Source organism: Pantoea sp. YU22 (genome assembly GCF_003970755.1).
Taxonomy (GTDB): Bacteria; Pseudomonadota; Gammaproteobacteria; order Enterobacterales; family Enterobacteriaceae; genus Pantoea; species Pantoea piersonii.
The window spans coordinates 1-57,671 of the sequence record NZ_RYDU01000019.1; the positions used below are offsets into that span (position 1 = coordinate 1).

Below are 57,671 nucleotides of genomic sequence, written 5' to 3' on the forward strand. Positions count from 1 at the left end.
CGCTGTCGTTCTCAAAATCGGTGGAGCTGCATGACAAAGTCATCGGGCATTATCTGAACATAAAACACTATCAATAAGTTGGAGTCATTACCCCTTCACTCCAGACCCGGAGTCTCTTTATCCAAAGGTGCATACAGCGCTAAAAAGCACTTATCACGAGCATCTTCTTGATGGTCTTTATGTTTTGCATAATCCTTTTGCCGATCACCCATTACCACCTAACACGCTGCGGCATGACAGAACTGCTCTGTGCTATAGGGAAAGTGACGGCTACCTGAATGTTGAAGCACCTGATGATTTTCTGCTTGTGAGATACCTGACAGGGATAACGGATACAAAATAATTTTAACATACACCTGTGTAATGCAGATGTATTACACAGATGGATTACCTGATTCTTTCAGCTTTCACTTTATGAATATATAACACAAAATTTATTACAGTGAGTCATTGAAAAATCATTAATACGGGAAGCGTTTTGTTGCGTTACTACCCCGTTTTCGTGTTCAGCCACAAATGCCATGTTTCTTGTAATTGGAATTATCCAAGTCAGCTCTTTTTCCCAGAGATTAACGTTCCAGAAGTCAGGCAGGATAAAGTTCTCTTTCGGCGATTTAACTAAACCCCACGTCCTATCCTTAAATATAATATTTAATTTATTCAATTCCATTTTGAACGTTAAGCCACGAAACATATCATCATGCATAGTTCCATCTGGCTTCATGAAATAATACCCTTTCTGCTCTAATGTATCTTGTTCCTTAAAGGATAACCTGCTTCCAATTATACGAAAATTGACGCTCTCTGGGCGATCATTGGCTAACCTCCCCCTGATGTTCCACATCAGGTAATAATCCGTTATTTTTCCAAAGTTGAAATCTGTATTACTATTTAATGCTTTATCGATTTCTTTTTTGAAAGCATCCTCTATGCCTTTCATAAGTGCTTCTGTGGATTCATCCCATACTTTTTTGGAATAAAAAACTTGGTCGTTAACTGATTTTTGTTTTACCACCCCATTCTTATCTACTATTTTCACATAAACTTTATTTGCATCCTTTGAAAATAGTTTCAGGAACTGTCGGCCTAGGTAATGTTGTTTAAATGTGAACTGTACGGTTTTGGTTCTGTTCCTGCGCGGTTTGTTCATATTGCCTCAGAAATTTTTTGCCGGATTACACCCAGCTTAACTTAATGTGTTTTGGTTCTGAACCGTCCGGTAAGCCGCCGCCAGGCGGTTTTTTTACGTCTTTTTTGCGGCATTCGGTAAAACGCCCATAAGACCGAACTGCACACGCTGCGGCGCGCAATACTATATGTTGTGCCTTTCTCAGCTTGGAACCATACCAGATATAGTAGTCCGGCCCTCAGCGCCGGGGCAGGCCGCGCCGATTAACTGGCTGCGCCATTCGGTAAAACTCCGGTACAGGCGGATTTCCCCGAATGCGATTTAACGCCAGCGGAGTTTTTCTTGGCGCACTGCTATCAGATCCATGCTGAGCATCACAGGCCGTGCGTATTTATCTCATTTGTCTCTTCAGATGGATTTAGCTCAGGACACAAAACATTAATCCGACTAAGATGTCGCCGACCCTCACAGGGAGACAATATTCTTTTCTCCCTCATCCCGTCCCCGGGAACAGACGTGTGTATTTAAAACCCGCTACGGCGGGTTCTTTTTGAAAGATAAAAAAAAGACGATGCCGCGAAGCATCGTCTAAACGAATTTGCCATCAATGTTTATCCCTGGTGAAGGACCTGAATACTATCGGCGCCACGATCTGAAACATTAACAGGTCTGACCGGTTAGAGTATTTTGTCTCTCGTCATTCAGTCCGGGCACGCTGGCGCCATACCCACGTCATATCCAGCAGGTCGTTCACCTGTACGCCCCGACGCCGCCAGTACGAGTACCACCGCCGGTATGTGCGAACAGACTGGCTGGCCAGTGCAGTTTCGGCCTCACAGATAAGCTTTTCCTGCGCCTCAGCTATGTACATCATCGCCTGGGGCGTTCGTTCTGACGCTGCCGGAGCGGACCGCCCGATAATATCAGTCAGGTTCTGCAACGTGGGCACCCGAGGATACGCCCTGATCTTTGTTTGTTCCCTCGCTACCGGTGCTGAAATCACTGCAGAGCATGAAGCTATGTTGTGCAGCCTGCAGGCCCTCTGCCGCTGCACATAAAAACGTGGCGTCGCTGCCGGCATCATCATGATCGTGTTCATGCGCGCCCTCCCTTTCGGCCCAGTACCGCCACGATTTCCGCTGGCGTAATGCCTGCTGACACCATCTCTTCAATACGCGTCAGCAGCCGGCCGATGGTTTCCGGCTCAAACTGTTCGGTATTCAGAACGTACAGCCCGGTGTGATCGGGATTTATCCAGATAAGCCCGTGCCAGAACGGCGACTCGCTGCCCGGGCTCAGGATGTCGAGCGTGACGAGCGGATTTTTTCGGTGCGTCAGGCGGAGATGAACCGGGAACACCCCGCCCCACTCTCCCCGGCACTCGCAGTCGGTAAGCCAGGCTTTGCTGAGCTGCAGGGCGTTCAGTACGGTCCCGCACAGGCGCCGGCGAAACTCCTCGCCGCGCGCGCTGTAGGCCTCAAAGTCGCCCGGCGTGAATGCCTTAAGACGTTGCAGTGTCACGCTCTCATCGCGGGTCAGCTCGCTGCCGCAGCAGCTGCGGTAGCCGCCGCGCCGGCGGCCGTAATACGCGGGGGTCTTGCCGTGACGAATTTTTTCTTTAGACTGAGTCGCTGACATATCGGATTCCTCATAATTTGATTGTCATGCCCTGCGCGGAGTGCCAGCTCCGCCAGGGCAACCATCCCGGCCGTTCCGGCCGCCTTCCAGCTTCATTTACCTTCTGTTTTCACCTCTGTCGCAGCCTCGCGTAAGCAAAGCCGCGTCATTCAGAACGGGATGTCGTCGTCAAAATCTGCTGGCGGATAATTACCCTGCGGCGGAGCCTGGGGTTCCGGCTGCGGCTGAGCCGCGCCGCGACTTCCCTTACCTGCCTTACCGCCTTTGCCGCCGTTACCTGCAGCTGGCTGTGCCGGCTGAGCGTTTTGCTGCCCGCTGAACTGCTGTCCGGTCTGCCCGCCGGCGCCATTGCCGCGCCCGCCCAGCATCTGCATGGTGCCGCCAACGTTCACCACGACTTCGGTGGTGTACTTGTCCTGTCCATCCGAGCCCTGCCATTTACGCGTGCGCAGCTGGCCCTCGATGTAAACCTGTGAGCCCTTGCGCAGGTACTCCCCCGCCACCTCTGCCAGCTTTCCAAACAGCACCACGCGGTGCCACTCCGTGATTTCTTTGTTCTCACCGGTCTGCCTGTCGCACCAGCTTTCCGACGTCGCCAGCATGATGTTTGCGACCGCGCCGCCGTTTGGCATGTAGCGCACCTCCGGGTCCTGTCCCAGATTGCCGACCAGGATGACCTTATTGACGCCTCGTGAAGCCATGTTCGTTCTCCTCATGCAGTTGGGGGTTTAAACACGTCACCCGTTGAGTTTCGGGAGCCGCGGTGTTGACGTTTTGTGGAAATCGGCTGGTTTTTTCCTCCGGTATTCACTTCACCCGTTTGAGATCCTTCGCCGCGAGGGCGTAAACCAGCGCGGGTGACGGCAGGCGTCCAGGGCGACGGGGAAATTTATTTCTGGTCTGACGCAGTGGCCGGAAATAAATTTTCCCGGCGTTCACTTCACCCTGGAGGACCACGGCGCCTGTGCTTGTCTCAGCCCCGGCGAAAGGACTTAAACCGGTGAAGCCCGGCGGAAAAGCACAGCACGATGCAGCGGCAACGGCGGCTGAGCGGCAGCGAAACGGCGTTGCGCCTCAGAGCGACGGCGGATTCAGGCCGTCGCGGTTCGCGCCAGCCTGTGGGCTGGCTGCAGCCCTTGCCCTGCCGTGTATGTGTCTGGTCCGGGTTTTATGCGGCACTGCCGGCAACAGTTCAGCCGGCAGCCTCCCGGCGCACGCGCGACGGGCAAATACAGATGAGAATGAGAAAAGCGGATTGGAAGGGTTTCAAGACATACTCCTTATGCGACAGCTCCCTGAAAATGAACAGTAATCATACACATCAGGCTTCGCTTAAAAACCCTGCAATGATCTTTTCAGATGACCGCCAGCACGCCTTGCCTTTAGCCCTCAGACCCCAGCCGACAGGCCCGGAACGCGTGGCGCGGTCCGGTGAAGCTTGCTGGCTCTGCCGGTTAGCTGAATGGGGCTGACGACCCGATCAGGGGAGCCGAAGGGGGCCCTTATCCACATCTTCCCTGCACATCCCGCGCGCAAAGCTGTGGATAAACATTTGCAGCCCTTTGCCGATGGTGCATGCAAACAAACGGTTAATTTATGAGCTGTCGTTTCGCTGTAAATCTTTATAAATCAATGGCTGTGTTTTCTTCCCGACGGTGAGGATCAAGCGACTTCTTGCGCGTAACAGGAAGCCAGCTAATAATACTGTAAATACATACAGCGCTTTAACAGGGATTTTCGCTATGTTTAACGCCTTTGAGTTGATGCACCCGGCGGACAATCCGCCGCCCAGCTTCAGGCCTCTTTTCCTGGAACGTGTGCCCTGCGGGTTTCCCTCACCCTGTCAGGACTATGCGGAGCAGGAGCTCGATCTCAACGAATATCTTATAGCCCACCGGGCAAGCACCTTTTTCCTGCGCGCGCAGGGCAACAGCATGCAGGACATTGGCCTGTATGACGGCGACCTGCTTATTGTCGATCGCTCCCTGACGCCGGAGCACAATGACGTGGTTATCGCCGAGCTTTATGGCGAATTCACGGTGAAGCGCCTTTTGCTTACGCCGAAGGGACCCGTTCTGCAGCCCATGAATCCCGCTTATCCCGTTATTATTCCGGACCCGGACACGCTTGAGATCTTCGGCGTAGTGGTGCACTTCGTGCATACCCCTCGCAAAAGGAACTGACATGTTTGGCCTGATTGACGTGAACAGCTTTTACGCCAGCGCGGAGAAGGTATTCCGGCCCGACCTGAAAAATGCGCCGGTGGCCATCCTGTCGAACAACGACGGCTGCGTTATCGCGCGCAGTAAGGAAGCCAAAAAATACGTGAAAATGGGCGATCCGTGGTTCAAGATAAAGAATCAGCACTTCCCTGAGAAAATACATATATTTTCAAGCAATTATGCCTTATACCACTCGATGAGCACGCGGGTAATGTCCTGCATCGAGGAGATGGTGCCCCGGCTGGAGGTGTATTCGGTTGACGAAGGGTTCTGTGACTGCACGGGTATGGAAATGGCTATGCCATATGAGGACTTTGGCCGCATGATCCGGGCGCACGTCAGGACCTGCACAGGCCTGACGGTCGGCGTCGGGCTTGGGCCAACGAAGACCCTGGCGAAGTCAGCACAGTGGGCCGGTAAGGAATGGCCCCAGTTTGGTGGGGTGCTGGCGCTCACGCCAGGCAATCCGGGGCGGACCGAAAAGCTGCTGTCTCGTCAGCCCGTAGGTGAACTCTGGGGCGTGGGTTCCAGGCTTGAAAAACGCCTGCAGCTGCTCGGCGTGACAACGGCGCTCGATCTGGCACGCGCCTCCCCTTCTTTCATCCGCAAGAATTTCGGGGTGGTACTGGAGCGCACGGTACGTGAGCTTAACGGCGAATCCTGCATCCCGATGGAGGATGCGCCCCCGCCCAAACAGCAGATAGTCGTAAGCCGCAGCTTCGGCGAGCGCATCACGGAATACGACGCCATGCGACAGTCGGTCTGCGCGTATGCCGAACGCGTTGCAGAAAAGCTTCGCGAGGACAGGCAGTTCTGCCACCACATCTCTGTGTTTATCCGCACCTCACCTTTCGACACCGGACAGCCAGGCTACGGCAACACGGCGTTTGTGAAGCTGCGCGTTGGCACGCAGGACACGCGGAACATCATCGAGGCAGCAGTGAAATCACTGGATACCATCTGGCGCCCGGGCTATCGCTATGCGAAAGCCGGCATCATGCTGAGCGAGCTTCGTCCGAACGGTGTGGCCCAGCTCAATCTGTTTGACGATGAAGTGCCGCGCGCCGGCAGTGAGGCGCTCATGAGTCTGATGGATTCAATGAACCGCTCCGGGCGTTACAGCATCGGCTTTGCAGGTAAAGGTATCGATCCGGACTGGAAGATGAAGCGGGAGCTACTTTCCCCTGCCTGGACTACGAGCTGGGATGACATACCGATAGCCACCGTTTGCTGAGCACTCATGAGAGTTGACAACAAGTTGAATTGATAAATTAACAAGATATTATCTTAATAAGAAAGGCTTGCAGATTCAGCTGAATTATACCCAACAAGTTAATAAGATATTATCTTAATATTTCAACTCATACACAGGTTCTGGATTTCACATTATCAGAATTGATTGTCTTCTTGCGGGTTTCAGGTTGCTTCAGACCTCCATTCATCACCGGAAGATATCTATTGATAGAAAGAAGCAAAAGCCATTCAGACAACGACCTGCATGTTAAAGTAAAGTATTGCTTCCAGTATCACGCAGTCAAAAAAGCAATAACATAACAAATTAATATGTTATCAACCCCTCATTAAACAGACAGTTAAACAATAAAAATTATCTTGTTAAGATAACATATTGCTATTATCATAAGGGGATAACTTATTAACTAGCGAGGTTGTTATGATCATCGTTTTGGGTAGTCAGAAAGGCGGTGTAGGTAAAAGCACACTAGCGGTTTCGATTGCTGCCTGTCTGAAATCAACCGGTAAATCGGTCATCATTGTCGATGCCGATGACCAAAAATCGGTGCTTACCTGGTACAACAACCGACCTGAATCTTTACCTCACATTCCAGTGACAGGCGCGACAGGTAACATCAAGGCAATGCTCAAAGAGCATGCGAAATCCTATGATTATGTCATTGCCGACTGCGCCGGACGAGACAGTGCTGAAATGCGCAGCGGTTTGATGTCAGCAGATGTCTTTATCTCTCCTCTGCGCCCCTCACAAATGGATTTGGACGTTGTGCCTCATACCTGTGAAGTTTTTACCGCAGCCAAAGACTTTAATGAAAATGTTAAAGGGTACCTGGTTCTGAACATGGCTCCGACTAACATGTTTGTGAATGAAGCTCATCAGGCTGCAGAAGTACTTGCTGACTATCCACAGATGCAACTGGCTCAGTCGCGAATCTGCGATCGTAAAGCTCACAGGGACGCTTGGGCAGAATCTTTAACAATATTCGAAACCCAGAATGATAAAGCTCGCGAAGAAGTAGCAGCTCTGGTAAAAGAGGTGATCCTGTGAGAAATCGAGCAAATACTCCACCAAAAGATGAAAATGCATTTATCAATGGTGGTACGGCTGGCCTCAATGCCGTGCCGGAAAAAGTCAGCACAGTTAAATCCAAAGCTAAGCCGGTAAGTATTTCTTTCGCAGACACAAACCTGAAATCGATTGATAACTGCATCCGTGATGAAATGAACAATACAGGTCATCGTGTAAATCGTTCAGATGTGGTTCGGGCAGCAGTTATGGCCTTCGAGAGTCTTAACCAGCATGAGAGATCTGAACTTATTCAGAAGGCCAAGCTGCAATAACTATTACAAAACACACCATCTTAGTATCTTAGTATCTTAGTATCTTAGTAAGATATTAAGATGTGTTAACTATTATTTTGCTCGTTTTGGCTAGTCAATATGCCTGTAAACGCCTGCTTATTAATTCAACACAAAGTATTGATATATCTCAAATATTAAAACTAATCTTTCAGTTTATACCTATCATGATGGTGCCTGAAAATATAGTGCGTCCACAATGAAGTAATTAACATATTAACAAGCTAATAACCTGTTAAGTTACTAAGGAATATGATGTACTTAGAACCATTCAGACAAGGATAAAAAAGGAACAAAGAGCGTTGAAAGTGAGCCCATTGAGGCCCAATTGGGTCATATATTGCTTTTGTCTGCCGATCAACCAAAAAACAACAAACGTTATTTTAAGGTCATTATTTCAGCAAGACAGGTTGTATAGCGTGGAGACAGCATTTCACGTTTCATTTGCCAGGCATTATCCGTGCCCTGACCTGCGAACCAGACTTTACCCAGCCCGGACCTGTTAATTTGATCCACAGCAGACATAAGTGCATCAGCATTAGCTCGGGGCAGCTGCTGGCTGAACATATCAAGCTGGGCCACGCCCGACTGATAAAAATCACTTAAAGTGACACCGGCTTTTGCATAGCGGTATTCGTCACGCCATATACGCTTAAGGGCCTGCAGGGCAAAGCCGATAATATCCCGGGTATCGCTGGTGGGATATTCGCAAACCATTGCTGCTGCATTAGCATACTGGGGCTCGTTTCCGTATCTGCCAGTTGCTACCGAGACACTGATGTGTCGGCATTTAGAACTTTGCTCACGCAGTTTTTCTGCCGCGCGAGTGGCATACGTAACAACAGCCTGCTGTAGCTCGTCAATGCTTGTGACGCGCTGCCCGAAACTGCGGCTTACCACTATCTGCTGCTTGGCCGGCGGCGGCGCATCTTCCAGCGCCAGACAGGATTCGCCGTTAAGCTCGCGCACTGTACGTTCTACTATCACGTCGAAGCTTTTGCGGATGACGCTGATATTACTGTCAGCAAGCTGCAGTGCCGTACTGATATTCATGGCATGGAGTCGTTTGCTGAGTCTGCTACCAATGCCCCATACATCATCTACACTAACCAGCGCCAGCAGCTTGCGCTGCCGGACAGGGCTAGAAAGATCAACAATGCCATTCGTCCGGGTCCATTTTTTAGCAGCAAAATTAGCTAGTTTGGCCAGCGTCTTGGATGGACCAAATCCTATACCGATGGTCAGTCCAATCTCTTTCTTTATCCGGTCGCGCATCTGCCGGCCAAATTGCTCCAGCGGCATATATGCAGCTATGCCGCTGACATCTAGAAATGACTCATCTATCGAATAAATTTCCTGCCCAGGCGCCATTTCACCTAAGATAGCCATCATTCTGGCGGACATATCGCCATATAGGGCATAGTTAGAGCTGAAGATATGAACGCCGTTCTCCTGAAAGTAACGCTCATTTTTGAAAAGCGGAGCACCCATTTTAATACCCATGCGCTTGGCTTCTGCAGAACGGGCAATCACGCAGCCATCATTGTTTGACACTACGCATATGGGTTTACCTCGCAAATCGGGTCGAAACACCGTTTCGCAGGACGCATAGAAATTATTGGCATCGGCCAGTGCGAACATTTTTAAACTCCGGCTGATCTCGCTCATTACAGCTTATACACACCATAGCTTATCTGGGTCTTTCACCTGGCGGATGATTGAAACCCAGTCCTGCGACATCTGTAAGTGCATAGGCTACAACGCCCCAAACAGGCAGCTCCTGACTTTCATCGAGTAAAGTAATGGTCTCTTCGCCTCTAAGCTCTTGCAGCGCTGGTACAGGGGTTATAAGGAGCCTGCGCAGTACTAATTCGCCTTCTACTTCAGCGACAATGATGTGCCTGTGTTGAGGGATGATCGCGCGATCGATGGCCAGAACTGAGCCCTGCATAATTCCTGCCTCCGGATAACTGTTGTCGCTACGTACCAGAAAAGTGGAATGAGGAGACAGCGTGACCAGATCGCCCAGGCTGAGCCGCTGTTCAGCAAAGTTCTGTGCCGGGTTCTGAAATGCCATTTGTTACTCCACAATTAAATAACATTTGAAAGCCTTGCTGGGGTTTTACGGGAACGGCTCAGAGAGCCGCAAATTTTTGTGGTTCTCTGAGCCGTTGAACAAGCCGCAGGCGCGTTAGTTGCTTCATGCAGCCTGACTGCTGCCTAAATTGCATTTATCCACAAATCCACAGTCTCGATCCAATAGATCATCCAATCAGATCCTAATAGTACCAGAAAGATCCCGGTAGCTCGCAGGCCACGCCACGTCTGGCCTAGGGCCTGATCACGATGTGTGCTGACGGGAAGAGTATGTGTGCTGGCGGGAATTTAATGTGCGCTGGTGGGATGGTAATGTGCGCTGGAGGGATGTATCGTGTGTGCTGGCGGGACAGAAACCTATTTAATTCACATTTCATACTGACGATTAAACTGTGAGATAACTCTATGACGGATAAGTCATTTATTTCTGACGCGCTGTACAGCGATATGATCACAAAGGAAAAACAACTCACCGTTAATTCCAATAATACCGTTCAGCCTGTTGCTCTGATGCGGCTTGGCGTTTTTGTCCCAAAGCCATCAAAATCACAGGGCGAAAATAATATCGTAGATGCATCTGAGCTGTTTTCTCAGCTGGAGATAGCGAAAGCCGAGGGGTATGACAATATCAATATCTCCGGGCCGCGCCTCGATATGGACTGTGACTTCAAAGTATGGATCGGCGTTATCTATGCTTTCAGCAAATACGGGCTGAACTCCAACAAGATCGAATTAAAATTTACTGAATTCGCTAAAGGCTGCGGTTTCGCTTCCAAGCGTATCGATGCCCGCCTGCGTAGCTCAATCCATGAATCTTTAGGCAAGCTGCGTAACAAGTCTGTTTCGTTTAAGCGCGGTGCTGATGTACGCGGTAGTTATCAGACTGGCCTGCTTAAAACCGGTTATTTTGATGCAGATAAAGACATAGTTCAGCTTGAAGCAGACGAAAAACTGTGGGAGCTCTTTCAACTGGACTATCGTGTACTGCTGCAGCAGCACGCGATTAAAGCCCTTCCTAAAAAGGAAGCTGCTCAGGCGATCTATACCTTTATTGAAAGCCTCCCCGCCAATCCTGTTCCCGTGGGTTTTTCACGCCTGCGCGAGCGTCTTTCCCTCGCCAGCTCAGTAAGTGAACAAAACCGCACAATCAAAAAAGCGCTTGAACAGCTTCAAAAGATTGGTTACCTGGAATTTTCACTGGTGAGAAAAGAACGTGAGAATTACTTAATCATTCACAAGCGGAACCCCAAGCTCAAGCCACCAGGCTTATAAATGTGTGCTGACAGGAATCCGGTGCCGATGATATGTGCGCTGGCGGGATGAAGGCATTAACAGCATCAAAAGCTATGTCTGGAACGGCTTATCTTTTGTTTCAGTCCCGCAAGGAATGTGTGCTGCGAGGTAATACACCTTTGACTTCCCGCCAGCACACATTTTCATGAGAGTACTACCCGCCAGCACACATCTTAATACAGGCTCTTACCCACCAGTGCACACTCAGAGTATCCGAAAGCTGGGTTTCCCCCACAGCGCACATCGTAATGCGATTTTAAGCTCCTCTTATTCCCTTCAGCACACATCAGGTAATACTTACCAGCGCCTTAACTTATCCGCATTCATCCAGTCGTCGTAAGTTCATGCCATACCCGCCAGCACACATGCATCTGCTTCAGAACCCGTAAGGTGGTTTTTGTCTGCGGCCGGGAAGCGTACTGGCAACCCGTTTCCGGGGCTGGCCAGAAAAAAGCGCATGCTTTAAATATGGCGCTCTGCCGAGTTTGTCTGTGCTCGTTTAACCGGGAAAACAGCTCTCCGTTAGTTAAAGTATGGAAATTGAAAAGAACAGATGGAACATGTGACGTATCATCGCCAGAACAGACAGAACTGAGGAAGGATACAATGCAGAGCGTTTTTATCTATGTCACCGGCAGCTGCAATGCACAAACGCGTGAGGGATCGGCTATGGTGCTGACAGAACAGGGTAGTGAAAAGAGGCTGCAGAAGTTTAATTACAGCGACACTACGGTGAACCGCTGCATCATTCAGGGACTCATTGACGGCGTACTGCAACTTGACGCTCCGCATCATGTAGTGCTGGTAACGTCGACACCTGTTGGCGTTGTCAGTGCATCGAAAGGTAAGGGGCCGAATCATGCTCTGATCAATGAACTCCTTCGCGAACTTACGGCTCGGCAATGCACCTACTACTTCGAAGTTCGTCAGGGAGAGGGGATCGCGCTAAACAAGTATGTAGCAGATCATCAGGTATAAGGAAAAGAGCTTATCCGGGGCTCTTATACTCGCAAAGCTCGTAAGTCGCTGACTACTCTTGCCCGGGTTATTGCAACCTCATGACAGGAAAAAAGTCACAGGCTTTACTGGGCTAATACGAAAATTGATTGAAAGACGGTTAGCTGACAAATATGTGTTCTTAGAAATGCAAAAGGGAGAGCAAAAGCTCTCCCTTCGTTACGACAGTTATACACAAATGTATAACCGAAGGATTAGCCGCTGCCTAATCTGCAGATACTCGTTCTTTACGAACCGACCTCTGCGGGTGCCTACGCGGGACCCATCTGGATTTAAAGAGCGGGGGGCCTCAAGCACACTCTGTATATAAATATACGCCCTTGCTCTTTTTTGAGCAACTTATTATTCAGCGTCCGGCAGATCCGAACAGACAGGCACCGCAGATACTGGCACGGGGAATGGTCTGCCGGATTAGCTCAGCAGCCGTGACCATGGTTGTGCCGGTTGCCAGGAGGTCATCGACAAGCAGTACACGTAATGTAGTAAGGCTTAACGCACCCGCATTGATTTTGAGTGGGGTGAAAACGTGCCGGAACACGACGGGAATATCTTTCAGGGAAAATGCACCGTGGAAACCTGCAGACTGCAGCTGTTTACCGATCCTGAAAGCGAGACGCTTATGATCCGCCACATCAATGTCAGCCCGATCCAGCATGGTGAGTGCTTCCTCCACCGTAATTTTCCTGAAGACGTTTCCCAGGTGTGGAGCTGAAAATTTACGCGCAAATCGTGTTGCGACCATCGCACTCAGGGGATGGGAAGAGGGCATTGAGATCACCGCGTCGTAACCGTCAGTGTCCCGGTTCGCAATGTCGTCAAGAATAACGTCAAAGCTCCTGCTGAGGTGCAGGATACTGGCAAGATCGGTCGTTAATCCCTGCTTGCCTTTGAGAGCATAAATAATAGGGCAGTTATCACCCAGCATTTTCAGCCGGCGATCGCGCTGGAGCTTCGCAGAAGCCAGTCGTCTTCTGAATACGGACCAGATCCTCAATTCCCCCACCCATTCTTCGGTAGGATTACCTGCCGGTTCCGTCACGAGCCAGTCTTTACAGGCATGATCAACAACTACGTGTGTTCCATGAATGACTAATCCCACTGTCCCGTTCCTGTCCTGATGAGGCCTGCAATGATTATGTGAATGCCGTCCGTTTTAACTGAATTTCATGTGTCTATGCAACTCACTGCCGCTTTTGGGGCCATCAGCGTGTGCGTGCATCATTAGGGGGGAGCCGCCAGGTCCCCAATTTTCAATCCCAGTCGGCCGGGAAAGATAACTTACCGGAGGTAATCGTGCCGGGATAGGAATATGACATTCATGGCGCCGTAAGTGCTTTTCGCAAAACCTGTCAGCGTGGGACTGCCTGTCCAGCAGTCAGAATTTAAGCCCCCCGCCGTCATTCGCCTCTGGTTCGGGCTCCATCAAATCCTTAAAGGAAATGGTATGACTTCTGGGTTTCTGTTCTGGTGGAAGTTCAGCAACCCTGAGTTTCAACGGCATGGGACTTACGATGCCACTGAATATACATGTCCCTGTGGAAAGGGTAGGGATGGACTCTTCTGTCAGTCGGTCTATGTATGAGACGGACTTTTCGATGGCATAAAGATCGTTCTGGTTAATGAGACGATGAATAAAGTAGTTGTGCGCCTGTGAAATAATGGTGGATGAAATGTCATTAGGCCGCTGGCTGGAGATAGTGACAAATACTCCGAACTTGCGTCCTTCTTTAATTATTTCTTCGAAAGTTTCGAGCCGGTAGTCTTTCCAGCTCTCAGTTTCGCGGAAGGAGGTGTTAGACAATATATTATGAGCTTCATCAATAATGAGGTGGAGGGTAGAGGGGATCAAGGATAGTTTTTTTAAATTATAAGCCCATTTTGCCAGAAGGAGCGGTAATGTTTTTTTCATGGTTATATTTACCATGTTAAGATTTACGACGGAAAAGTTCTTCTCGTTCCAGAAATCCCGTTTTCCCGACGTGTCAAATATCTTTGCAATATCTTTCCGGTTTGCATTCATTCTGTTTATGACGGGAGATATATGCTCAGGATTAGACTTGTTAGATAAGTATTCCTGTATTAGCTGGAGATACATAAAGTCAAGAAGATCTTCAATCATATCAACCTTGAATTGAAAATCGCAAGCCAATCTGAAGATATACGATCGCTCGGTATCGACTTCAGCATTAAATATGTTTCCGCCTATCAATCTCCACTTACAGGCAACGGAATGAAACTCCAGGTCAGCTATCAGTTCTTGGTCATCTTTAAAAATAGGCCCAAAAAGCTGATTGACAATATCACATTTTGCCTTATCACCACTAAAGAGATTTTGTCTGACTTTTTTCTTAAGAATATTTCGAATAAACTGAAGTGGATCCTCGCTGCTCATCACTTTATGGCGAAAATCAATAACCCGTTTCAGAAATGGCTTCTGTGTTTTATCCGTCGCATCGGTCAGAACGGAAAGCATGTCATGTTCCAGCAATACCTCTCTGGGAAGAGGAAGCTTATCGCCGTTTGCATGATGCGTATTCAGATTATACACCATCTTCTCAGCTGTGATACAGTCCGGAGCGGTATATTCTCCGTTAAAGTCAAATAGGATAAATTTACATCTTTCTTTATAACGCTCGCCAAGCATGCGCTTTATCTGAGCCGTTCCGGCTTTATAAATTGCGGCCAACGTGTTGGATTTTCCGCTGCCGGTGTTACCGAAAATGGCAATATGCGAGTTAATCAACCCGTTGACCGGCAGCGCGATCTCGATATCTTCAAGATCCGTGCGGGTGAATAACATCACCGTTTCATCTGCGTCTGCTATCTGATGAACGGTCTGTATCATTTCCTCCGTCACCACAAAGGCCTCGTTGCCGATAAGAGGAAGCTCACGCGAACCGCCGGTGAACCTCCCCCCGCGATCAATGTATCCCGTGAGCGTTGCCGTCAGGTAACGCCGGTATCGCCAGGTATCGCTGCCGCTGCCAGAGGGGTGCTTTTCCTCGATTATCTTTTCTGCTTCCACTTTACCAATCAGGCTCATAAAGCCTTTTTTAATCTCAATGAAGCTGCCTACTGACACGTTCCTCAGGACTTTTCCCTGATAAAACAGGTCGCTGAGATTTTTATTTTTATCCACCAGAATAGTAACTGCGCGTCCGGAGACCTCGCAGACTTCGCCGATGCGCAATACTGCTTCCTCATCGGTAAAATGTCCGCTCATCTTGCCCCTCCCAGATAGCAGGTAATAATGTTATTCATTGCCGGGAAATCCAGGTTTCCACCGGGACGGTAAATAACTTCGACATTGGAATAATCACGGAATTTTTCCATGAACCCCTCGGTACTGGCCTCATTAAAAGCAAAGATTAACAGCTTGAGCGTCGCATTACGCAGGGCTTTCCTGGTGAGCGTTTCAAGATGCTCGTCTGCAAAGGAAAAACCAAATACAGCCAGCAAAGTAGCTTCTTTATCCAGCTCGTTTGAATAGGTTCTCAATAAATCGTAATAAACGTTTTCTAACAGCGTTTCTTTAAATTTTTCTTTTCGGGGTAAAATTAATTTATGAGACAGTACCCAGGCCTTTTTCGCTTCTTCATTTTTGAAAGCCAGTGGTTCAAAAGGCGGGAGTTCATAAATGATTTTGTTGTTTTCATTTAGCCAAGATAAAGAGCCGTGCATTTTTATCAGATTAATAGTCGGGAGCTCGACCTTGTAATTGTACAGATTGCCTGTTGCGTTTATTGTGTGATAAAAACTCCCGCCATCAAATGAGCATCCCCCCCATAAATCCGCGCGCTTACTGAAACCATCATTCAGCACAACATTACTGTTCCTTATCGAGGCATCCTCGATGAACAGGTCATAATTCGTTGTGAAGATATTAATACGTCTTGGCAAGAGCCCGGTTCGCCTGCGGGTCAGTATTTTCTCAAGCGAAGAAATAAACTTATCGTAATTCCCCCGGGTGGTGCTGATGTTCTGTTCAAATTCTGGAGTGACTATTACTTTCCCTTTCCGCCCAAGCAGGTATTCATGCGGACGCCACACTGTACCTAAAAATTCTGCAGCTTTATTAAAATAATTTTCTTCATCATCTTTATTGATGAGCTCCTGCAATTCGTTTTCGATATTTCCCAGCACTGAAATCGCCGGAAGCGATGCCCCGGACCCGATAAGAAAGTTGATGTTGGCTGACTGGAAGACCCGCTCGAAGTAGTCCAGGTCGTTATCATTACCGTAATAGGCGCGCTTGACTGCCATCTGAACCATCCCTGATGCATTAGGATTAATCTGTATCCTTCATCTTAACGCTGCGCTGAACACTTTGACATCACTTCTTCGTTACCTTGGCATTACCCCAATTATACCAAACGGCGGGATCGGGCCCGCAAGCCTTGCGCCGCGCGGGTTTGCGCGGTTTTACGCAGAAAAAGGATCCTTTACGTGGTTTGGATAACCCTCTATATTGCGGGTAAAACCAAATTTCGGATCCAGTCTGCGCGATTTATTGATCTGGCTCCGGCCGCGCCGGTGCGGGAGAATAGCCGGATAAATGCACAGACAACGCTACGTGAAAATTAACGCATGAACAGCCTCCATTCCCCTGCAGAATTCACCAGAACGCGTCACCGCGCTGGCCTTCGCCCCGGGCGCGGATTTTGTGGTCACGGTGACGCGGCAGAGGGAAGGTGCTAAGCGCGTTTTATATCTGTTATATTAATTTTATTTCAGTGAATTAAGGCCCCCGACCCAATGTTCAACCTGTTCGGATGGATCCCCCTAACAATCAGAAACCACCCTGTCATAACATGGATTGTCTGGAGCGCTGCTCTGGCCACCGTTTCGACCATTATCACTTCAGAGGTGCTGAATAACACTACATTGGCTGAAATGAAGGTACGCAACGAAGGGCTGACTTCAGATATTGCATACTTACGTGAAGAGAACCGGACTGCGCAGAGTCGCTACGATGCGGCGCAGGCAAGCCGTGAAGAGACTATCAGTAAGCGGGTCGCCGAGCTGTCAGCCGGCTATCGGGAGAACGTTAAAAGCCTTGAGGAGCGGAATGAAAAGCTCATGCTGGAGAATGCTGATCTGAAAAGCACGCTCAGTGCGCTGAGCAGCGGAGAACGCCGGCAGGAGATGGAACGCAAGGAAGCCCGGATCAGCAAACTGAGCGCCGCCCTTGCGCTGAACAACCGACAGATTGCTGAGGTTCAGAAACTGCTCTATGAGACCAGCGCCAGCGCCGGCTACGACAGAGCAGCGTGTGGAAAGGAAAGTACAAATGTTTATTCAAACATCTGCGAGCAGGCTTCAATGCAGGAATCACAGGTCCGGGCTTTGCAGGAAAAAATCAGCCTGCTTGAAAGACAGGGCAAAAATCTGAGCGACCAGATGACGGCACTCGAAGGGAAAGAGTGACAGCCGCCTGCTGCAGGCCGGCCCGGGAACATTCCGCATCCACGAATTCTGGCCGATCTGAAGCGCGATAAAGCTCGACAGATCCTGACTCCGCTAATTGTAAAACAACCCCGGACGGACCCGGATCCGCCGTGCTGCTTTCAGGAAAACAGCCCCCGGCCATGGACAAGGGATCAACGAAATGAGGGCTGACCGGGCAGCAGGAGCCGGCCGGCTTCGTCCGGATCCATGGAGAACCGGACGCCGAGCTGGCGGGTGACGTCCAGCGCGAACACCCGCGTGTACCACTCGGTGGACTTCGCGTCCTTATGGCCCATCAGCGTCTGAATGACCTTCTGCGGCACCTGGTGCTGCACGAGGTGCATCGCAAACGAGTCCCGGAACGTCTTGGGCGTCACCGGCCGGATGGAAAACGTCACACCGTCACGCGCCGCGGCCGTCACGGCCTGGCTTATCCAGCTGCGCGCGGTGTCCTCGCTCCGGATATCCCAGAGTCGGGCGCCCGGTGCCAGCTGCGCCGTCGCAAACCACTCCCTTAAGCGCTGCACGAAGCCCGGATCGGTGAGCGGCACCGCGCGCGGCGGGTTGTCACGAATTTCCGCCTCTGTTTCGCGCTCCGCCCGCTGCTCCTCCTTCGTCGGGCGGCCGCGCCGGCGGCTACGGCTGCGCGCGGCCTCTTCCAGCCGGCGCTGCTTGAGGGTGCGCAGCACCACGAACGGCGAAGAAAGCGGCGCGCCGGTCAGCGAATCGTCCAGCACAAAATCTTCCTTCGTCAGCGGCAGAATTTCATTCAGCCGCCCGCCGGTGTTCCAGAGCGCGTCAATAAAGAGGCGCTTTTTCAGGTCGGGCACCTTCGAGAGCAGCACGGCCACCTCGGGGGCGAGCAGGTAGCGCGGCATGTCGGTGCCGTAGGCAGCGGCCAGGTTACGCAGGGCCACGGCGCTCTCATAGTCAAAGTAGCGTGCGGCGCCGGATCCGGTCACGTTCTGACCAGTGACGTCGCTACGTGAAATCTGCACGACCTCTCGGGGTAAAGTACTCAAATTTTCATTCTCCGTTGCCTGGCGTCATGGAACGTATTTTCCCCTGTCTGTCCAGCGAAAACCACGGGAATAAATCGATCTGGTCTGGATCCGTTTCGGATCGGTTTTTCGGCTTTTCTCCCGTATGCGGAGAATAACCTGGATGTCCGGAAATAAAAAGGCGTGGGCCCCGGCGCGTTTCGGGCGTGGAAAAGAGGGTAAGTGTCTGCCGGGTAAGGGAATAGAGAAAAAACGGCGCCGGCGGGATCGTACCAGGCACTCTTGGCTACATGCCTGGTAGGTAAGGCATTAGGAAAATAAAGAAGACAACAACCGTGAGCTTAGCGGAATCTGGCGAGGTTTTAACCCCTGCGACTTTCTCAGATTTCATGTAGCGACACCTGCTCGTTATCTGCTCATATTCACTTGGGTCATCACAGCAGGACTGTCTGTGCTACTCAAAAATAAAAAATTTTAGTAGGAAAATAAATAAAGCGGAAATAAAAAATTGATGAGGAAATGATCACTGTTATCCGGCGCACTGACTTCGGTAAATACGCAATTTTTGAAGCTGTGGATATTTTTAAGCGGAAAGGATTAAGGCTGACCGAAATGACATGAACTGCTTCAGCATGAGGGAGGCTGCGACCCGTTTTAAATCGCATGTGAGTTTGATGATCTGCCGGAGTTTGTTTTTATCGACGAACGCGTGCAGACAATACTTGCTGCTGAACACCTTTTCAATAAAGACGTTAATTTCACGATCGTAGAATCCTTTAAAGCCACAACTACAGGTAAATCGGAACAGACCTGCATCCGCTGTCTGCATCTTGCGCAGAAACTCCTGAGAAATTAATTGGGGATGAACATGGCTGAGCTCAGGGCCGAGCGAAAAACCGTTGAAGAAAATGTGGCAGATAAACACACTGCATCCTTATGGCTCCAGAATATTTAGAATGCAGCCGCCTCTATGACTGTGCGAAAATTTACGAGATATCGACATGCAGATTACCCCGTGTGACGCATCTTCATTTCAGAATTTTCAGCAGAATTAGCAGGCATGGGTAACATTAAAATAACCAGGAGGGATGTTTTGATTTTCATGCAATTAATCCTTATTCAGGTTGATAAAGGATAATTGTAGCTGAGAGGAATAAAAAGCCCCCGTGCGGGGGCGAAATGCAGCAGCATGTCCGGTTAAGGGAATAACTATTAAGGAAAGGGTAACAGCACCCATACTACAATGGCACTCAGCCAGCGTTGATCATGCGGCGATGCGCTTCAGCCATCGCCTGGTGTGCCCCGGACTGGCCGTTATTCATGGTTTCATGGGCAACGGCTGCTCTTTCATGTTCATTCATCGCTGCGAGCGAGGCTGACGGGTGGGTATCGTTGACGGCAATGTTTCCCATCATCTTTTGATGGTTTTCAGCCATTTTCTGGTGGGCTTCCGCAGAGCCATTATTCATGGTTTTATGAGCAATTATGGCCTTTTCATGCTGATTCATTCCGGTCATCCGGGAGGGCTCCCCCTGGATAGCAGATGGGACAGAAGCTGACTGTATCTGGTGAGCCGAAGCCTGGGTATTGTTGAAACGATCGTGAATATTCACAGTTTGAGCGGCCCATGACGCAGATACCACGCCAAAACCTAAAAAAGTTGCAAGTACAATTTTTTTCATGATAATTCTCCATTCCTGAATTAGTGATGTCCGGTTACTGAAGTCAGCGCATCCAGTGACAAACAGAATATTGTTTCGCTGAACCTGTTTACCGGGTGGCCGGCTGTATATTCATAACGGGAATATTTCCTGACAAGTAATACAGCCTTCCTGAGAAGTTGCACTAACTATATCGAATGACTTCTGTTTGCCACGTGACAGGCTGATGACAACTTTGTCATTTATTCCTTTAAATTACGATTGTGGGGTGGCATTCATTATTTTTTCAAGCCTTGGCACTGATAATATGAAACGTGTCGAGCGTATATCCGATTCCACATGGACCCTGCCGTGATGCGCTTCCACGATTGACTTTACAATAGCAAGCCCTATTCCACTGCCTTCATCTTTCCGTTGCCTGGAAGGATCCACACGATAAAAGCGGTCAAAAAGCCTTGATAAATGTTCTTCAGGAATTGGTTTCCCGGGATTTTCAATCATGAGTTCGAAATAATTTTCCTGTTCCTTTATCGATACGGTTACCGCATTACCTTCCGGCGTATAGCGCAGGGCATTAGAGAGCAGATTGTTGATGGCGCGTCTGAACATCTGGGGATCACCTTCGATAAGGCAATGCATCCCGTTGAATTTCAATGTGATGTTCCGTTCCTCCGCCCAGGCGTCGAAGAAATCGAAGACTTTGATGATCTCCGCACTCAGGTCAAACATGACCCAGTTCGGGCTCAGCTGATTATTATCCGCCTGCGCCAGGAAAAGCATATCGCTGACCATCTTGGTCATCCGGTTATACTCCTCAAGACTGGAGTAGAGGACATCCTCAAGCTCCTTCTGCGTCCGGTCCTGACTCAGTGCAATTTCAGTTTGCGTCACGAGATTAGTAATCGGAGTTCTGATCTCGTGTGCAATATCGGCAGAAAAATTGGCCTGTCGGGTAAAAACATCCTCGATTTTCTCAATCATGTGATTGAAAGAGACGACCAACTGCTCCAGCTCAATAGGAACACGTGAGGGTTCCAGCCGCGCATCAAGATTTTCCGAGGTGATATTTTTAATGGCATTACTGACGTTACGCAGGGGCAGGTGTCCCTGACGAACAGCAATGCGGATGATGAGCACAATCAGCAGACTTATCGCCACAGCAATTGCAATCAGATTCTTTTTCAGTGCGTCGAGATAGTGAAGATGAAAGTTGATGGAGAGGCCCGTCAGCAGGACATAGTTCTGGCTTTTTCCCTGCAGTGTTGCGGTTCCTGAAGAGGCGATAATCCGGTATGTTTCCATCTTCATGCCTGGCCCGCCGTGCACGGGTCTGACCGGATCTTCCACCGTCCAGAGAAAAACATCCTTCGCGCGACAGTGTGAGCTGAAGTCAGCCGTCTTCATCGCCGGGCGTAATGCCGCTCCCTGTGCCGAACTGAACAGGATATTTCCCTGCGGATCCATCAGCAGAACGGCAACGTTACGGTAACTGGCAATCGACTCCTTTATTTTGCTTATCTTTTTCTCATCGGGATCGGCCGGCGACTGCAGTATGCCGTGCATTGTCGTGCTGATTTGTTGCAGATCGCTGACATCCTGTTCGGCAAAATGATTCTCTACGGAATGCAGCATAAACCATGTAAAGGCGATAAATGCCAGTATCGTGGACAGGCTGATAAAAAAGGTCAGCCGCAGGGCAAGAGAGAAAGGGCGCCTGGAGAGCATTTTACGCATCAGGAACCTCAAGCATGTAGCCCACGCCCCGAACCGTCTGGATAAGCTTCGGCTCGTAATCATTGTCTATCTTAGCGCGAAGCCGCTTTACCGCGACGTCAATGGCGTTCGTGTCACTGTCAAAATTCATGTCCCATACCTGGGAGGCAATCAGAGAGCGCGGGAGAACTTCCCCCTGGTGACGAAGGAAAAACTCCAGCAGACTGAACTCCTTACTGGTCAATAAAATGCGGTTCCCGGCGCGACTTACCTTTCTTGATACAAGATCAATCGTAAGGTCGGCCACCTGAAACTGGCTCTCCGTGATCACCGTATTACCCCGTCGCAGCAGTGTTCGTACCCGGGCGAGAAGCTCAGCAAACGCGAAGGGTTTTACCAGGTAATCATCTGCGCCAAGCTCAAGCCCTTTTACGCGGTGTTCAATCGTGCCGAGGGCTGTCAGTAATAATACCGGCATCCCTTTGCCGGCATTGCGCAGCATACGGATGATATCCCAGCCGTTCACATCAGGCAGCATGATATCCAGGATCACCAAATCATACTCGGCAGTCATGGCGAGATGATAGCCGGTCAGGCCATTATCAGCATGATCGACCACGAATCCTGCTTCAGTCAGCCCCTTGCTGAGGTATTCACCTGTTTTCATTTCGTCTTCAACGATCAGTATTTTCATCTTTCTCTCCGACGGGCAGCTAATGTCATTCTATTGCGCCCGCGACCGTTATCAACGAATGTCAGAATAATGACAACATTGTCATTATTCTGTCACCCGGCAAACAGAGAGCGTTCTGTAAAGTACCCCTATCAATATTCCGGACTTCATTTGAACCCTTTACCAGGTCGGCCTGGACGAGAAGCGTTATGTTCAAATTAAAACTACTTAGCATCAGCACGATATTCATCCTGGCAGGCTGTGTCTCTCTGGCGCCCGAATATCAGCGGCCGGCGGCACCGGTACCCCAGCAGTTCTCCCTGTCCCGCAACAGCCTGGAGCCGACGGTGGCGGGATACCAGGACACCGGATGGAGTAACTTTTTTGCCGATCCCGAGGTTACCAGACTGATCACTGAAGCCCTGACGAATAACCGCGATCTCAGAATGGCCGCCCTCAAAGTGGAAGAGGCCCGGGCTCAGTACAACGTCACGGATGCAGACCGTTATCCTCAGTTAAATGCTTCCTCAGGTATCACTTACAGTGGTGGACTGAAAGGAGATAAAACGCCCCCCCGGGAATACGACGCGGGTCTGACGCTCAGTTACGAGCTCGATTTTTTCGGCAAACTCAAAAATATGAGCGAGTCTGACAGGCAGAACTATTTCGCCAGCGAAGAAGCCCGTCGTGCCGTACATATCCTGCTGGTCTCAAATGTTTCCCAGAGCTATTTCAGTCAGCAGCTGGCTTATGAACAACTTCGTATCGCCCGGGAGACGCTGAAGAATTACGAACAGTCCTATGCGTTCGTTGAGAAACAGCTGGTGACCGGCAGTACAAACGTTCTGGCACTGGAGCAGGCTCGCGGGCAGATAGAAAGTACCCATGCAGAGATCGCCAAGCGAGAAGGCGACCTGGCTCAGGCCAATAATGCCCTGCAGCTGGTACTGGGAACGTATCATGCGTTTCCATCGGAAAAAAAGATGAAAGGCAGTGTGATAAATCCAGTAAAACTGCCACCAAACCTGTCATCGCAAATTTTGCTGCAGCGACCGGATATTATGGAAGCGGAATATCAGCTGAAAGCCGCTGATGCCAATATCGGCGCAGCGCGTGCCGCCTTTTTCCCGTCCATCACGCTGACCAGCGGGCTTTCGGCAAGCAGCACGGAATTGTCCAACCTCTTCACACCGGCGAGCGGAATGTGGAATTTTATTCCGATAATTGACATCCCGATTTTTAATGCCGGCAGAAACAAATCCAATTTGAAACTCGCTGAAATTCGTCAGCAGCAGTCAGTAGTTAATTACGAACAAAAAATTCAGGCAGCATTTAAAGAGGTTGCCGACACGCTTGCGCTGCGGGACAGCATTAATCAGCAACTTGAGGCGCAACAGCGTTATCTTGACTCATTACAGATTACCCTTCAGCGTGCCAGAGGATTATATTCCAGTGGCGCCGTCAGTTATATCGAAGTACTTGATGCAGAACGATCTTTGTTCACCACGCAGCAAGCCATCCTGGATCTTACCTATTCCCGTCAGGTCAATGAAATTAATCTGTTCACTGCGCTGGGAGGCGGTTGGGCAGAGTAAATCTATTTAAATAGTCAGGAAAAATAAAATGCGTAATTCACTTAAAGCGGTTGTATTTAGTGCTCTTTCCGTAATGTTTTCAGCGGGGCTGCATGCAGAAACCCATCAGCACGGCGAAATGAATGCTGCCGGTAATGCCTCAGCACAGCAGATAATTAAAGGAAAGGGTATTGTCAAAGACATTGATCTCAGCAGTAAGAAAATCACGATTTCTCACGAAGCCATCCCGGCGGTTGGCTGGCCTGCTATGACCATGCGTTTCACCTTTGTGAATGCAGACGACAGTATTACGGCCCTGAAAGCGGGCACTCACGTTGACTTTACGTTTGTTCAGCAGAGCAATATCTCTTTACTCAAAAGCATCAACGATACGCAATCCTGATTGACAGTCCGGAGTGAATACAACCTGTGCGCCTGTTAATTAATTATCAGGCGTATATGCCAGGGGTTTTGATTTTTTATCGGAAAATTGTATGGCTTCTTCAAAGATAAAATATGCTGCAATAATTATCAGCAGCCTTATAGCGGGAGGGCTGATATCTGTCACTGCCTGGCAGTTTGTAAATTCCGCACAGGAAACAGGAAAAACAGAACATACCGAAAAGGAACGCAAGGTGCTTTTCTGGTATGACCCAATGAAGCCGGAAACCAAATTTGACAAACCCGGTAAATCCCCCTTCATGGATATGGATCTGGTGCCTAAATATGCTGATGAAAACGAAGATAAAAGCGGCAGAGGGATCCGTATTGACCCGACTCAGGTGCAGAATCTGGGATTAAAAACACAAAAAATTTCCCGAGGGATGCTGAATTATTCTCAGACAATCCCGGCCAACGTCAGTTATAACGAATATCAGTTTGTTATTGTTCAGGCGCGTTCTGACGGCTTCGTTGAAAAAGTCTATCCCCTGACAACAGGCGATCATGTGAAGAAAGGGACGCCGCTTATCGATATCACCATTCCGGAATGGGTGGAGGCGCAGAGTGAGTTCCTCCTGCTGTCCGGTACCGGAGGAACGCCCACGCAACTGAAAGGCGTCCTGGAACGGCTTCGCCTGGCAGGCATGCCGGAAGAGGATATTCAGAGACTGCGTTCCACCCGCAGTATTCAGACCCGGTTTACCATTAAGGCACCTATCGATGGTGTCATTACTGCGTTTGACCTGCGTACGGGTATGAACATTTCAAAAGATAAAGTGGTGGCCCAGATTCAGGGGATGGATCCTGTATGGATCAGTGCGGCAGTCCCGGAATCCATTGCCTATCTGCTGAAAGATACCTCACAGTTTGAAATATCGGTACCGGCTTATCCGGACAAAACATTCCATGTTGAAAAATGGAACATTCTCCCGAGTGCAGATCAGACAACCCGTACGCTGCAGGTACGTCTGCAGGTTACGAACAAGGACGAGCTGCTTAAGCCGGGTATGAATGCGTATCTGAAACTGAATACCCAAAGTCAGGAAATGCTGCTGATACCAAGCCAGGCCGTGATTGATACCGGTAAAGAACAGCGTGTGATCACCGTTGATGAAGAGGGCCGGTTTGTACCGAAACAAATTCACGTTCTGCACGAATCACAGCAACAGTCTGGTATTGGTAGTGGGCTGAATGAAGGCGACACCGTGGTGGTCAGCGGCCTCTTCCTGATTGACTCAGAGGCCAATATTACCGGGGCGCTGGAGCGCATGCGTCATCCAGAAAAGTCGGACGACACAATGCCGGCAATGCTTGGCCAGCCTGAAAATATGCATTCAGGACACTGAGGAGACGACGATGATTGAATGGATTATCCGGCGATCGGTCGCCAACCGTTTCCTTATAATGATAGCAGCCCTGTTTCTCAGCATCTGGGGAGCCTGGACTATCATCAATACCCCCGTGGATGCGCTGCCCGACCTGTCTGATGTGCAGGTGATTATCAAAACCAGCTATCCCGGCCAGGCTCCGCAGATTGTCGAAAACCAGGTCACCTATCCGCTCACCACCACCATGCTGTCGGTACCGGGCGCAAAGACCGTGCGCGGTTTTTCTCAGTTCGGTGACTCCTACGTGTACATCATTTTTGAAGATGGTACCGATCTGTACTGGGCCCGGTCACGCGTTTTGGAATACCTGAACCAGGTTCAGGGCAAGCTGCCTGCCGGTGTCAGTTCTGAAATAGGCCCTGATGCCACCGGTGTGGGCTGGATATTTGAATATGCCCTGGTCGATCGCAGCGGAAAACACGACCTTTCTGAACTGCGCTCCCTGCAGGACTGGTTCCTGAAATTTGAACTGAAAACCATTCCGAATGTTGCAGAAGTGGCGTCGGTGGGCGGCGTAGTGAAGCAGTATCAGATCCAGGTAAATCCGGAAAAACTGGTTCAGTACGGCATCAGCCTGCCCGAAGTTAAGCAGGCACTTGAATCCTCTAACCAGGAGGCCGGAGGCTCATCCGTTGAAATCGCGGAAGCGGAGTACATGGTCAGGGCCAGCGGCTACCTTCAGACCATCGATGATTTCAATAACATCGTTCTGAAAACCGGAGAGAACGGGATTCCGGTTTATCTGCGTGATGTTGCCCGCGTACAGACCGGGCCGGAAATGCGTCGCGGTATTGCCGAGCTTAACGGCCAGGGTGAAGTGGCAGGCGGCGTTGTAATTTTGCGTTCGGGTAAAAATGCGCGCGAGGTCATTACTGCCGTTAAGGATAAGCTGGATACGCTGAAGGCAAGCCTGCCTGAAGGAGTCGAGATCGTCACCACCTACGATCGCAGCCAGTTAATTGACCGGGCCATTGACAACCTCAGTTATAAACTCCTTGAAGAGTTTATTGTTGTTGCCATTGTCTGTGCGCTGTTCCTCTGGCATGTCCGTTCAGCACTGGTGGCGATTATTTCTCTGCCTCTTGGCCTGTGTATCGCCTTTATTATCATGCACTTCCAGGGACTGAACGCCAATATTATGTCGCTGGGGGGGATCGCGATTGCCGTCGGGGCGATGGTGGATGCGGCCATTGTCATGATTGAAAACGCGCATAAACGGCTGGAAGAGTGGGACCATCAGCATCCCGGTGAGGAGATAGATAACGCCACCCGCTGGAAGGTCATCACCGATGCCTCCGTGGAAGTAGGGCCAGCGCTGTTTATCAGCCTGCTGATCATCACCCTGTCGTTCATTCCTATTTTTACCCTTGAAGGGCAGGAAGGACGCCTGTTTGGGCCGCTGGCCTTCACGAAAACGTATTCCATGGCAGGAGCGGCCGCGCTGGCCATCATCGTCATTCCGATCCTGATGGGATTCTGGATCCGGGGAAAAATACCCGCTGAGACCAGTAATCCACTCAACCGGTGGCTGATTAAGGGGTATCACCCCTTACTGCTCAGGGTACTTCACTGGCCAAAAACAACCCTGCTGGTTGCGGCCTTATCCATTTTCACGGTGATCTGGCCAATGAGTCAGGTGGGCGGTGAGTTTCTGCCGAAGATCAATGAGGGAGACCTGCTCTACATGCCGTCAACGCTGCCAGGTGTATCCCCAGCTGAGGCTGCGGCACTCCTGCAGACCACGGACAAGTTAATCAAATCCGTGCCTGAAGTGGCGTCTGTTTTTGGCAAAACCGGTAAGGCAGAGACCGCAACGGATTCCGCTCCACTGGAAATGGTGGAAACAACCATTCAGCTGAAACCTGAAGATCAGTGGCGACCGGGCATGACGATTGACAAGATTGTTGACGAACTGGATAAGACGGTCCGTTTACCGGGTCTGGCAAACCTGTGGGTTCCCCCTATCCGTAACCGTATCGATATGCTCTCGACCGGGATTAAAAGCCCGATCGGTATCAAGGTTTCCGGAACCGTTCTGTCCGATATCGATGCGACAGCACAGAGAATTGAAGCAGTAGCCAAAACCGTGCCGGGAGTGGTGTCTGCTCTGGCAGAGCGTCTGGAAGGCGGCCGCTACATTGATGTTGATATCAACCGGGAAAAAGCATCCCGTTACGGGATGACGGTGGGCGATGTCCAGATGTTCGTTTCCTCAGCCATCGGCGGCGCGACGGTAGGCGAAACGGTGGAAGGCGTGGCCCGCTACCCGATTAATATCCGCTATCCGCAGGATTACCGGAACAGTCCGCAGGCCCTGAGGCAGATGCCGATCCTGACACCGATGAAGCAGCAAATCACCCTGGGGGATGTCGCTGATGTGAGGGTGGTTTCCGGACCGACGATGCTGAAAACGGAAAATGCCCGACCCGCCAGCTGGATCTATATTGATGCCCGCGACCGGGACATGGTGTCAGTGGTAAACGACATCAAGACGGCCATCAGCCAGAAGGTGAAACTGAGACCGGGTACCAGTGTATCCTTTTCAGGGCAGTTTGAATTACTGGAGCATGCCAATAAAAAGCTGAAACTGATGGTACCGATGACGGTGATGATCATTTTCATTCTGTTATACCTGGCGTTCCGTCGCGTTGATGAGACCTTACTCATTCTGATGAGTCTGCCGTTCGCACTCGTCGGTGGAATATGGTTCCTCTACTGGCAGGGCTTCCATATGTCTGTGGCCACCGGCACCGGGTTTATCGCCCTGGCCGGGGTGGCGGCGGAGTTTGGCGTGGTCATGCTGATGTACCTGCGTCATGCCATCGAAGCGCATCCGGAATTGTCCCGTAAGGAGGCGTTTACACCGGAAGGCCTTGATGAAGCCCTTTATCACGGTGCCGTGCTGCGTGTCCGGCCGAAAGCCATGACCGTGGCGGTGATAATTGCGGGTCTTCTGCCCATACTCTGGGGAACCGGCGCCGGTTCAGAGGTCATGAGCCGTATTGCGGCGCCGATGATTGGCGGGATGATCACTGCTCCCCTGCTGTCACTGTTCATTATTCCTGCCGCCTACAAATTAATCTGGCTGCGCAGACATAAAAAAAACGTGTCTTAATCCTGAAAGGGCACCCCGGGTGGGTTCCCTTCTGAACAAATTCGTGTGAACGACACGATTTATATCGCTAATTTACCGAGGTGAGTATGAATAAAGTGGTGTTAGTGGCTCTGGCTCTCGGCCTGTCACTGCCGGCAATCGCAAGTGAAAAAGTCATAGATATGTACAAGTCAGAACACTGTGGGTGCTGTTTCTTATGGGGCAAGGCGATGGAAAAAGACGGGTTTAAAGTGCGAACGCACGTCATGAACGATCAGGCGCTGTCAGCCCTGAAAGAAAAGTATTCTGTTCCGGCAGGACTACGCAGCTGTCATACAGCGGTTGCAGGCAAGCTGGTCATCGAAGGCCATGTCCCGGCGACGACGATACATCAGGCAATGCAGTCAGGTTCGGGCATTTACGGTCTCGCCACACCCGGCATGCCCGCAGGCAGTCCGGGAATGGAGATGGGCGACCGAAAAGAGGCTTACAATGTTATGGCCTTTGCCCCGGATGGAAGTCAGAACGTCTTCCAGAGAATCGAATAGACGCTGATAACGGGACGCCGGCATCATCCGGTCTGATGCCGGCATTATTCGTGGTAATCGCATCCGTGACATACTCTGTAGATATGAGACGCTCAGGTGTGCATAAGGAAAATTACTGTGAAAAATGATAATGCAGTGACACACGATCACCAGCCTGCTTCTGAACAGACGCGATCCGCAGACGCCAGTCAGTCAGTGCGTAAGGTAAGGGACCCCGTGTGCAGAATGTCCATCCTGCCGGAAAAGGCGCACAGCAGCATCAGATTCCATGACCATCAGTTTTACTTCTGCTCTGCCAGCTGCGAGAGCAAATTTTCAGCCCATCCCGATCATTATCTGAGCGGAAACGCCAATGAAGCCTCCCATCATCATGAAGCTAGCCCTGAAAGGGTAAAACCGTCATACCGGCAGAGTGAGAAAACGATGTCTGACGGCGTGTGGACATGTCCGATGCATCCGGAGATACGTCGCAGTGGTCCCGGAAGTTGCCCCGTTTGTGGAATGGCGCTGGAACCGCTTGTTGCCACAGCATCCACGGGCCAGGGTGATGAACTTCGCGACATGACCAGACGCTTCTGGCTGGGATTGCTGTTGACGTTACCGGTTCTGGTGCTCGAAATGGGATCCCATTTGTTTCCGCGAATGATGCAATTACTGCAGCCACAGTACAACGTCTGGCTGCAGTTGCTTCTGGCCACTCCGGTGGTGTTGTGGTGCGGATGGACATTCTTCTCGCGTGCCGGAGCCTCGCTACGTAACCGCTCGCTGAACATGTTTACTCTCGTTGCAATGGGCACGGGAGTAGCCTGGGTGTACAGCGTCATCGCCACGATCTTTCCCTCTCTTTTTCCTGCGTCCTTCAGGATCATGAATGGCCAGGTTGCCGTGTACTTTGAAGCGGCCTCCGTTATCACGGTGCTGGTCCTGCTGGGGCAGGTTCTTGAATTACGGGCAAGGGAACAAACGTCAGGCGCCATTACCGCGTTGCTGAACCTCGCCCCCAAAACAGCCAGACGTCTGGATCCTGATGGCCATGAGACGGATATCAAAGCAGAAGACGTCCTGCCTGGCGATAAACTCCGTATCAGGCCTGGAGAGAGTGTTCCGGTTGATGGCATCGTGCTCGAAGGCCGTACCACCGTGGATGAATCGATGGTAACCGGGGAATCAATGCCGGTTACCAAAACGGAAAATGACCGCGTTATCGGAGGGACCATAAATCAGACCGGTAGCCTCATCATGCAGGCGGAGAAAGTCGGTGATGAAACAATGCTGTCCCGTATTGTAAAGATGGTCGCTGATGCGCAACGCTCACGCGCGCCCATTCAGAGAATGGCTGACAGTGTCTCGGGATGGTTTGCTCCCCTGGTAATACTCATTGCAGCCGTCACGTTTGTGGTCTGGGCTGTCTGGGGGCCTGAACCCAGGGTAGCGCACGGTCTGATAGCCGCGGTTTCGGTCCTGATTATCGCTTGTCCCTGTGCGCTGGGACTGGCCACACCCATGTCGATAATGGTGGGGGTGGGCAAAGGGGCCCAGTCAGGGGTTTTAATCAAAAACGCTGAATCCCTGGAACGCCTTGAAAAAGTGAACACTCTGGTTGTCGATAAAACCGGCACGCTCACGGAAGGTGCGCCCTCGGTGACTGGTATAATCAGCCTGATACCGGGCGGCGAAGAGGCTCTGTTACGAGTGACGGCCGCCGTAGAAAAAGGATCACAGCATCCGCTGGGTATGGCAGTGGTCAACGCCGCACGTGAAAAAGGGATCACGGTACCGACAGTCAGTGATTTTAATGCCCCGTCAGGTAAAGGGGTCTCAGGGCATGTTGAAGGGCAACGGGTTATTATTGGTAATGAGCTGGCCATGCAGGATAACAGTATCGTTATTGATAACCAGAAGACCACTGCGGATGCCTTGCGCAGGGAAGGCGCAACCGTTATCTATGTGGCGAAAGACGGGCAGCTTGCCGGCCTGATCGCTATTTCGGATCCCCTTAAAGCAACCACGCCCGAGGCACTTAAGGCCTTACGTGGGGCGGGTATCCGTATTGTCATGCTGACAGGGGATAACCAGCTTACTGCTGAAGCCGTGGCGCATAAGCTCGGAATAGAAGAGGTCGAAGCCGGGGTTTTACCTGATGGTAAAAAAGCAGTGATTAGTCGGCTGAAAGCAACAGGCCATGTGGTGGCGATGGCGGGTGACGGCGTGAACGATGCACCTGCACTCGCGGCTGCTGACGTGGGGATTGCGATGGGTACGGGGACTGACGTGGCAATAGAGAGCGCCGGCATCACGCTTCTTAAAGGTGACCTGATGATGCTGAACAGGGCTCGCCATCTGTCCGAGATCACCATGAAAAATATCCGGCAGAATCTGTTTTTTGCCTTTATCTACAATGCCATCGGAGTGCCCGTGGCCGCAGGTCTGCTTTATCCGGCGTATGGCATATTGCTCTCGCCGGTAATTGCGGCAGCGGCTATGGCCCTTTCTTCCGTCAGTGTTATCGTTAATGCGTTACGTCTGAGAAGTATCAGGCTCGGCAAAGAAGGGCATTAATTAGTGCGCATTTGCTGACAGAAGGAGACCGTTATGAAAGTACCACTTATGCCGAGGTTGCAGTAGTCGAGCTCGCGGCATTTGTGCTTTTACGTTAGCACTGCTCACATCTGGTCGGCTACTGGGCTTATCTTTTACTGCTGATCCGGGGGGGATATTTCTTCCAGCGCCATCATTACGCGCTGGCTGAGGCTGTGATAAAGCCCGTAATTTGAGCTGAACACGTAAACCCGTTCCTGAAAATTCTGCGTCTTAATCTGGAACCATGTGGTGCCCATTTTTATTCCCAGCGCTTTTGCGCCAGCGCTGCGGGCGAGCACGCATCCATCATTGTTACTCAGCACCACCACAGGCTTCCCCCTCAGGTCGGGGCGGAATAAGGCTTCACAGCTGGCATAAAACGAATTTACGTCGGCAAGGCCAAACACAGGCATAGCTACCTCCGGCGTGCGCGCGTGCTGTTAAAAAACCATGTGACCACGCTGAGCAGCTGCAGCTCTTCAGGATAGATAATGGAATAAGACGGATTCATTGGCAGAAGTGCGAGCCGCGGGAACAGCTGAAGACGTTTGACTGTGAACTCACCATTTACCTCAGCAATAACGATATCCCCGTGGGTGGCTTCCTCTGCGCGATCAACCACCATGACGTCGCCATCACACAATCCCAGATCGCGCATACTGTGTCCGCTGGCACGTACGAAGAACGTTGATGCTCGTCGGCGTATGCAAAGCTCATTGAGATCGAGTTCTTTCTCCACGTAATCCTGAGCAGGGGAGGGGAAGCCAGCTGCGCAGGGCTCCGCATAGAGCGCTACGCGGACAGGCGGTGTGAAGACCGGTGGCCAGAGTAAGGTCAGGCCCTGTGCATAACGGCCCGGTTCATAATCCCGGCCCCCGGATGTACTGCCGTATAACGGTAATTGCGTTTGAACAGACCATAGAAATCCTCCTCTTAATTATACTGTTTATGCGCACAGCATTAATGAGGCAGTTTTATCTGGCAAGCAGAGCGAAACGGCTGCAGGCATTTAACCTGCTCATCTGTATGAAGGGTGACCGCTTTATTTCTTTTTGGCGCTGAACATTCACACACCATAAGCAAGTGGGGCAAATGTACGCAAGGCCCGGCGGTGTCTTGCATACCCTGCAGGGTAAACGATCAGGTTCTGATTCTGAGGTATGTGAGAACAAAAAAAGCAATGACTCGCCAGGGCGAGCCACTGAAAGACAGGAAGGTAACTTATACGGCGCATATACTGACGGTGAAATGTTACTTTTTAAGCCAGTTTTCCATCTGCTTTATCTCTTCTTTCTGAGCACTGATAATATTTTCAGCCATTTTTTTCATCTCAGGGTCTTTGCCATATTTGAGTTCTGTTTCAGCCATAGCGATCGCCCCCTTGTGATGCTCAATCATGCCTTTTGCAAAGGCCCTGTCGGCATCCTTGTCTTTTACCGCGTTCATCATGCCGTCATGCATCTGCTGCATACCAGACATGTAGTCCTTTGACGCCGGGGACATGTTCATGTCATGCGACATTTTCATATCCGGCTTCTGGGCCATAACGGCTGCCGGCAGGGCAAGCATCAACGCAGCCAGTGTCAGAGAAAATTTCTTCATGATTCGTTCCTTCTCAGCATCAGATAAAATCAGGGTTTCAGATCGTCATCAATTATCCCTCCACTCTTTTCGGAAGAGTCTACTGATGCAGATCAGAGAGTTGTCGTTACAGGTATAAGTCTGGAACAAAAAAGCATAAGCGCAAAGTCAGGCTGCTGGCAATTCCACCGTAAAGGTTATTAACTCGCCGTTCATCACAGCCTGTAACGAACCATTGTGTGCCTGCAGAATGGATCGCGTGATTGAGAGACCGAGCCCTGCACCGTCCGTATTATGCTGACGTGACGTATCTGCCCGGTAAAACCGGTCGAAAAGTCTTGTAATATTTTTATCAGTGATGACACGGGTGCGGTTCGATACGTGTATATAAGCCAGCGTTTCCCCCTGCTCTGCGCAAATCAGGATCTCATCGCCCTCTAAAGAATATTTTATTGCATTTGTTATGAGGTTACTCAGCGCCCGCCGAATCATCAGCCGGTCACCGGCAAAGCAGGCATCGCCCTCAAGATTAAGGGATTTTCCATTTTCAGCTGCCAGGGGTTCAAAATACTCAATCAGCTCGGTAATTTCAGTATGTGCCATGATTGTCTCCTTTTTGAGGGAGAGAAGGCCATTATCTGACTTAGCCAGGAAAAGCATATCGCTGCTCATTCTGGCAAGCCTGCCCAGCTCTTCTAGATTGGAAAAAAGGATCTCCCTGTAACTGTCAGCATCACGCTCCCGTGACAACGCGACCTGCGTCTGCATCATCAGATTGCTGACAGGGGTGCGAAGCTCGTGAGCAATATCCGATGAAAATTCGGACAGACGCCGGAAGGAGCTTTCGAGCCTCTCCAGCATGCTGTTGAACTCTGCAACCGTAGGCAGGAGCTCAGCGGGTAGCCGGTGCGCCGGCAGGCGCTCGCCGAGGTTATTAACGGTTACTGCCGAGGCCAGGCGGTTAATTTCGTTAAGCGGCCGCAGCCCTATTCTGGTGACAATCCAGCCCAGCAGTATCGATATAAAAATCAGGCCCCCGTTAAACCAGATCAGCCACTTCTTTAGCTGGGCAATAAAGGCGTCGTGAAGGCTCGTATCATAGGCAGCGGTTATCAGCATATCGCGCTGCCCGCTGGCATCCGGCACACTCACTTTTCTGACGATAACGTTATAGCGCCACCCGTTATCTTCAGTCGTCTGAAGGACACCGGGCTGATGTATATTAACGGCAAAGCGCTGTTCCGGAACCGGAAACCCCGGAGAAACATAGTCGGTCAGTATCCGGTTGTCCGCAGTTCTGACGGACAGATAAAGTCCACTATGGCCTACCATCGCGTCGGCTAACTTACGTGCCAGTCCGGCGTTGTTCAGGCGACCGCTATGAAACTCTCCTTCAAGCAGCTCGGTTGCCAGCTCAAGCTTTCCGTTAAGCAGCGTCAGATCCTGATTACGGAAATAGCTGTCCAGCGCGGTCACCAGTAAGGCGCTCGAAAGCAGCCATACAGACATCATGACGCCTGCAAACACAATGCTCAGCCTGGACGTCAGGGACCAGTTACGCTTCACTCTTCACGGATCTCCAGTACGTAGCCGATTCCCCGTACGGTATGAATAAGCTTTGGGCTGAAGTCGTCGTCAATTTTGCTACGCAGGCGTCGGACAGCCACATCAATAACATTCGTGTCACTTTCAAAATTTATATTCCACACCAGCGAAGAAAGCAGGTTTCGGGGCAGAACTTCTCCACGACGCTGCAGCAACAGCTCCAGGAGAGAAAACTCTTTGGATGAAAGATGGATTCGTTTCCCGGATCTGCTGACACTCCGGCGGGCGACATCTATAGTCAGGTCTGCAATGGTAAGTATACCGCCCGTCTGTGAGCGGTTACGCCTCAGCTGCGTCCGGATGCGGGCCAGCAGCTCAGCAAAGTCGAAGGGCTTGAGCAGATAGTCATCGGCCCCCAGATCGAGGCCTCTGATTTTTTCGCTGATATTGTCTTTTGCGGTAAGAAACAGCACGGGTTCTTCATGACGGGCCATTCTCATCTGCCGCAGGATATCCCATCCGTCCATGGAGGGCAGCATAATATCCAGAATGATAAGGTCATAACGCTGCTTCAGTATGTGCTCAAGCCCCTGCAGGCCGTCATTGACCAGGGTCACGTTGTAGCCCGCCTCCTGGAGGCCTTGTCTGAGGTAAGTTCCTGTTTTAAGTTCGTCCTCAACGATAAGAATTGAGCTCATGGCGACATATCCCGTTTCAGCTTAATGATTACTCCATACCCGAGCCGGGCGACAGGGTGCCAAGCCATGCTACGGTTGCGAGGATCAGGATGGATACACTGAACTCTGTGATAATACTTCTGCGCATCAGTGCAATTCCTGTCTTATACCTGCCCTGACTCAGGGCGGTTTCCAGTCTGGGAGCCAGCCTGAAGCGGTTAGCGGCCGCCAGCAACAGCATCACAAAGAAAAGTGCGGTTTTGGTAAGCAATAGTAACCCGTAATGACTGCCCGGCAGCGTCCGGAAGGGATCGTCAACAATATAGAAAAAATTAATCCCGGCGGTCAGAACGATGCTGACAACAATCACAGACCCTGTTCTGCCAAATCCTGTCAGCGCATCAGAAAGCTGACGAGCGTGACCGGCATTTTCAACTTTTTTCAGGCACAGCAGGATACTGAATGCCGCCAGGGCTCCAACCCATGCTCCCGCTGCCGACAAATGAACTATATCACTCAAAAGGTGAAGCCAGTAATCAGGCCCGTCATTCATTGCAGCATGGCCACCCCAGGCAAGCGTAGACAGTGCAACGCCTCCTGACAGAGTCAGTACATAATGGGATATGCGGGCATTGCGCAGACGTAACCCCAGCCCCATAAAAGCGATTAACAGCGCAATCAGGCGTATAACCCAGCTCAGGCCGACGGCTGTTTCCCCGATTACCATCTCCATAATGTGAAGCGTAATTTCGCCGACATCAGTCATGCCGCTCATTGCCTTAGCGACAAGCAGCATATTAGCCAGCGATAAAACAATGCCTGCCGAAATCAACAGGAAGTAGAACGACCAGACGCTGAAAAGTGACACCGATTTTTTAAGTTTTCCCCTGACGGCATACAGTTCAAATAAGGGCAGACCAAATAAAACCATCAGGTCCAGATAAAGAAAAAAACGGATAACAATAAAGGTCTGATCGTTCATGATATTACTTCACATCAAAACTGTAGTTACCGGTGCGCGGATGCGTATCGGAAGAGACAGCGCGCCATTCCACTTTATAGGTACCGGCGCCAAGAGGCTTAGCTGGTGTAATCACCATCGTTTTTGGATCGCTGCCTGCTGCTACTTTCGCGGCTACAGGCATGGGTGAATGAGAGGACATGCCCGGCATTGCCGTCATGACCAGGCGGGCACCTGAAAATTTCGTAACCAGGTTTTCTGTAAAGTGCAGTTCAACTTTCGCAGGAGCGGATACCTGCGACTTGTCTGCAGGAACAGAGGAGGCCAGCTCCGGGTGTGCCTGTGCAGTGAATGCGGCAAAAGAAGCAGCAACAGCGATGGCGTAAGTAGCAAAAGAATATTTCATAGTCATACCTGTCTTGTTGTTTATTAAGATTAACTACTTCAGAACCACACGCGGGCTCCGAGCAGGAAACGTACTTCGTTATCCTTTTCTCCCTCGCGGGCGGCCATGTCGGCGGTATTGCCGTACAGCTGATTCCATGAAACTCCGATATAGGGCGCAAATTCACGCCTCACTTCATAACGAAGCCGCAGCGAGAGTTCGGTATTAGACAGCCCTTTTCCGATCTCCCGGTCTTTATCATCTTTGCTGAAGACATTCGCCTCCAGTGATGGCTGCAGGATCAGCCTGTTGGTCAGCAACACGTCATATTCAGTCTCAAAACGCAAAGCCGTCCGACCCCTTTCACCGGCAAACGCGGTCAGCTCGGTTTCCAGGTTATAAAGCGGCATCCCCTGAAAACCGGCAGCAAGCCAGGTCTGCTGCCGGCCGGGCCTGAAATCCTGACGCGCACCGGCGACGACGTCCCACCACGGTGAGACTGCGTGTCCCCAGAGAGCCTGAACTTCGGCGCTTTCCGTTTTTCCTTTGCTGGTTTCACCTTCACTGCGTAACCAGAGGCGATCTATATCGCCACCAACCCAGCCGCTGACATCCCAGCTGAACCCGCCGGAATCATTGTTTTTTTGCCACTCCAGCTGGTCGGCCAGCACATACCAGTTAATGCTGCTGTCGTGCACTTTATGCCCGTGTACATCCGGAAATGCTGCCCGCCGATCGGCATCGGTCAATGCCGGAATCGGTGTGCGGCTCTCAGTCGGGGCGGCTGGCTGCATAGACTCCATGCCATCCATTCCGGACATACTTTCCATACCCGCCATGTTTCCCATTCCGGAGTGATCCATCCCGGTCATGTTTTCCATACCAGAATGATCCATGCCACTCATTTTTGAATGGTCCATGCCTTTCATGTCGTGCCCCTGCATACTGGGCATCGATGCAGAATCTGCGGCCCGTGCTGTGGATATATAACTGCCAGAAAATGCTGATAAAATCAGCAGGCTGGCTGCAGGGCAGGAAATGATTTTTTTCTTGTTAATGCGTTCAGAAACTGACATCAGAAGTACCTCACTCAATTACCCGGACTTCGCGGAACATGCCGGTTTCCATATGAAACAGCAGGTGACAGTGATAAGCCCAGCGGCCCAGCGCATCAGCGGTAACCCGATAACTGCGGCGGGTTCCCGGTGGCATATCAATGGTGTGCTTACGGACAAGGAAATTACCCTCCTCATCTTCCAGATCGCTCCACATGCCATGAAGATGAATCGGGTGAGTCATCATGGTGTCATTAACGAGTACGATACGGACTCGCTCGCCGTACCGGAGTGTGACGGGCTCTGAATCAGAAAATTTTATGCCGTTAAAAGACCAGGCAAATTTTTCCATGTGCCCGGTGAGGTGAAGTTCGATGGTACGTGACGGCTCTCGCCCGTCCGGGTCTTCGAACGTGCTTTTCAGATCGGCATATGTCAGGACCTTACGTCCGTTATTACGCAGCCCGATACCCGGATCGCTGAGTTTAGGAGTGGGCATCATGGCCTGCATATCGACCAGAGGATTACCGGTTTCAGAAGCCGGATGCTTTTGCATGTCACTCATTCCAGCCATACTGCTGTGATCCATGCCCGCCATGCTGCCGGCTGCAGCGGCAGGCATGCTGTTGCCATCCATGCCCTGCATTTCACCGCCATCCATGCCCTGCATCTGCCCTGCATCAGCCATGCTGCTGTGATCCATTGCGCCCATGCTTCCATGATCCATGCCTCCCATGCCCATATCATCCATGGTCAGCCAGGGCCGGGCGTCGACAGAGGGGACGGGGGCTGAAAGCCCCTCACGTGAGGCGAGCGTCCCCCGTGCATAACCGCTTCGGTCCATCGACTGTGCGAAAATGGTATAGGCATCCTGAGCCGGTTCAACGATGACATCATAAGTTTCAGCAACAGCAATGCGGAATTCATCTACGGCGACAGGGTTGACATACTGACCATCAGCGGCAACCACGGTCATCTTCAGGCCGGGGATCCGCACGTCGAAGTAAGTCATGGCAGAGCCGTTAATAAAGCGCAGGCGAATTTTTTCACCCTTACGGAAAAGACCAGTCCAGTTTTTTGCTGGCCCCTGACCGTTCATCAGGTAGGTGTACGTAGCTCCACTGACGTCGGCGAGGTCGGTCGGGTTCATTTTCATTTCAGCCCACATCTTGCGGTCCGCCAGCGTATTGCTGAGGCCTTTTTCCCGGGCATCCCTGAAGAACTCACGTGCGGTAGGTTTGGCAAAGTTGTAATAATCAGACTGTTTTTTAAGCTTTGCGAGAATGGCAGACGCATTTTCATCAGACCAGTCCGTCAGCATGACCACATGCTCCCGGTCATATGTAAACGGTTCCGGATCTGCAGCATCAATAATGATTGGTCCGTACACACCTTCCTGCTCCTGCAGACCGGAATGACTGTGATACCAGTAGGTTCCATTTTGCTTTACACGGAAGGAGTAGACGTAGGTGTTATCCGGCTCTATGCCGTGGAAGCTGAGACCCGGGACGCCATCCATGTTGGCAGGCAGGATAATGCCGTGCCAGTGTATGGAGGTAGGTTCATCGAGTCGGTTTCTGACGCGCAGCGTAACGGTATCTCCTTCTTTCCAGCGCAGCAGCGGGCCCGGTAAACCGGCATTAATTGTTTTGGCATAACGGGGGTTACCCGTGATATTGAGCGGAGTTTCTGCGATAAATAAATCAAATTCAGTTCCGGTCATGGTGCGTGCGCTCATCAGACTCACTGCTGAAAACGCATCAAAGGATCGCAGGCCAACTCCTCCGACAATCCCGGCAACTGTAATCCCTTTTATAAAGTCGCGGCGTGAACTATTTAGCGGCATGACTGTGCTCCGAAATAGGTACTTCAGTCAGAAAAACATCCTGATTCTGATGTGCCAGTACTGTCTGTGAAAGAATGTTTATATGAATAACTGCAAACTATCACAGCCAGGCTGAGCAGATGATTACAATCCTGTCATGTTGAAACAAGCTGATTTAAATTACATTTCTGTCATATTTAACCTGCGCTTTCATTTTTACTCTACGATAGAAACCACTGAAGCAGTGATACACCACCTGGCTAAAAGCTGGTTTTTATTATTGAATGCGAAGGAGTCTTAAATGAAAAAATTTATCCTTGTTACAGCCGTAACCATGCTGACTGTTACATCGGCATGGGCGAATCAGGTGCCGGAAAAAAACGGTGAATGTGCCAGTATGAATTGCATGTCAATGTCTAAGTCCACGTCTGTGAATGAACATGAGCAGGCAATTATTGCACATGAAACTATGAACAATGCAAATTCTCCGGCACACCAGAGCATTATTGATATGCATCGCAAAATGCTGCAGCAGGGACAATAGCTTTCATCACCCTGTTATACAGGAGTGCCTTTGGTTCTCATGAGCTTTCAATTGTGTCCCGGATGTTGTGTGATTTACCCTCATTAATCATATGGTTGTTAAAACTTTCTGGCTGAGTTCAGCCGGCCCGTCTGACTGTGGCGGGCCTTCTTTTTCTATCTGACCAGTAGTATGAAAGACAGTGTTAATGATTTTTTATTATTTATTTAGAGGTTTAATTCTACTTTGACTTGATTGTTAATAAGGTTTTTCAATAAGAAGATAACTAATGCATTATGGATCCTTTTTTATGGCTACATTCAGTTTCTGTATATATCTCTCAATTATCGTCTTTTCATCACTTGTCATAGGCACTTCCTCCATATAACGTTTTACGGACGAGTTGCTTTTAATAAGTAAGCTTTTTGCACTATTTTTGGGAAGGTTGAAGTCGTATCCGGTACAAGTCATACGATGCGGGCAATTACTCCAGAAAGAATTTGTGCAATAAGAATCACCCAAATCATATTACATTGCCGGACTTGTAAGACTGAAGGTGTCAGGGGCATGGTCAATAAATACGCTAATCATATGTGATATTCGATCAACCCCAACTTCCGGATAATCGCTGGCGCTGCGCATCAGGTAGATTGAGTGTGTGGAAAGGCTGACCATATCACCAAGGTTGAGCCGCTTTTCCTCATAGTTCTGCGCCGGGTTCTGAAATGCCATTTATCCTTCCTTTATCAGCTTCTTGACGTAGATTTTAGCCTTCCGTGGCCTGTGACGCCTGCTCTTATCCCAGAATTACTGCGATTACTGCAGTCAGAATATGCAGCACGACTGGCAGCAGGAGACCGCCACAATGCCAGAGATCGCTACAGAAAAGGCTGAGCTGTGAGTAAATTTTCCTGACGTTATTTCCTTGAGGCGGGCGAGCAGTGCGCAGCCTGCCCCTGAATGCCGCTTTAGCGGCATAGAGGCGCCAGAAGCAGCCACATATTGCACAAGAGCTGCATGGCGCCGGTAGCACGGCGAAGCCGGTTCCGTTTTGATAGGTTTCACCGCTCCCATCCCTTGCCCTTGTATCTAAGATTATGTGGTGATTAGCTACCACCACTGAAGCAGAGCGAGCCCGCCCTTGTCCTTAAGGTCATTAACAGACTGAACGTTGTTTAGCAGCATCAGGCCCTCCGCTTCACCTTTCACGCCAGCACATCAGGTTGAACGGTTACCGGGAGCTCGACTCCGTATGTACAAGGCAAACAGGCGTGACGGTTTATGTGAGAGGAGCGAAACTATGTTTCCAGTGGGTGTAGACGTAAGCAAAAGCACGCTTGATCTGTGCATGCTTTATGACGGTATCAAAGGTCGCATCAAAACGCGCAATATCCGGAATGATCGGAGCGCAACAGATAACATAATTCGCTGGCTCAGGCTCCAGCACTGCGGTCCGCAGGACGTTCATTTGGTTATGGAAGCAACCGGTGTTTATCACGAGCGGCTGGCCACTGACTTATATGACGCAGGTTTCTGTGTGTCACTGGCTAACCCTCACCGTAGCAGAGAATTTGCCCGCGGCATGGGGATCATGACGAAAACGGACAAAGTCGATGCATACATGCTGGCCTGTTACGCACTCCTGAAAAAGCCACATCGCTGGAAGCCGCCGGCACCTGAAATCAGACATCTCAGTGCGCTCTTACGTCGCAGGGATGTGCTGCTGGGCGATGCCGTGCGTGAGGAGAATCGCCTGGAAAAATACCTGTCAACCTATACGCCTGCAGATGTCATCAGTTCCTGCATGCGCATGGCGCATCTGCTTCGTGAAGAGGTAGACAGCATCGAGCGACAAATCAAAGCGCACATCCAGGCTTGTCCTGACCTGAAGCGGGATTTCAGCCTGCTGACATCGATTAAGTCTGTCGGGCCGCAGCTGGGAATGCACATGCTGGTCGTGCTGCGCAGCTATAATATTGAGTCAGCTGAACAGGCTGCAGCTTTTCTGGGGGTGGTGCCTGTGGAGAAGCGTTCAGGCACGTCGGTACGCAATCGCTCCCGCATGTCGAAAATAGGCCCTCCTCAGTTAAGAGCAAAGCTTTATATGTCAGCCCTTTGCGGAAAAATTCACAATAAGCGGATGCGCAATATGTACAATGAGCTGTGCCTGCGAGGAAAGCCAAAAATGGTGGCCATTGGTGCCCTGATGAGAAAACTGGTGCACTGGTGTTACGGTGTACTGAAAACAGGTACCGCATTCTGTGACGAGATTTCAAATTCCCTGGTACATACCTGATGTCCGTCCAGATATTAAAGGCGTAGTTCATAGAACAGACACTATGAACAAGGCAAAGTCCGCTAAGAGCGAAAAGCGGACATTAAGCGATTACATCCTCCCGTGATTAACGCTCGGTTGTATTACAGAACTGGTTTGCAAAAAAGAATATGCAACGGGGGTGATATATATTCTTTTTCGAATATATAGTTGATCGCCAGTCTGTACGTAGCGATACTACCTGTTGCTTCATACACAGGAGTTGTCATGGTTCACCTAAACCCCCTTCAGCTTTTCAAAGCGTTGTCTGATGAAACCCGACTCAGTCTGGTGCTGCTACTGCGGGAAAAGGGGGAGCTTTGCGTCTGTGAACTCACATCCATTCTCAGGGAAGCCCAGCCAAAAATTTCCCGTCATCTTGCGTTGCTCAGAGACAGCGGCCTGCTTATCGACCGGCGTGATGGCAAATGGATTCATTACCGGCTGTCACCTCACATGCCTGCCTGGGCGGCAGCCGTCATTGAACAGGCTTATCTGTGTCAGCGGGATGACATTCTGCACCTCAGCCAGCAGGCTGAGCGGGACAACGCAATGACTAACGGTAAACCTGTCTGCATTTAAAAATTTGACCATACATATATGCTTTTACGTATATGTATTCATTGGGTCGTTGTGCCAGTTCTGACAGGCGCAGTTTTGAAGGAGGGTATATGTTTCTGGCGGGTGCAATTTTTATTTTGACGCTGGTGCTGGTTATCTGGCAGCCGAAAGGGCTCAGTATTGGCTGGAGTGCCCTTATCGGGGCTGCGCTGGCGCTGCTGACCGGCGTAGTGCATATCGGGGATATTCCGGCCGTCTGGCAGATTGTCTGGAACGCCACGGCCACGTTTATTGCGGTCATCATCATCAGCCTGCTGTTAGATGAGTCAGGATTTTTTGAGTGGGCGGCACTGCACGTTTCCCGCTGGGGAGGCGGCAGGGGCAGGCTGCTGTTCACGTATATTGTTCTGCTGGGTGCGGCGGTGGCGGCGCTGTTCGCTAATGACGGCGCGGCACTTATCCTGACGCCCATTGTTATCGCCATGCTGCTGGCGCTGGGCTTCAGCCCCGGGGCCACGCTGGCATTTGTGATGGCGGCTGGCTTTATCGCGGACACGTCCAGCCTGCCGCTCATCGTGTCGAACCTGGTCAACATCGTGACGGCGGATTTCTTTAAGCTGGGCTTCAGTGAGTATGCGTCAGTCATGGTGCCGGTGAATATTGCCTCCGTGGCGGCCACGCTTGTGATGCTGCATCTGTTTTTTCGCAAAGACATTCCGGCAACCTATGACCTGGTTAAGCTGAAAACGCCACGGGAAGCTATCCGTGACATGCGCACTTTTAAAACCGGGTGGCTGGTGCTGCTCCTGCTTCTGGCCGGCTTTTTTGGTCTGGAGCCGCTGGGCGTGCCGGTCAGTCTGGTCGCGGCGGTAGCCGCATTTATTCTCTGGCTGGTTGCGCGGAAAGGACACGCTATTGATACCCGGAAGGTGCTGAAGGGCGCGCCCTGGCAGATAGTCATCTTCTCGCTGGGCATGTATCTCGTTGTGTATGGCCTGCGCAACGCCGGACTTACGGATTATCTCTCTGCCATCCTGAACCGCTTTGCGGAGCACGGCGTCTGGGGTGCCACGCTGGGCACCGGTTTTCTGACGGCCTTCCTGTCATCGGTCATGAACAACATGCCTACCGTACTGGTTGGCGCGCTTTCCATTGACGGCAGTACCGCTCAGGGAGTGGTAAAGGAGGCGATGGTTTACGCCAACATCATCGGCTGCGATCTCGGTCCGAAAATCACCCCAATCGGCAGCCTGGCAACCCTGCTGTGGCTGCACGTTCTGGCGCAGAAAAACATCACCATCAGCTGGGGCTATTACTTTCGCGTGGGCATCGTAATGACCCTGCCGGTGCTTTTTGTGACGCTGGCGGCGCTGGTCCTGCGCCTGTCTGTTTAACCTTAACCCCGGGGCTGCGTCTGCGCAGCACCGTAACGGAGTACCGTTTATGACTGATATCACCATTTATCACAACCCGGCTTGCGGGACGTCCCGTAATACCCTGGCGCTTATCCGCAACAGTGGCGTGGAGCCTTCAGTGATTATGTATCTGGAGACGCCGCCGACGCGCGACGAGCTGCAAAAACTGATTGCGGATATGGGGATTAGCGTGCGCGCGTTGCTGCGCAAAAATACAGAGCCCTATGAGCAGCTGGGTCTGGCAGAGGACCGGTTCAGCGATGAAGAACTGCTGGATGCCATGCTGGCTCACCCCATCCTCATTAACCGTCCGGTAGTTGTGACGCCTCTCGGCACAAAGCTCTGTCGTCCGTCTGAAGCGGTTCTGGACATTCTGCCAGATCCGCAGCAGGGGCCTTTTACAAAAGAAGATGGCGAGCAGGTTATTGATGAGCACGGAAACCGTATCAGCCGCTGACCCCTGAGCATGCGCCTGACTGGACGGGACATACAAAAACAAAAGCCGGCAAAATGCCGGCTTTTTTCATATGCTGCGCTGGTTGACCCGCTCTGAAAGCTGCGCGGCGCTTTCTTTCCTTTCGCTGTAGCGATCGGTCAGATATTCACTCCGGCCGCGCGTCAGGAGGGTGAATTTCATCAGCTCCTCCATCACGTCAACGATGCGGTCGTAATACGGGGAAGGCTTCATGCGGCCGTCCTCCTCAAACTCGGCCCAGGCTTTTGCTACGGATGACTGGTTCGGGATGGTAATCATGCGCATCCAGCGGCCGAGGATGCGCATCTGGTTGACGGCATTAAACGACTGCGAGCCGCCGCTCACCTGCATGACGGCGAGAGTTTTTCCCTGCGACGGGCGAACCGCGCCGGACGTCAGGGGTATCCAGTCAATCTGCGCCTTCATGATGCCGGTCATGGCGCCGTGACGCTCAGGCGAGCACCAGACCATACCTTCTGACCAGAGAACCAGCTCACGCAGCTCGACAACTTTTGGGTGCGTCTCCGGGGCATCGTCAGGCAGCGGCAGGCCGGACGGGTTAAAAATTTTAACCTCTGCGCCCATCGCCGTCAGGAGCCGGGCGGCTTCCTCCGTCGCCAGCCGGCTGTAAGAGCGTTCTCGCAGCGAGCCGTAGAGCATCAGAATGCGAGGCGGGTGCGCCACTTCTGTGGCATGCAGTTTCTCTTCCGTCAGCGGCATGTCCAGAAGCGCGGGGTCAATGTTTTTCAGGGTATTGTTGATGTTGTTCACAATGAGGTCTCTTCGTGAGTCGTCGCGGGTGACAGGCCGCAGCTGCCGCCTGCGCAGCATTCTTCTGTCAAAAAGGCCATCAGCTGCTCAAGCTGCGCATAACACGGTCTGCAGAACAGAGTACGGCTCTGCCTTTCCTGGTTGATCAGGCCGGCGGATATCAGCGCAGAAAGATGATGGCTGAGCGTGGAGGCCGGAATGCCGAGGCGCTTCTGCAGTTCGCCGACCGGCAGGCCATTATGGCCCGCCTTAACCAGTTCCCGATAAATGCCCAGGCGCGTCGGGTGTCCTAATTCACGGAGTGCATTTGCTGCAGTATTTAAATCCATACTTCCTCCATAACTGTATTTCCAGAATAATGGAAATATATTTATGGAGTCAAACGGGCAAAATCTTTTTATTTGAGTAATTGTTAAAGCTGAACGTCTGTTTCTGGCATAACACGGATGCATGCGCAGGACAGCGTTCACTATGAGTGAAAAGAGAACATTGCCCGTCATCCGACGGGCAACACATTAAGCAGCTATTTACGCAATAAACGCAGGCCGTTTGCCACAACAAGCAGGCTTGCGCCCACGTCCGCAAACACGGCCATCCACATTGTGCCCATGCCTGCGATTGTCAGAGCCAGGAATACTGCCTTTATTCCAATTGCCATGACAATATTCTGAACCAGAACGTTGTAGGTCTGTCGGGATAGCCGGACAAAGGCAGGTATTTTCCGCAGGTCATCATCCATCAGCGCCACGTCGGCGGTTTCAATTGCAGTATCGGTTCCCATTGCGCCCATAGCGAAGCCAATATCCGCACGGGCCAGCGCCGGGGCATCATTGATGCCATCTCCGACCATGCCCGTAGTGCCCTGAGCAGCAAACGACTCTACAGCGCGGAGTTTGTCTTCCGGCAGCTGGTCGCCCCGGGCTTCATCTATACCGACCTGACTGGCGATCGCGCTGGCGGTGTGCGCATTGTCTCCCGTAAGCATGACCGTACTGACGCCGAGGCTGTGCAGCGCTTTTATCGCCTCCCGGCTGCTTTCTTTAACCGTATCAGCCACAGCAAACAGCCCGAGCACCTGCATTTTATCACTGAGTAAGACAACGGTTTTCCCCTGTGTTTCCAGCCGGGCAAGTGCCTCTTTTACAGCGGGCGGGCAGGCTAACGTTTCTTCCGTCAGCCTCAGGTTTCCAAGGTTGTAAGTTTTTCCGTTGATCACTCCTCGGACGCCGCGCCCGGCCAGAGCTTCAAAACTGTCCACGGTATAACGTTGTGTACCTTTTGCCGCCGCCGCCACGGCCTGCGATACCGGGTGATCGGAATAACCCGCCAGGCTGGCAGCCAGCGCACGCCCTTCGCTTTCCGTGACACCGGCATAAATCACCACATCTGTCTGTACCGGCTTCCCGTGAGTAAGCGTACCGGTCTTGTCGAGCGCCAGCCATTTAAGCCGGCGGCCTTCCTCCAGGTAAACACCGCCTTTAATCAGGATCCCTCTGCGAGCTGCAGACGTCAGACCGCTGACAATAGTCACCGGTGTGGAAATCACGAGCGCGCACGGACAGGCAATAACCAGCATGACCAGCGCCTTATAAATCCATTCCTGCCAGCTTCCTCCGCCAGTCAAAGGCGGAAGAACCGCAACCGCAACCGCAATGATAAATACGACGGGCGTATAGATACGTGAAAAGCGGTCGACAAAGCGTTGTGTGGGGGCTTTTGCTCCCTGAGCTTCCTCTACGGCATGAATGATTCGCGCCAGCGTGGTGTTCCCGGCAGCAGCCGTCACCCGATATTCAAAGCCGCCCGAGCCGTTAACCGTGCCGGCAAATACAGGATCGCCTTCACCTTTATCTACCGGCAGACTTTCTCCGGTAATGGGTGCCTGATTAATGGCGGTGCGGCCCCGGGTTACAATGCCATCCAGCGCAATACGCTCGCCGGGCCTGACCCTGACCACGCTGTCCAGAGAAACAGATTTTGCATCAGTTTCTTTCCAGGAACCGTCCTGCTGCTGAACCGTAGCCGTATCTGGCGTCAGCTTCATCAGGGAGCCTATAGCATTACGGGCGCGATCAAGAGACTTTGCCTCAATCAGCTCTGCTATCGTGAACAGCACCATCACCATAGCGGCTTCCGGCCACTGCCCGAGCGCCAGCGCACCGGTCACAGCAATACTCATCAGAGCATTGATGTTCAGATTGCCGTTACGCAGTGCTATCCAGCCTTTCTTGTAGGTAGTCAGGCCGCAGGCTGACACGGCAATCAGAGCCAGCGCAGCCTCGACCCACTCAGGCATGCCGACCCAGTGCATGGCCTCAGCGGCTATCGCCGCTGCGCCAGCCAGCGCCAGCGGCCACCAGGATTTTTTCTTTTCTTCCTTTACTGCATGCTGGCCACTGCTGTCAGGAAGTTCAGGTTCAAAGCCCAGTGAGCGAATGGCCACCAGAACCGGATCCAGCGCATCAGGAGTATGGACTACCGTCAGCACACGTTGCATCAGATTAAAGTCAAGCTCTTTGACCTCAGGCATGCCGTCCAGTTTTTTACGGATCAGGCCTTCTTCCACGGGACAGTCCATCTGCATAATCCGGATACTGGTACGCACCCCTTCAGCAGTAGTCTGCTGCGTCTGCAGCTCACTAAAAGTGACCGGGGACGGAGTACAGCAGGAAGCGGTCGTGCCTGATGGCTGACTGCCTGAACAAGAGCTCTTCTGACCAGCGGATTTTTCGCCCGTCAGTTGCGGATCAAATCCCAGCGAGCGTACAGCCTCAAGTACCGGTTCAAGAGCACGGGCCGCGTGAGTAACAGTAAGCGTCCGCTGCATAAGGTTAAATTCCAGATGTTTTACAGCAGACAGAGGCCCTAGTTTCTTACGGATCAGGGTCTCCTCTGTAGGACAGTCCATCTGCATAATGCGCAGGCGTGTCTGAATATCATTCCCGGCAGCATCTCTGGCTGAAGGGTTTATCGCTTCTGACGCGCAACAGCCAGTACCGCTGCAACATTCAGTGGCAGCGTCGTGTTCTGGCCTGCCTTCCTTCGCCGGAATATCGGAATTTACGACGTCCATATCTTTTACAGGCGAGTTTTTACCGGATGCGGTCGTTCCGCATTTACTGTTACTGCAGCAGTCACTCATGTTTTTATCCTGTTCATCGCTTATAGTGGCATTAAAGACCCTGAAGCAACTACAGGGTCAAGCATGAGTGAGGTGAAATATGAAAATTGGCGAACTCGCACGGCAGGCAGGGTGCCAGGTTGAAACCGTACGTTATTACGAACGGGAAGGATTATTACAGCCTGCAATACGCGACCAGACAAACAACTACCGGCATTATGACAGCACGCATCTGGAGCGACTGATGTTTATCCGTCGCTGCCGGGCGCTTGATATGACGCATGGTGAAATCCGGGTATTGCTGCAGGCGCGCAGTCAGCCAGATGCAGACTGCGGAACGGTGAACGCTCTGATAGATGAGCATCTTCATCATGTTCAGGCCCGGATTTGCGAGCTGAATATGCTGGAAAACCAGTTGAATGAGCTTCGGAGTCACTGCAACGCAAATCGGGCGACTCGCGACTGCGGCATTCTGCGTGAGCTGGAGCAGACTGAAGAGCCGGAATATGTGTCGCCAGTGATCACACCGGGCCACCTTGCAGGGAGCCATTCTCATTGATCTCTAAAAACTCCGCTCAAAAAAGCGTCTTAATCAAAAGTAAACGTCCGCTTTTGGCACAAAGCGGATATTGGCTTGAGAAGCACATACAGGCTGGCGAGCAGTGCGTAGCCAGCCCTTAAATGCCGCGAAGCGGCATGAAGGCGCCAGAAGCAGTTGCATATTGCACAAGAGCTGGACGGCGCTGGTAGCCCGGCGAAGCCGGTTCCGTTTTGATAGGTTTCACCAAACCCATCCCTTGCCCTGCTAAGCCAAACCTGCTAAACGCGATGTAAAGCCCCTGTGCGCCGTCGGAGTGGTCACGACAAGGCGTAGCCGCAGTCGGGGCGTATCTCCGCGTTAGCGGGCCGTCAGGGCCGCTTACGGGCGTGTTCTCCGGTGCTGAAGCGACAGTACTCACAGCGGCTTCAATTCCTAGTTACATCATCCATCTATAAAAGCGACTCCATCCCGGCCTCTGGCCGGGGCGGCGGCGCTTTTCAGGTGGGAGCCCCTCGATGCTGAAATGCGCACTGCGATCGTGATGTTATTTAATTAGCTTCTTATGATGACGGGCAATGCCCGTCGTTTTCGACGGGAGCTACTTTGAAGTACCGGCCCTTTGGGCAGGGCGGCGGGATCTGGTCAGTGGGGCAACCGGGCTTCAGGTACGGCTCCGGGATTTTGCCGGAGAGGGGCACGGGGTTTCAGGTTCGGCTCGGGTGGGGGTTAAATGAGAGTATTAATGAATGATGTAACTAATATGTATTGCCCGCCGCCTGTCGGCGGGAGCTACTTCAGGTTCTGAGCGGCGCGGACGCCTGCGGCCGCTGCAAGCGAAATCATTTAATTTATCTTCGCCAGATGTCTGCATGAAAACCTTATTTATTATTTTGATTATTCTTTCTGACGTAAGTCAGGACTGTATTGCGCGTAGTGCTGACTGTAATTGCAGGTAATTTTCTGATGTTGATTGCGGGTAACTGTGGGTAAAAAAGGCCGCAGTGATTTTGCGGCCACGATTCACTGATTGCCAGGAGAAATACCAGCGCAAAAGAGGGCGTTCAGTGCCCGGCACAAACGACTTCACCGCCAGTCAAGGCGGTTAAAATTGGGCGGGTATGTCAGTGAACTATATCAGGTACTTCAGGCAGCATGGGCTCATAGTCGAGCCCCAGCTCCAGCTGGCGCAGACATTTCCAGACCAGGCGATCAAAATCTTCCGGGGGAAGCGTTTTCCACTCGTGGACTGGACGCGTGCGCAGCAGCCTGGCCATCGCGTTACGCCTGTCATCAAGCGGCAGTTTACTCAGCCGTTTACGGCGCTTCTGCCTGGATGCTTTATCACGACGACTGATCAGCGTGGCCATGCGCATATTTTCATACCAGCGCCGGCGCGCGGCGCGAACTGAGGCGTGCGTGCCCGGTTCGATGATGCCGTCGGCTTCTGCAGCAAGACGTTCGTTGCGCTCAGCCAGAAATTTGTCCATATCGATGCCGCACAGCTGCCAGAACTGGTCGGTCAATACGATATGACGCGGCATGCAGTAACCGGTTACGGGGTCCATTTCAAGGTCCGGTCGCTCTATCAGGCCGTAACGCTCCCACTCTTCAAACAGGCGAGACAACCGGCTGGGTTCTACGCGCGTTTCCGGAATGACGTTGCCATTTTCGTCTTTCGGGCTCAGTTCATCGGCCAGCTTGCTGCCGTTAAAGGTGACAACAGAGGTGGCAAGATCCGCACGCTGGACACACAGCGGCCACATGGCGTCATACAGCGCCTGTTTTTCGGGACGAAAGTCACGTTTGCGCCCTGCGACGTCGCGCAGCTGCACAAAGTAGGGATGGCGGGATATGCGCTGACGCAGCGTCATTTTCCCTGTGCGCTTGTCCTTATTTACAAGGCGGCTCATGGCGTGGCCCATCTGACCCGGCAGGCGGCGATAGCCCTTCGGCGCGAACCATTCCGGATTAGAGCATTTGCAGGCAGTGGAATGATCGCCACGGTGGCGATTGTCAGGTCGGGAGAATGAATTGAGAGGTGTCTGCTTATGCATACCGCCCGGCGCTTATATTGCGCAGGCAGAGTATGCACAGTACGGATTGTCTTTTTCCGGGCATGAATCTATACTCCCCGCACAGGGCAATAATCCTGTGCAGTATAGTGTTGGGCCCCGTTAATCCTCATCCGTCGCCAAACTGAAGGGATTTTCGGGGTTTTTCTTTTCTGATTTGGTCCTGCCGCCTCAGATCCCTGCCGCTTTCCGGCGTGGCCAGCCATCAATTCTTAACTGTCCGTAATCTATCACTCAGAAACGCTTTCGGCAATAACGTGACCAGTCACAGCACTCCATTACTTCGTGCTTCCGCCTCAATCAGCTTTTCAAGCAACTCAGCCTGCGATATTCCCTTTAACTCACAAAGCTTAACCAGCGCCTCTTTCATCTCTGTATGGATAAAGAGACTGATGGCTCTGTGCGTTTCACGCTTTCGTGCCTTATAGGCGCGCGCGCGTTCCTTATCAGGAGTTGGCTGCTCTCTGTTACGGGTGCGTTTCTTTTCGGGAGCTGATGTTACTGAATCACGGGGGCTCATGCTCGTACCCTGCTGCAAAATAAGACTTTCCGCAGCATAGCATAAGCCAAATCAGTAATATGCCTTAATTGTGATACCTCACAGCCGCTGGCGAACGGGCTGATCCGGCGTTACGGACGGTTAACACGGTGGGTCAGTAAGACAGCCTGTACGCTGTACCTGCATCCCAGCGGGACTGCCAGTGCCGGAGGTAGCGATCAGCAAGCGCCGGCATATCTCCGATGACCAGCGCGTTTTCGCTGTTGTGCCGGGCACCTGAGCGGGTGTAGTTAAAACTGCCGGTTTCAACCATTCGTCCGTCAGCGACGATAAACTTGTCATGCAGGGCGGCGTACTGCCCGTTAAGACGAACCGGGATGTCGCGCGCTGCGAGCAGGTTAATGGCCGACTGGCTTATACGGTTCTGGTTCGCCTTTTCATCGAGCACCACGCGCACATTCACGCCGCGCGCTTTAGCTCTTATAAGGGCAGAGGCCACTTCAGGTGATGTAAAGCTGTAGCCGGCGAGCCGGATTTCCGTCTGTGCGCGATCAATGACATCGAGCACCAGCGCTACTGCGCTGCCTTCCGGGGAGAAGCCGACGCTGACGCCAGGCGCGTCCACGGCGTGAACTGCATCTGGCAGCAGCACCAGACTGCTTAACAGCAGTGGCAAAATAATGACCTTCATGGGGTTCTCCGGGGGTCGTGAGCGTGCGGGATTTTCAATCCTGGACGCGAGGGACCGGCCAACCGCAGGGCGGCAGGCCGTTTTTTCAGTCAGGCTTACCCGTCACCAGCACGTTCAGCAGGCCCATGTCAGAATATGCGTAGCGCAGCAGCTGCAGGCCGGCAAAAAACACCGCCGTGTTCAGAAAGGGCAGCAGCCACAGGCTCATGTTGTGCATGGCCATGCCGGCGAGCGGCGGCATGATAAGGGCGCTCACGCCCGTGGCCACAAACACGGACGTCAGGTTTCGCCCGCGCGTAAAGCGTCCTTTTTCCCGCCGCACCAGCTGCGGATGCAGCAGCAGGGTCACCGGCATCATGCCCGGACGGGCCTTCATCTCCCGGATGCGCGCCGTTTCGGCTTCCGCCAGGCGGTGCGTGGCTGAAAAATCCTTAATGAAGCCGTCAACCACGTTCTGTATGGCCTCACTGCAGCGGGGCTCGCCGCCTCCCTTACTCCAGCGGCGAAGCAGCGCGCCTTCTGCCCTTAACTCAGGCAGCCAGGCCATCAGCATCATCAGGGAAACGGCCACGGTGGCCGCAATAAGCAGTATTGTCATAGGGTCTACTCCAGCGTCTTTTGAGGTTTATGGCCAAACTCCGGCTCAGGTTCGCTGCGCTCGTGGCGCATCACGTTAACTTCATCGTTCATCATTGCGGTTCGGTCCTCACGCTCCGGCGACAGGTCGTAGTCGCGGTAATCAAAAGCCTCCTCTTCCTGCAGCTCTTCCAGCGCTGCTGCCAGCGCTGCCTCGCGCTCGCTTTCTCTGTCGTCCGGTGCGCTCCGCGCCTCTTCAGGCGCAACAGGCTCCGGCTCTTTCTCCTCCTGCCCCAGCGCGGCCTTAACGGCTTTCTCCAGCGCCTCGGCTTCGCGGCGGTCCAGCTCCTCCCCACCCGACGTCGCTGCTGCCGACGCGCCTCTGGCATCCGGACGTTCACTGTGGTCAGCAGAGAGCACGACAGGGCTTTCCGGGTTGTCCTTCATCAGCTGCAGCGCCTGCGCGACATCCGCGGCTTCCAGCACCTTTCCGTGCTTTTCCCCGCGCTGCAGCACGATGCGACTGCCGTCCGCTGCCCCTTCATAGTGGGCGGCTGAAAAGTCTACTTCCCCGGTGGAGGGGGATACCGGAACGTGCCAGTTTCCGCGCTGCCGGCCGTGCTCGTTGATAACCGGCCACAACATTTCCGGCGTTTTCCCGGCCATAAAGCGTGCGTCCACCGTCAGGTCCTGATCCACCCGGTCCGCCAGGCGCGTGCCTGATACCGGCAGGCTTTTGTCCCACGCCTGTATCTCCCGATCTGCCCGCACGTCTTCTGCCCGCATCAGCACGTCGTGCACCGTCTGGCGCCGCCCGCTTTTACTCTCCACCTTCGCTGCCCAGCCAGAAAGATTGTCGAAGTAGGTCTGAACGTGCTCCTTTGCCCTTGAGAGCTCTACGTATGTGCTGTCCAGCGCCGCCATGCGGCCTCTGGCGCCCTCTTCACCAAACAGGCCGATAAGGTACTTCACGGACGCGCCCTGCGAACTGTAGGTGGTGACGGCGTAGCCGTAGTCCATGTGGCGGTCGGCGTAGCGCGCGGCAGGATCGAATGACAGTTGCCGGTCGCCGGTATCGATGAGAATTTTTCCCTCCTCCGTAATGCCTGACACCACGGCCATGTCGCTGGCGCGCACGTTGCGGTCGCGGTCCGTTGCCGTCAGGCGAACTTTCTCACCGGTGCTGATTTCCCGCTCAACCTCTTTAAACACGGCAACATCCTCCTTGCGCAGCTCTGCGGGTCTGATCCAGCGGTCCGGCGCGCCATCAAGCCCCGCCATGCGCACCACGCCGCTTTCCTTATCCGTTTCCTCTACCCTGAAATACTGCTCGCCCCGGCGCACAACGTTGCCCTCCTGCGCCTCCCAGAACTTTTGCCGGCCCAGATCGGCATTGCTGTTGTTGACGCGTACCAGCAGCGGCACCGTGACGCCGTCACCCAGCGCCCCCTGTGCCTGCAGCCGGTTGTGCACCGCGCTGTTTATGGCCTCGCGGTCGGCGTTGAGTTCCGCCACGATGAGCGTATTGTCGCGCGCCTCCGGCGTCCGCCCGCTGTAGTCGTCTGCAATCATACCGATCAGGTCCGGACCCTCTTTGTCTGCCGGGGCCTGGCCCGGCCCGCTCGTCTCGTCAGCCACAGCCATCGTCTTGCCGTCCATCGCGCTGCTTTCAGGCACGTACGCGTCCGGCTGGCGCGGCACGCTCTGCGGGCTGGTATCTGCCGTGATGCGGACCGCCTCACGCACGTTGCCGGCAATAACCGCCTCCACGGCGGGCTTCAGCGCGGGGATCTGACGCACAATTTCCTTCATCACCGCCACGTCTGCGGCGCTGCGCTCAAGGGCCAGCGCAAACGGCGCGCCGGACTCCAGGGACTTCAGCTGGTCCTGGTCACCGCTCAGCACTGCACGGCCGCCGCCTTCGGCAATCACGTCCATCAGAGAGGCGAGCTGGGCGTTGCCGTTCATGGAGGACTCATCGATAACGAACACGGTGTTGCGGAAGTCGCGCGCCTGTCCGGCGGCCTGCCACTGGCTGCTTTCGCTCAGAAAACTGGCGATGGTCTGCGCCGGGATACCCGCGTCAGACAGCTCGCTGACGGCGCGGTGCGTGGGTGCCAGCCCGCGAATGTCCGGGGCGTTGTCTGCGGCGGCGAGTGCGGCTGCCACGGTGCGGAACTGCGTGGTTTTCCCCACCCCCGCATACCCCTGAATGGCGGTAAAGCGATCGCGGGTAGTCAGAATGAGGTTGCCCGCCTCGCGCTGGCCGTCCGTGAGCCCGGCGGCTTTCTCCTCACTCAGGCCGCCGGCCAGCAGGGGTTTTACGCTGTTTTTTCCTTCGGCAACGTGGCGCAGGATGGACACCTCATTCTCAAAGTTCTCGCGGGAGATGTACTTCCCGGCCGCGCCCTGCTCCCCGCTGAGTTCAAAAATCTCCCCGCGCTGCACCAGGCGTGACAGCTCCTCCTGCGCGCGCTCGGGCGTGATGCTGCGGTCGGTGTTAATCACCCCGGCCAGCGCCCGGACGCCCGTGAACGTCACGTCGGTGCCGGTGGCTTTCTCGATGGCCAGCCGCATCGCGCGCTCCGGCTGCGACATCTTCCGGGACTCCAGCTCCCGCAGGGCGTCCGTCAGCTCGCTTTCCCCGGCGAGCGATTTGATGCCCTGCGTCACGCTGACCACCGGGCGGTTTTCCTCCAGGCGGCGGCCGATGGTGGCCTCGTCCAGCGGGGTGAATGCAATCACGTCCGAGCCGCTGCGGCGCAGCATGTTTACGGTCGCGTCGTTCACCTCCTTGCCCGCCAGCACCGCCACCACGCGCCCCTCCGTGCGACGCGTGGCGCCAAAAGACTCGGCGTAGGCGTAGTCCGCGTAGAGCGGCGCGTTGCGGTCGAGCCTGACGCGCTCGCCCTTTGCGTTTTCCATCGTGATGGTGTCCTTAAACAGCCAGCGCCCCTCCTTCACGCCGGTGACGGTCAGCCGCTCCCCGCTGCCGGCCCGGCTGCCGAGATCGGCCGTGGCGCGCAGCTGCTCGCCCTCGCGCAGCTCCAGCTTTTTCTCCCGGTAAAGCCGGTAGTGGCTGTCGATGCTGCTGATGCTCACGCCCTGCGTCTGCCCCTTTTCGTCTTTCAGGGTCAGCAGGTTATGCCGCTCGCTGACGCCGGCGATGGTGAACACCGACTTCTGGCCCTGCCCCTCGTGATGCTCCAGCACCATGCCCGCGCGGTAGACGCTGCGGTCGTTGCGGTTGCTGGCGTCCAGCCACACCGGCACCCGCACCGTGGCTTCGCCCAGCACCCGGCCGAGCTGCCCCTCGTCGGCGAGGATTTCCCGGGTCCGGATCGTGAGCTGGTCGCGCGTGCGCGCGTTGCCCGCCTGCAGCGACACCTGCCGGCCCTGCGCTTTTTCCTGCGCGTAGTAGCGCGCCGCCACACTGAGCCGGTCCTCCACCGTGTCCTTCTGCACCATCGTCACGCGTACGTTTTCGGTCTTCGGTGAAGCGGTGAACTGTTTCACGCCCGCCGCGCTCAGCACTTCCGACGCAAAGCCTGCCGTGCGTCGGGCATGAGTATCGGTCACCAGCGTGGCGCCATCGTGCTGCGCCGCCGTCTTCAGCACGTCGTGCAGCCCGGAGGTGTTAAAGCGCTCGGCCTCCGCAACCAGCACCAGCGGGCGCGCCGGCAGCTCAGCGCTTTTCATCTCCTCCGCCGTCATAAGCTGTACGCCGGGCTTGTCGCCGAAGGTCGCCAGCTGGCGCTTGCGCGCGGCGCCGTCGGCGGCCACCACGACCAGCGGACGCCTGTTCTCGCTGGCCATTGCCATGATGCTGTTGTTGAGGTCGCTGATGAACTGCGTGCCGCCGCGCACGTCAATCAGCGACACCGCGCGATCGGCGTCGGCCACCTGCGCCAGCACGCCGCGCTCGCCCGCCGGCGCTGTGAGCCCGCCGCGCTTTT

The 57,671-nt window shown here is 52.6% G+C and carries 49 protein-coding genes and 3 pseudogenes (1 of these 52 running past the window's edge); 22 read left to right on the forward strand and 30 right to left on the reverse strand.

Annotated features, from left to right (window positions below; genetic code table 11):
- Positions 1-77: IS1 family transposase (locus EKL29_RS19645; protein WP_033802282.1), on the forward strand; the 77-nt coding region annotated here is incomplete at its 5' end.
- A 335-nt stretch (positions 78-412) separates the two neighbouring features.
- On the opposite strand, the gene EKL29_RS19650 is transcribed toward EKL29_RS19645, so the two are convergent.
- From EKL29_RS19650 to EKL29_RS19660, 3 genes are all read right to left on the reverse strand, one after another.
- Complete coding sequence (locus tag EKL29_RS19650) at positions 413-1,150, reverse strand: hypothetical protein (RefSeq protein WP_048784224.1); 738 nt, start codon at positions 1,148-1,150, stop codon at positions 413-415.
- A gap of 1,074 nt (positions 1,151-2,224) precedes the next feature.
- Positions 2,225-2,767, reverse strand: coding sequence for a conjugation system SOS inhibitor PsiB family protein (locus EKL29_RS19655; RefSeq protein WP_084884226.1), 543 nt, complete (start codon positions 2,765-2,767; stop codon positions 2,225-2,227).
- A gap of 149 nt (positions 2,768-2,916) precedes the next feature.
- Complete coding sequence (locus EKL29_RS19660; RefSeq protein WP_084884223.1) at positions 2,917-3,468, reverse strand: single-stranded DNA-binding protein; 552 nt, start codon at positions 3,466-3,468, stop codon at positions 2,917-2,919.
- A 1,041-nt stretch (positions 3,469-4,509) separates the two neighbouring features.
- Between EKL29_RS19660 and umuD (EKL29_RS19670) the strand changes: the two genes are divergently transcribed.
- The 4 genes from umuD (EKL29_RS19670) to EKL29_RS19685 all read left to right on the forward strand — a co-directional run bounded on the left by umuD (EKL29_RS19670) (position 4,510) and on the right by EKL29_RS19685 (position 7,581).
- Positions 4,510-4,950 (forward strand): translesion error-prone DNA polymerase V autoproteolytic subunit, encoded by a 441-nt coding sequence (gene umuD, locus EKL29_RS19670; protein WP_071199882.1) that lies wholly within the window; start codon positions 4,510-4,512, stop codon positions 4,948-4,950.
- Position 4,951: 1 nt separating this feature from the next.
- Entirely contained in the window at positions 4,952-6,223 is a 1,272-nt protein-coding gene (umuC, locus tag EKL29_RS19675) for a translesion error-prone DNA polymerase V subunit UmuC (RefSeq protein WP_084884221.1), read from the forward strand.
- Positions 6,224-6,661: 438 nt separating this feature from the next.
- Positions 6,662-7,288, forward strand: a complete 627-nt coding sequence (locus tag EKL29_RS19680) for a ParA family plasmid-partitioning AAA ATPase (protein WP_040126210.1) — start codon at positions 6,662-6,664, stop codon at positions 7,286-7,288.
- The gene (locus EKL29_RS19685) at positions 7,285-7,581 is read left to right on the forward strand and encodes a hypothetical protein (RefSeq protein ID WP_075203199.1); all 297 of its coding nucleotides are present in this window, start codon (positions 7,285-7,287) and stop codon (positions 7,579-7,581) included. Before EKL29_RS19680 ends, EKL29_RS19685 begins: the two co-directional genes overlap by 4 nt.
- 396 nt (positions 7,582-7,977) lie before the next feature.
- On the opposite strand, the gene umuC (EKL29_RS19690) is transcribed toward EKL29_RS19685, so the two are convergent.
- On the reverse strand, positions 7,978-9,240 hold the full coding sequence (umuC, locus tag EKL29_RS19690) for a translesion error-prone DNA polymerase V subunit UmuC (protein ID WP_084884219.1): 1,263 nt from the start codon (positions 9,238-9,240) through the stop codon (positions 7,978-7,980).
- 49 nt (positions 9,241-9,289) lie between these two features.
- Positions 9,290-9,676 (reverse strand): peptidase, encoded by a 387-nt coding sequence (locus EKL29_RS19695; protein WP_048785787.1) that lies wholly within the window; start codon positions 9,674-9,676, stop codon positions 9,290-9,292.
- A 425-nt stretch (positions 9,677-10,101) separates the two neighbouring features.
- Here EKL29_RS19695 and EKL29_RS19700 point away from each other — a divergent pair, with 425 nt between their 5' ends.
- Positions 10,102-10,968 carry a RepB family plasmid replication initiator protein gene (locus EKL29_RS19700; RefSeq protein WP_048785784.1) on the forward strand — a complete coding sequence of 289 codons (867 nt, stop codon included), beginning with the start codon at positions 10,102-10,104 and terminating at the stop codon, positions 10,966-10,968.
- 627 nt (positions 10,969-11,595) lie between these two features.
- Entirely contained in the window at positions 11,596-11,967 is a 372-nt protein-coding gene (locus EKL29_RS19705) for a hypothetical protein (RefSeq protein WP_084884216.1), read from the forward strand.
- Positions 11,968-12,352: 385 nt separating this feature from the next.
- Here the strand turns inward: EKL29_RS19705 and EKL29_RS19710 are convergent, their stop codons facing one another.
- From EKL29_RS19710 to EKL29_RS19720, 3 genes are all read right to left on the reverse strand, one after another.
- Complete coding sequence (locus tag EKL29_RS19710; RefSeq protein ID WP_082170603.1) at positions 12,353-13,009, reverse strand: hypothetical protein; 657 nt, start codon at positions 13,007-13,009, stop codon at positions 12,353-12,355.
- Between the two features lie 372 nt (positions 13,010-13,381).
- Positions 13,382-15,229, reverse strand: coding sequence for an ATP-binding protein (locus tag EKL29_RS19715; protein ID WP_048785780.1), 1,848 nt, complete (start codon positions 15,227-15,229; stop codon positions 13,382-13,384).
- Entirely contained in the window at positions 15,226-16,269 is a 1,044-nt protein-coding gene (locus EKL29_RS19720) for an SIR2 family protein (protein WP_048785789.1), read from the reverse strand. The genes EKL29_RS19715 and EKL29_RS19720 overlap by 4 nt, the downstream gene beginning before the upstream one ends.
- 324 nt (positions 16,270-16,593) lie before the next feature.
- Between EKL29_RS19720 and EKL29_RS23580 the strand changes: the two are divergent.
- Both EKL29_RS23580 and EKL29_RS19725 read left to right on the forward strand, forming a co-directional pair.
- A pseudogene (locus EKL29_RS23580) lies at positions 16,594-16,693 on the forward strand (site-specific integrase); the annotation flags it as partial.
- A 68-nt stretch (positions 16,694-16,761) separates the two neighbouring features.
- Positions 16,762-17,433, forward strand: a complete 672-nt coding sequence (locus EKL29_RS19725) for a hypothetical protein (RefSeq protein WP_048785778.1) — start codon at positions 16,762-16,764, stop codon at positions 17,431-17,433.
- A 173-nt stretch (positions 17,434-17,606) separates the two neighbouring features.
- Here the strand turns inward: EKL29_RS19725 and EKL29_RS19730 are convergent, their stop codons facing one another.
- Positions 17,607-18,452 (reverse strand): tyrosine-type recombinase/integrase, encoded by an 846-nt coding sequence (locus tag EKL29_RS19730; RefSeq protein WP_409339865.1) that lies wholly within the window; start codon positions 18,450-18,452, stop codon positions 17,607-17,609.
- Between the two features lie 452 nt (positions 18,453-18,904).
- On the opposite strand from EKL29_RS19730, the pseudogene EKL29_RS23400 reads away from it, so the two are divergent.
- Positions 18,905-19,407, forward strand: a pseudogene (locus EKL29_RS23400) (OLD family endonuclease); the annotation flags it as partial.
- Between the two features lie 298 nt (positions 19,408-19,705).
- Here EKL29_RS23400 and silE read toward each other — a convergent pair.
- The 3 genes from silE to silR all read right to left on the reverse strand — a co-directional run bounded on the left by silE (position 19,706) and on the right by silR (position 22,523).
- Entirely contained in the window at positions 19,706-20,137 is a 432-nt protein-coding gene (gene silE, locus EKL29_RS19745) for a silver-binding protein SilE (protein WP_048785845.1), read from the reverse strand.
- 234 nt (positions 20,138-20,371) lie between these two features.
- Positions 20,372-21,850, reverse strand: coding sequence for a Cu(+)/Ag(+) sensor histidine kinase (locus EKL29_RS19750; protein ID WP_048785848.1), 1,479 nt, complete (start codon positions 21,848-21,850; stop codon positions 20,372-20,374).
- Positions 21,843-22,523 carry a copper/silver response regulator transcription factor SilR gene (gene silR, locus EKL29_RS19755; protein ID WP_084884211.1) on the reverse strand — a complete coding sequence of 227 codons (681 nt, stop codon included), beginning with the start codon at positions 22,521-22,523 and terminating at the stop codon, positions 21,843-21,845. The genes EKL29_RS19750 and silR overlap by 8 nt, the downstream gene beginning before the upstream one ends.
- 188 nt (positions 22,524-22,711) lie before the next feature.
- On the opposite strand from silR, the gene EKL29_RS19760 reads away from it, so the two are divergent.
- The 6 genes from EKL29_RS19760 (at position 22,712) to silP (ending at position 32,106) form a co-directional block, all read left to right on the forward strand.
- The gene (locus EKL29_RS19760; protein ID WP_048783333.1) at positions 22,712-24,097 is read left to right on the forward strand and encodes an efflux transporter outer membrane subunit; all 1,386 of its coding nucleotides are present in this window, start codon (positions 22,712-22,714) and stop codon (positions 24,095-24,097) included.
- 28 nt (positions 24,098-24,125) lie between these two features.
- On the forward strand, positions 24,126-24,479 hold the full coding sequence (cusF, locus tag EKL29_RS19765; RefSeq protein WP_048783335.1) for a cation efflux system protein CusF: 354 nt from the start codon (positions 24,126-24,128) through the stop codon (positions 24,477-24,479).
- Positions 24,480-24,570: 91 nt separating this feature from the next.
- Positions 24,571-25,863, forward strand: coding sequence for an efflux RND transporter periplasmic adaptor subunit (locus EKL29_RS19770; protein ID WP_048783337.1), 1,293 nt, complete (start codon positions 24,571-24,573; stop codon positions 25,861-25,863).
- A gap of 10 nt (positions 25,864-25,873) precedes the next feature.
- On the forward strand, positions 25,874-29,020 hold the full coding sequence (gene silA, locus EKL29_RS19775; RefSeq protein ID WP_084884208.1) for a Cu(+)/Ag(+) efflux RND transporter permease subunit SilA: 3,147 nt from the start codon (positions 25,874-25,876) through the stop codon (positions 29,018-29,020).
- A gap of 86 nt (positions 29,021-29,106) precedes the next feature.
- Positions 29,107-29,547, forward strand: coding sequence for a DUF411 domain-containing protein (locus tag EKL29_RS19780; RefSeq protein WP_048785320.1), 441 nt, complete (start codon positions 29,107-29,109; stop codon positions 29,545-29,547).
- Between the two features lie 117 nt (positions 29,548-29,664).
- Complete coding sequence (silP, locus tag EKL29_RS19785; protein ID WP_048785322.1) at positions 29,665-32,106, forward strand: Ag(+)-translocating P-type ATPase SilP; 2,442 nt, start codon at positions 29,665-29,667, stop codon at positions 32,104-32,106.
- 149 nt (positions 32,107-32,255) lie between these two features.
- Here the strand turns inward: silP and EKL29_RS19790 are convergent.
- The 9 genes and pseudogenes from EKL29_RS19790 to EKL29_RS19830 form a co-directional block, all read right to left on the reverse strand.
- Positions 32,256-32,534, reverse strand: a pseudogene (locus EKL29_RS19790) (DNA polymerase V subunit UmuC); the annotation flags it as partial.
- An 8-nt stretch (positions 32,535-32,542) separates the two neighbouring features.
- On the reverse strand, positions 32,543-32,965 hold the full coding sequence (gene umuD / locus EKL29_RS19795) for a translesion error-prone DNA polymerase V autoproteolytic subunit (RefSeq protein WP_048785327.1): 423 nt from the start codon (positions 32,963-32,965) through the stop codon (positions 32,543-32,545).
- A 413-nt stretch (positions 32,966-33,378) separates the two neighbouring features.
- Positions 33,379-33,729, reverse strand: coding sequence for a DUF305 domain-containing protein (locus EKL29_RS19800; protein ID WP_048785333.1), 351 nt, complete (start codon positions 33,727-33,729; stop codon positions 33,379-33,381).
- Positions 33,730-33,876: 147 nt separating this feature from the next.
- A complete protein-coding gene (locus EKL29_RS19805; protein ID WP_048785335.1) occupies positions 33,877-35,274 on the reverse strand; it encodes a heavy metal sensor histidine kinase in 1,398 nt (465 codons plus the stop codon).
- Complete coding sequence (locus tag EKL29_RS19810; protein ID WP_048785337.1) at positions 35,271-35,951, reverse strand: heavy metal response regulator transcription factor; 681 nt, start codon at positions 35,949-35,951, stop codon at positions 35,271-35,273. Before EKL29_RS19810 ends, EKL29_RS19805 begins: the two co-directional genes overlap by 4 nt.
- Before the next feature lie 28 nt (positions 35,952-35,979).
- Positions 35,980-36,912, reverse strand: coding sequence for a copper homeostasis membrane protein CopD (gene copD / locus EKL29_RS19815; RefSeq protein WP_048785340.1), 933 nt, complete (start codon positions 36,910-36,912; stop codon positions 35,980-35,982).
- A gap of 4 nt (positions 36,913-36,916) precedes the next feature.
- Positions 36,917-37,297 carry a copper homeostasis periplasmic binding protein CopC gene (gene copC / locus EKL29_RS19820; protein WP_075203224.1) on the reverse strand — a complete coding sequence of 127 codons (381 nt, stop codon included), beginning with the start codon at positions 37,295-37,297 and terminating at the stop codon, positions 36,917-36,919.
- Positions 37,298-37,335: 38 nt separating this feature from the next.
- On the reverse strand, positions 37,336-38,139 hold the full coding sequence (locus EKL29_RS19825; protein ID WP_311779046.1) for a copper resistance protein B: 804 nt from the start codon (positions 38,137-38,139) through the stop codon (positions 37,336-37,338).
- 223 nt (positions 38,140-38,362) lie between these two features.
- Complete coding sequence (locus tag EKL29_RS19830; RefSeq protein ID WP_048785343.1) at positions 38,363-40,177, reverse strand: copper resistance system multicopper oxidase; 1,815 nt, start codon at positions 40,175-40,177, stop codon at positions 38,363-38,365.
- Between the two features lie 280 nt (positions 40,178-40,457).
- Here EKL29_RS19830 and EKL29_RS19835 point away from each other — a divergent pair, with 280 nt between their 5' ends.
- The gene (locus EKL29_RS19835) at positions 40,458-40,700 is read left to right on the forward strand and encodes a hypothetical protein (protein ID WP_048785345.1); all 243 of its coding nucleotides are present in this window, start codon (positions 40,458-40,460) and stop codon (positions 40,698-40,700) included.
- 507 nt (positions 40,701-41,207) lie between these two features.
- Here EKL29_RS19835 and EKL29_RS23405 read toward each other — a convergent pair.
- Positions 41,208-41,411: a hypothetical protein gene (locus tag EKL29_RS23405; RefSeq protein ID WP_048785347.1), complete on the reverse strand. Its 204-nt coding sequence runs from the start codon at positions 41,409-41,411 to the stop codon at positions 41,208-41,210.
- A gap of 568 nt (positions 41,412-41,979) precedes the next feature.
- Here EKL29_RS23405 and EKL29_RS19850 point away from each other — a divergent pair.
- The 4 genes from EKL29_RS19850 (at position 41,980) to arsC (ending at position 45,426) form a co-directional block, all read left to right on the forward strand.
- Positions 41,980-42,975: an IS110 family transposase gene (locus EKL29_RS19850; RefSeq protein ID WP_048781208.1), complete on the forward strand. Its 996-nt coding sequence runs from the start codon at positions 41,980-41,982 to the stop codon at positions 42,973-42,975.
- Between the two features lie 246 nt (positions 42,976-43,221).
- Entirely contained in the window at positions 43,222-43,575 is a 354-nt protein-coding gene (locus EKL29_RS19855) for a metalloregulator ArsR/SmtB family transcription factor (protein WP_048781207.1), read from the forward strand.
- 89 nt (positions 43,576-43,664) lie between these two features.
- Entirely contained in the window at positions 43,665-44,948 is a 1,284-nt protein-coding gene (locus EKL29_RS19860; protein WP_048781206.1) for an arsenic transporter, read from the forward strand.
- Positions 44,949-44,997: 49 nt separating this feature from the next.
- Complete coding sequence (gene arsC, locus EKL29_RS19865; RefSeq protein WP_048781205.1) at positions 44,998-45,426, forward strand: glutaredoxin-dependent arsenate reductase; 429 nt, start codon at positions 44,998-45,000, stop codon at positions 45,424-45,426.
- A 66-nt stretch (positions 45,427-45,492) separates the two neighbouring features.
- Here arsC and arsH read toward each other — a convergent pair whose 3' ends face one another.
- From arsH to EKL29_RS19880, 3 genes are all read right to left on the reverse strand, one after another.
- The gene (gene arsH, locus EKL29_RS19870; protein ID WP_075203156.1) at positions 45,493-46,215 is read right to left on the reverse strand and encodes an arsenical resistance protein ArsH; all 723 of its coding nucleotides are present in this window, start codon (positions 46,213-46,215) and stop codon (positions 45,493-45,495) included.
- Positions 46,212-46,544 carry a helix-turn-helix transcriptional regulator gene (locus EKL29_RS19875; RefSeq protein ID WP_048781204.1) on the reverse strand — a complete coding sequence of 111 codons (333 nt, stop codon included), beginning with the start codon at positions 46,542-46,544 and terminating at the stop codon, positions 46,212-46,214. The genes arsH and EKL29_RS19875 overlap by 4 nt, the downstream gene beginning before the upstream one ends.
- Positions 46,545-46,738: 194 nt before the next feature.
- Entirely contained in the window at positions 46,739-49,129 is a 2,391-nt protein-coding gene (locus tag EKL29_RS19880) for a heavy metal translocating P-type ATPase (protein ID WP_075203155.1), read from the reverse strand.
- A gap of 307 nt (positions 49,130-49,436) precedes the next feature.
- Between EKL29_RS19880 and cadR the strand changes: the two genes are divergently transcribed.
- Positions 49,437-49,895 (forward strand): Cd(II)/Pb(II)-responsive transcriptional regulator, encoded by a 459-nt coding sequence (gene cadR / locus EKL29_RS19885; protein WP_075203154.1) that lies wholly within the window; start codon positions 49,437-49,439, stop codon positions 49,893-49,895.
- Between the two features lie 1,103 nt (positions 49,896-50,998).
- Here the strand turns inward: cadR and repA are convergent.
- The 5 genes from repA to traI all read right to left on the reverse strand — a co-directional run.
- On the reverse strand, positions 50,999-51,931 hold the full coding sequence (gene repA / locus EKL29_RS19895) for a plasmid replication initiator RepA (RefSeq protein WP_084884203.1): 933 nt from the start codon (positions 51,929-51,931) through the stop codon (positions 50,999-51,001).
- A gap of 283 nt (positions 51,932-52,214) precedes the next feature.
- Positions 52,215-52,469, reverse strand: a complete 255-nt coding sequence (locus EKL29_RS19900) for a RepB family protein (protein ID WP_084884200.1) — start codon at positions 52,467-52,469, stop codon at positions 52,215-52,217.
- A 133-nt stretch (positions 52,470-52,602) separates the two neighbouring features.
- Positions 52,603-53,139: a phospholipase D family protein gene (locus tag EKL29_RS19905; RefSeq protein WP_048783150.1), complete on the reverse strand. Its 537-nt coding sequence runs from the start codon at positions 53,137-53,139 to the stop codon at positions 52,603-52,605.
- Between the two features lie 85 nt (positions 53,140-53,224).
- Complete coding sequence (locus EKL29_RS19910; RefSeq protein ID WP_048783152.1) at positions 53,225-53,737, reverse strand: hypothetical protein; 513 nt, start codon at positions 53,735-53,737, stop codon at positions 53,225-53,227.
- A 5-nt stretch (positions 53,738-53,742) separates the two neighbouring features.
- Positions 53,743-57,671, reverse strand: the 3' portion of a protein-coding gene (gene traI, locus EKL29_RS19915) for a conjugative transfer relaxase/helicase TraI (protein ID WP_096073992.1). 1,210 nt of this gene lie beyond the right edge of the window; 3,929 of the gene's 5,139 nt are visible here — the last part of the coding sequence; its start codon lies beyond the right edge, outside the window; the stop codon is at positions 53,743-53,745.

What these genes read in the sequence shown, in the direction of transcription:
- silR (WP_084884211.1), bottom strand. Translation starts at nt 22,523, where the DNA reads ATGAAAATACTGATCGTTGAAGACGAAATGAAAACAGGTGAATACCTC.
- arsC (WP_048781205.1), top strand. Translation starts at nt 44,998, where the DNA reads ATGACTGATATCACCATTTATCACAACCCGGCTTGCGGGACGTCCCGT.
- EKL29_RS19830 (WP_048785343.1), bottom strand. Translation starts at nt 40,177, where the DNA reads ATGCCGCTAAATAGTTCACGCCGCGACTTTATAAAAGGGATTACAGTT.
- EKL29_RS19770 (WP_048783337.1), top strand. Translation starts at nt 24,571, where the DNA reads ATGGCTTCTTCAAAGATAAAATATGCTGCAATAATTATCAGCAGCCTT.
- EKL29_RS19900 (WP_084884200.1), bottom strand. Translation starts at nt 52,469, where the DNA reads ATGAGCCCCCGTGATTCAGTAACATCAGCTCCCGAAAAGAAACGCACC.
- umuC (WP_084884219.1), bottom strand. Translation starts at nt 9,240, where the DNA reads ATGTTCGCACTGGCCGATGCCAATAATTTCTATGCGTCCTGCGAAACG.
- EKL29_RS19650 (WP_048784224.1), bottom strand. Translation starts at nt 1,150, where the DNA reads ATGAACAAACCGCGCAGGAACAGAACCAAAACCGTACAGTTCACATTT.
- EKL29_RS19875 (WP_048781204.1), bottom strand. Translation starts at nt 46,544, where the DNA reads ATGGATTTAAATACTGCAGCAAATGCACTCCGTGAATTAGGACACCCG.
- EKL29_RS19910 (WP_048783152.1), bottom strand. Translation starts at nt 53,737, where the DNA reads ATGACAATACTGCTTATTGCGGCCACCGTGGCCGTTTCCCTGATGATG.
- silA (WP_084884208.1), top strand. Translation starts at nt 25,874, where the DNA reads ATGATTGAATGGATTATCCGGCGATCGGTCGCCAACCGTTTCCTTATA.
- EKL29_RS19680 (WP_040126210.1), top strand. Translation starts at nt 6,662, where the DNA reads ATGATCATCGTTTTGGGTAGTCAGAAAGGCGGTGTAGGTAAAAGCACA.
- EKL29_RS19660 (WP_084884223.1), bottom strand. Translation starts at nt 3,468, where the DNA reads ATGGCTTCACGAGGCGTCAATAAGGTCATCCTGGTCGGCAATCTGGGA.
- umuD (WP_071199882.1), top strand. Translation starts at nt 4,510, where the DNA reads ATGTTTAACGCCTTTGAGTTGATGCACCCGGCGGACAATCCGCCGCCC.
- cusF (WP_048783335.1), top strand. Translation starts at nt 24,126, where the DNA reads ATGCGTAATTCACTTAAAGCGGTTGTATTTAGTGCTCTTTCCGTAATG.
- EKL29_RS19905 (WP_048783150.1), bottom strand. Translation starts at nt 53,139, where the DNA reads ATGAAGGTCATTATTTTGCCACTGCTGTTAAGCAGTCTGGTGCTGCTG.
- EKL29_RS19880 (WP_075203155.1), bottom strand. Translation starts at nt 49,129, where the DNA reads ATGCAGATGGACTGTCCTACAGAGGAGACCCTGATCCGTAAGAAACTA.
- EKL29_RS19800 (WP_048785333.1), bottom strand. Translation starts at nt 33,729, where the DNA reads ATGAAGAAATTTTCTCTGACACTGGCTGCGTTGATGCTTGCCCTGCCG.
- EKL29_RS19810 (WP_048785337.1), bottom strand. Translation starts at nt 35,951, where the DNA reads ATGAGCTCAATTCTTATCGTTGAGGACGAACTTAAAACAGGAACTTAC.
- copD (WP_048785340.1), bottom strand. Translation starts at nt 36,912, where the DNA reads ATGAACGATCAGACCTTTATTGTTATCCGTTTTTTTCTTTATCTGGAC.
- EKL29_RS19725 (WP_048785778.1), top strand. Translation starts at nt 16,762, where the DNA reads ATGTTCAACCTGTTCGGATGGATCCCCCTAACAATCAGAAACCACCCT.
- silE (WP_048785845.1), bottom strand. Translation starts at nt 20,137, where the DNA reads ATGAAAAAAATTGTACTTGCAACTTTTTTAGGTTTTGGCGTGGTATCT.
- EKL29_RS19700 (WP_048785784.1), top strand. Translation starts at nt 10,102, where the DNA reads ATGACGGATAAGTCATTTATTTCTGACGCGCTGTACAGCGATATGATC.
- EKL29_RS19750 (WP_048785848.1), bottom strand. Translation starts at nt 21,850, where the DNA reads ATGCGTAAAATGCTCTCCAGGCGCCCTTTCTCTCTTGCCCTGCGGCTG.
- EKL29_RS23405 (WP_048785347.1), bottom strand. Translation starts at nt 41,411, where the DNA reads ATGGCATTTCAGAACCCGGCGCAGAACTATGAGGAAAAGCGGCTCAAC.
- EKL29_RS19835 (WP_048785345.1), top strand. Translation starts at nt 40,458, where the DNA reads ATGAAAAAATTTATCCTTGTTACAGCCGTAACCATGCTGACTGTTACA.
- EKL29_RS19855 (WP_048781207.1), top strand. Translation starts at nt 43,222, where the DNA reads ATGGTTCACCTAAACCCCCTTCAGCTTTTCAAAGCGTTGTCTGATGAA.
- repA (WP_084884203.1), bottom strand. Translation starts at nt 51,931, where the DNA reads ATGCATAAGCAGACACCTCTCAATTCATTCTCCCGACCTGACAATCGC.
- copC (WP_075203224.1), bottom strand. Translation starts at nt 37,297, where the DNA reads ATGAAATATTCTTTTGCTACTTACGCCATCGCTGTTGCTGCTTCTTTT.
- EKL29_RS19720 (WP_048785789.1), bottom strand. Translation starts at nt 16,269, where the DNA reads ATGGCAGTCAAGCGCGCCTATTACGGTAATGATAACGACCTGGACTAC.
- EKL29_RS19825 (WP_311779046.1), bottom strand. Translation starts at nt 38,139, where the DNA reads ATGGATCACTCCGGAATGGGAAACATGGCGGGTATGGAAAGTATGTCC.
- EKL29_RS19695 (WP_048785787.1), bottom strand. Translation starts at nt 9,676, where the DNA reads ATGGCATTTCAGAACCCGGCACAGAACTTTGCTGAACAGCGGCTCAGC.
- EKL29_RS19850 (WP_048781208.1), top strand. Translation starts at nt 41,980, where the DNA reads ATGTTTCCAGTGGGTGTAGACGTAAGCAAAAGCACGCTTGATCTGTGC.
- EKL29_RS19860 (WP_048781206.1), top strand. Translation starts at nt 43,665, where the DNA reads ATGTTTCTGGCGGGTGCAATTTTTATTTTGACGCTGGTGCTGGTTATC.
- umuC (WP_084884221.1), top strand. Translation starts at nt 4,952, where the DNA reads ATGTTTGGCCTGATTGACGTGAACAGCTTTTACGCCAGCGCGGAGAAG.
- EKL29_RS19715 (WP_048785780.1), bottom strand. Translation starts at nt 15,229, where the DNA reads ATGAGCGGACATTTTACCGATGAGGAAGCAGTATTGCGCATCGGCGAA.
- EKL29_RS19780 (WP_048785320.1), top strand. Translation starts at nt 29,107, where the DNA reads ATGAATAAAGTGGTGTTAGTGGCTCTGGCTCTCGGCCTGTCACTGCCG.
- EKL29_RS19705 (WP_084884216.1), top strand. Translation starts at nt 11,596, where the DNA reads ATGCAGAGCGTTTTTATCTATGTCACCGGCAGCTGCAATGCACAAACG.
- cadR (WP_075203154.1), top strand. Translation starts at nt 49,437, where the DNA reads ATGAAAATTGGCGAACTCGCACGGCAGGCAGGGTGCCAGGTTGAAACC.
- EKL29_RS19655 (WP_084884226.1), bottom strand. Translation starts at nt 2,767, where the DNA reads ATGTCAGCGACTCAGTCTAAAGAAAAAATTCGTCACGGCAAGACCCCC.
- EKL29_RS19760 (WP_048783333.1), top strand. Translation starts at nt 22,712, where the DNA reads ATGTTCAAATTAAAACTACTTAGCATCAGCACGATATTCATCCTGGCA.